The sequence below is a fragment of the uncultured Shewanella sp. genome, assembly GCF_947501665.1.
Taxonomy (GTDB): Bacteria; Pseudomonadota; Gammaproteobacteria; order Enterobacterales; family Shewanellaceae; genus Shewanella.
On the sequence record NZ_CANMWS010000024.1, the window covers coordinates 1 to 57,671 of the forward strand.

The window sequence follows — 57,671 nt, forward strand, 5'->3', positions numbered from 1 at the left end:
GAACTTGCATTGCTCAAACAATGCGATTGACACTTTTAAGTCGGTGGTCGGTGCTAATAGAGAGGGGATGATTCTATCGGCTAAGATTTTGCAGGAGAAGTACACTTAAGTTTCAGCTATTTCACAGCTGATGGACTGGCATTGCTCAAACAATGTGATTGACATTTTTAAGTCGGTGGTGGGTGGTAATAGAGAGAGGATGATTCTATCGGCTAAGATTTTGCAAGAGAAATACATTTAAGTTTTAGCCATTTCACAGCTGATGAAATCGCATTTCTTAAACAACCCAATTCACACTTTTAAGTCGGTGGTGATGGTAATAGAGAGAGGAGGGATAATTTTATAGGCTAAGGTTTTGAAGGAGAACTACACTTAAGTTTTAGTTATAAATGATGTGAGCCACCTTTTTTGCTTGAGGTAAGCTGCTAAGCAAAAAATGCTTATTGGCAGTGGACATCATTAGGGGTGATATGTTCTATATCAAATGGGTGTTAGGGCGATTTTTAAGACCTTTGCCAGCTTGTTTAGGGCTCATGTTCATCGCCTTGCTGCTTTTATTTCTTACTGATAGTTATTTCAGTTATCGTTTATTAGGGCTTGTCTTTATTTTACTGTATTCATTGAGCCTTAAACCTGTGGCTTTTCAATTATTAAAGCCACTTGAGTTTGCTTATCCGGCTTATTCCAATACACCTATTCGTTTTATTCATGTGTTAGGGTGTGGACACCTTGAAGATGCTACTTTACCTATCACTAGTCAATTAAGTTATCCCTCTTGTCTTCGCGTGGTTGAAGCTGTTCGCATTTGGCATTTGAATCCTAAGTCGATTATTTTGTTATCAGGGTATAGCGGTCTGGGTCACACTCGTTCGACAGCAGCCATGCATCAAGAGTTAGCATTGGCTTTGGGGATCCCGTGTGGATCGATTCAAATTTTTGAAAGACCAAGAGACACTGAAGAAGAAGTTAAGTTGATGAAAGAAACAATAGGCGATGGAGCGGTTGCTGTGGTGACAACAGCCAGTCATATGCGCAGAACTATGGCATTTTATCGCAAAATGAATATGAACATTATCCCTGCGCCCACTATGCATTTGAGTCGAGTCGCTGTTAGACCGCTAACACTTGCTTGTTTTTATCCTCAAGAATCTTATTTGCAAATGTCGGCCACGGCTCTGCATGAGTGGATTGGCCTGTTATGGATGAAAATTAAACCTTACCCTCTAAAATATAAACCCTAAACCCTCAAATTTTCCCCCGGCAATGTTTTGCCACTTATCATGACTACCTTGATGTATTAGCTATAACATGGTTAATATCCTTCATTCATCGGCCTCCTATTGTATTCATTTATTCTTTGGCACATCAATTGCTTGGTAATTTGTATTCAATATCAAGAGGCAAATTTATGGCGATTAACTTTGATAAGGCGTTAGGCGTTCATCAATATACCTTAGGGGTTCGTTCCCAAAGAGCGGAAGTTTTGTCTTCCAATATTGCCAATGCCGATACGCCACAATATAAAGCTCGAGATATTGATTTTGATAAAGCTTTAGCGTCTGCTAGCCGTCAACAAAATGGGCTTAAAATGGCAAAAAGCCATAGCAAACATTTTGATTTAGAGGCGTTATCTCAACAAACTCCAGGTTATCGCACACCCAATCAACCGGATACGGGAGATGGTAATACAGTCGATATGCAACAAGAGCAATCGGCTTTTATGCAAAATTCACTGGAATATCAGATGTCACTGGGTTTTTTGGATAGTGGGTTTAAAGGGTTAAAAAAAGCCATTAGAGGGGAGTAGTGATGGGCTTATTTAATATATTTAATGTGGCGGGATCGGGAATGTCTGCTCAGTCAGTGAGGTTGAATACGACAGCCAGTAATATTGCCAACGCTGATGCTGTGTCCAGCAGTGTTGATACAACCTATCGTGCGCGTCATCCAATTTTTGAGGCCACGTTGAGCCAGGCTAAAACACAGCAGTCTTCTGTTGGGGTTGCGGTGAAAGGGATAGTGGAAAGTGATTTACCCCTTACAAAAACCTATTCTCCTAATCATCCTATGGCTGACACCGAAGGGTTTATCTATAAGCCAAATGTGAATGTGATGGAGGAAATGGCAGATATGATTTCAGCATCTCGTTCATATCAAATGAACGTACAAGTCACGGATGCAGCCAAAAGTATGTTACAGCAGACATTAAGAATAGGAAAATCATAAAATGCCATTACCTTATTTTGATATTCAACATATTTATAGAAGAGCAATGATATGAGCGCATCCAGTATTGTGACGGGAAACCCATTCTTAGATGCGTTAAGACTGCCAACAGAATCAGTGATCCCAGAAGAAAATAATCAAGAGTTGACCCAAGAAGACTTTTTAACGTTATTGACGCAAGAATTATCGATGCAAGATCCGTTTAAACCCGTTGAGAATGATCAAATGGTGCAACAATTGACATCGTTTTCAACTGCTGATGGGATCAGCAATTTAAATGATGAAATTGTTAATCTCAATGCCATTATGACGTCGAGTCAAGCACTAGAGGCATCGAGTCTAGTGGGGCAAAAAGTGCTTATTCCTTCAGATACTGGCTATATTTCCGCTGAAGATCCTACTCTCAATTCTGTTGTCAGTACACCTGAGGCCATTAGTGAAATTACTGTGCGAGTCGAAGATGAAAAAGGGGCGTTAGTCACCAGTTATATTGTTGATGGTAGCGCGGGAGGCAATATTGATCTGAGTTGGGATGGATTAGATGCGAATGGTGAAGCCGTGACAGCAGGGAGTTATTCGATTAAAGCCAGTGGACGAATTGATGGTGAAAGCCAAGAATTACCCGTATCGACTTATGCGCATGTAACAAGTGTGTCTTTAGGCACCAGTGACACGGGAGCCATACTGAATTTACGTGGGCTGGGTGGCATTCAAATGGGTGATGTGTTGGCGGTTTCTGAGTCATAATTGTTGTTGAATGGCTCAGGCACAATAGATATAAAAATAAGAAATAAAAAAGATAAAAGGGATGGGAATATGTCGTTTAATATTGCACTGAGTGGTATTTCTGCCGCACAAAAAGACTTAGATACCACAGCAAATAATATTGCTAACGTCAATACAACAGGTTTTAAAGAATCTCGCACTGAGTTCGCTGATGTGTATGCTAACTCTATTTTTTCTAATGCAAAAACGGCGGTTGGTGGTGGTGTCACGACGACTCAGGTGGCGCAACAATTTCATCAAGGTAGCTTACAGTTTACCAATAATGCGTTAGATATGGCGATTGGTGGTGGTGGTTTTTTTGTGACCTCTTCAGGTATCGATAATCAAGACTTTTCCTTTACACGAGCGGGAGATTTTAAAGTCGATGCGAATAATTATATTTCTGACTCTCAAGGTAATTTCTTACAAACCTTTCCGGTTGATGATGAAGGCAACTCTACCGCGGTGAGTTTAACTACCACTGGCCCAGTACAAATTCCCGATACAGCAGGCAGCCCAACAATGACAGAAAATATTGGACTGCAAATGAACCTTAATGCAGGTGATGATGCCTTGGATGTCAGTGCCTTTGACCCTAATGACAGTGCGACCTTTAATTATTCGACGTCTGTCACTATGTATGACTCTTTGGGTGAACCACATATTTTAAGTTCTTATTTTGTGCGTCCTCAAGAGGCGGCTTATACCGGCGAAAGTAATTGGGTTGCTTTTTATGCCGTGGATGGAGAGCCTGTCGATGTAGATGGCACGGCGGCCACATATGATATCGACAGTACAGGCGATGGAGCAGCAGACAGTACTGCCACAGCCCAAACTACAGCAGGTTGGAAAGGAGCCGTACTCACATTTAATGATGTGGGGAGCTACACAGGCAGTACGCCAGCAACCATTACGACAGAGGCGCTTGGTGTGGGCGGCGCAGGGGTGTTAGGGGCTGGAACAGATGGCGCACAAACATTAACCATTGCTTTTAATAATCCGACTCAATATGCCGGTATTTCTGAAGCGACTCAATTAACTCAAGACGGGACGACTGTGGGTCGACTCACCAATGTTGAAGTGGGAGCCGATGGCCTGATTGTGGCCAGTTACAGTAATGGCTCAGCGGTGCCACTTGCTCGAGTTGCCTTGGCGCGTTTTGCCAATGAGCAAGGCTTAACCCAAGTGGGGAATACGTCTTGGAAGGCGAGCTTAGACTCAGGCGCTGCTCTTGCTGGTGAGGCTAATAGCGGCACTTTTGGTGATATTACGTCATCGGCATTAGAGCAATCAAATGTGGATTTAAATAATGAACTTGTGGATCTCATCTCTGCGCAGCGAAATTATCAAGCGAATTCAAGAACCCTTGAAGTGAATAATACACTTCAACAAACCATATTGCAGATCCGTTAATCGGTTGATTTTCTCGCTAAGGCCAATGCGGCAAGTGTTTGCCGCTAGTTGTAATGGCACAAAGCTTGCCTTGTTATATGGGAAGAGATGAGAAATCGCCCATTATCAGGCCTGTTTAAGTTGATTGGAGTCATCAATGGATAAATTACTGTATATTGCGATGAGTGGGGCGAAGCAAAATATGAACGCTTTAGCGGTTAGCGCCAATAATTTGGCGAATGCCAATACTGATGGGTTCAAATCTGATTTAGTGCAAGCACGGTCAATGCAAGCTTTTGGCGAAGGTTTGCCGACTCGCGTTTTTGCGATGACAGAACTCCCTGCATCAGATTTTACGCCCGGCGCAATAAAAACCACAGGACGTGATTTAGATATTGCCGTTAAAGGGGAGGGCTGGATTGCTGTACAAACCGCGACAGGTGAAGAAGCCTATACCCGCTCTGGAAGTTTAAGCTTTGATGCCACCGGACTCTTACAAAATGATAGAGGCACACCGGTTTTGGGGAATTATGGTCCCATTATTTTGCCCTTGCCTATCGATAAAGTTGAAATCTCTCAAGACGGTATTATCTCGGTGCGCCCGCTTGGGGCCACAGGTGATGTGGTTGAAGAAGTCGCGCAGATTAAACTCGTGAACCCAGGTAATGACAATATGATGCGGGGGGAAGATGGTTTGTTTCGTCTGCTTTCAAATAACCGTGCCCCAGCGAATGAAAATGTCAGAGTGGAAAGCGGGGCTGTTGAAGGTTCAAATGTGAATGCGGTACATGAAATGGTGTCAATGATTGATATCCAGCGTCAGTTTGAAATGCAAGTGAAATTAATGAAAGCGGCTGAAGATAATGATAAAGCTTCTGCATCATTGATGCGGATAAGCTGAGATGGATTTGATGTCATCATAATAATAATCGTTGCGAATGCAAAGCATGCGCTAGAACGAGGAGTAAGGATATGCATCCAGCATTATGGATAAGTAAAACGGGTCTTGATGCGCAGCAAACTGATATTGCTGTTGTGTCCAATAATGTGGCTAATGCCAGTACGGTGGGATTTAAAAAAAGTCGAGCCGTTTTTGAAGATTTACTTTATCAAACGGTGAACCAAGCCGGTGGAGTCAGTGCTGCGAATACTAAATTACCCAATGGACTCAATATTGGTGCGGGCACGAAAGTGGTGGCGACGCAAAAAGTCTTTAGCCAAGGTAATATGATCACAACGGATAATTCATTAGATTTAATGATAGAAGGTCCGGGCTTTTTTGAGGTGCAAATGCCTGATGGCAGTGCCGCTTATACGCGCAGTGGCCAATTCTCATTAGATGAAACAGGGCAAATAGTGACATCCGGATCTGGGTTTGTCGTCCAGCCAGGGATCACCATTCCAGAAGATGCGACGAGTATTACTGTGTCCTCTGAAGGGGAAGTGTCGGTGAAAGTCAGTGGCGAAGCTGAAAATCAAATTTTAGGCCAATTGAATATGGCAGATTTCATTAATGCCAGTGGTTTAGAGCCCCAAGGACAAAATTTGTATATTGAAACCGGCGCCAGTGGCGCGCCCATTGAAGGGACGGCTGCGCTCGATGGCATGGGGGCCATTCGTCAGGGGGCGCTGGAAACCTCCAATGTGAATGTGACTGAAGAGCTGGTAAATTTGATCGAAAGCCAGCGTATTTATGAAATGAATTCAAAAGTGATTACTGCTGTGGATCAAATGCTTTCCTATGTTAATCAAAACCTGTAAGACAGATGTTATGACAAACGCCATATTGTGCATTGCTTGGCGGCGAGTGCTAATGAGAGGTCTGATGGGATGGGCTTTCATCATCTTATTGTCTGCTTGTACCTCAAGTCGAAGTAAACCCATTGCGGATGATCCTTATTACGCGCCTATTTATCCTGAAGCACCACCTACAAAAATGGCGCCCACAGGATCTTTATATCAAGAACAACAATCTTCAAGCCTTTACACTGATATTCGTGCTCATAAAGTGGGTGATATTATTACCGTGGTACTCATGGAGTCGACTTCTGCAAAGAAAAGCGCCAACAACGAGATCACTAAAGGCTCAGATCTGACCTTGGCACCGATTTATGCTGGAGGGAAGAATGTGACCATTCATGGTAATCCCATCGATTTGAATTATTCCGATAGCATGAAGACCAAGCGTGAAGCCGATGCCGATCAGAGTAATAGTCTTGCGGGCAGTATTTCTGCAAATGTCATGCAAGTATTGAGTAATGGTAATTTGGTTATTCGAGGTGAGAAATGGATCTCCATTAATAACGGTGATGAATTTGTTCGCATTACAGGTATTGTTCGTGCCGAAGATATCAGTCCCGATAATCGAATTGAATCGCCTCGAGTGGCCAATGCTCGTATTCAATACAGTGGTACAGGCACTTTTGCGGATTCACAAAATGTGGGGTGGCTGAGTCAGTTTTTTTATAGCAGCTGGTGGCCTTTTTAATGATTATACGAATATTGACGTCTGCTTATTCTCGTTTATCTTGGGCTGGATGGGGATTATTTCTACTTTTATTGCTAATCAATGTGTTGATATCGCCTTTGGCTCAAGCCCAGCGTATTAAAGATATTGCCAATGTTCAAGGTGTACGTGATAACCAATTAGTTGGCTATGGGTTAGTGGTTGGACTGCCCGGTACTGGAGAGAAAACACGTTATACAGAGCAAACGTTTACGACAATGCTGAAAAATTTTGGCATTAATTTACCTGCTAATTTTCGGCCAAAAATAAAAAATGTGGCTGTGGTGGTGGTGAATGCCACTATGCCAGCGTTTATTAAGCCTGGGCAAAATATGGATGTGACAGTGTCGAGTGTGGGGGAAGCGAAAAGCCTTCGAGGCGGCACCTTGTTGCAAACGTTTTTAAAAGGCTTGGATGATAAGGTGTATGCCGTCGCTCAAGGTAATATGGTGGTCAGTGGTTTTAGCGCTGAAGGTTTAGATGGGTCTAAGGTGATACAAAACACGCCGACTGTGGGCAGGATCCCTAATGGTGCGATAGTAGAACGGGCGGTGTTGAGCCCTTTTGCTAATGGTGATTACTTGACGTTTAATTTACACCGTGCAGACTTTTCAACCGCGAAAAGTCTAGCTGATACCATTAATGCTTTATTGGGACCGGGTATGGCAAGGGCTATTGATGGGACATCCATTCAAGTCAGTGCGCCCAGAGATGTGTCTCAGCGAGTGTCATTTCTGGCCACATTGGAAAACATTCAAATTGAGATGGCAAACGAATCAGCTAAAGTGATTGTGAATTCGCGCACAGGCACCATAGTGGTAGGGAAAGATGTCCGTTTACTGCCCGCGGCGGTGACTCATGGTGGCTTAACGGTCACCATTGCAGAAGCGAATGCAGTTTCACAACCCAATCCTTTTGGGGAGGGGGAAACGGTCGTGACAACCAACAGTCAAATTAATACGGCAGAGGAAAATAGTCGTATGTTTATGTTTAATCCAGGCACGACTTTGGATGAACTGGTGCGTGCGGTTAACTTAGTGGGCGCGGCACCCTCTGATGTATTGGCCATTTTAGAAGCATTGAAAATGGCGGGCGCGCTTCATGGTGAGCTGATTGTGATTTAGTCGTTATATACTCGTGATATTTCCAGCTGAATCCTGCAGCTTGAAGTCTCACGGGGATAAGTGAAGTACAATGGAACTGACATATGAATAAACTATCAGACCCCTCGCACTTTTTAGATTTAGACAGTTTTGCCGCGTTACGTTTAAAGAGTCAAAAAGACTCTCCTGAAGCGTTAAAGCAAGTGGCACAGCAATTTGAAGGTATTTTTGTGCAAATGCTCATGAAAAGCATGCGGGACGCTAATAAAGTGTTTGAAGCCGATAGCCCGCTTAATAGCCAGTACACACAGTTTTATGAGCAGATGCATGATCAACAAATGTCACTTAATTTATCCCGTGATGGCATGCTCGGGTTATCGGATTTGATGGTGCAGCAATTAGCCCCGCAAACCAGCCAAATGTTACCTGCATCAGTATTAAGAACCGATGAGAGAACGGGTAATCATGGGGGTGGTTTGACGCCAAATACGTCTTTTAACAATCAGTTAATGCCAGCAGATTCACCGTCAGCTAGGCCTCATGTACAAGGGGGGAGCATCAATGAGAATCCCTTGTCCCAAGAGACGTTGAATATTGCCTTTGCTCATCATCAGCCAGTCGCTCAGCGTCAAGTTAACCCTAATGACTCCGCTGGTTCTCAAGGTTTGAGCATCAAAGAGGAGCCGTCTTTGAAAGTGAGAGCGGTGAGTACCCCTTTTCAAGCATTAAGTCCACAAACCTTTGTGGCCAAGCTTTACCCTTATGCTAATGAGGCGGCAAATCGTTTGGGTACACAAGCGGAAGTTTTATTGGCTCAGTCGGCATTAGAAACGGGTTGGGGGCAAAAGGTGATCCAAACCCAATCAGGAAACACGAGTCATAACTTGTTTAATATTAAAGCCGGTCATGGATGGAAAGGAGAAACCGCAGTGGTGCTCACGCAGGAATTTGAGCAAGGGCAACAGGTGAAACAACAAGCGCCCTTTCGAGTTTATGATGATATTAAGCACAGTTTCGATGATTTTGTGGATTTATTAACTCAAAACGATCGTTATCAAGGGGCGGTGCAATTAGCACAAGATCCTAAGGCTTTTATACAAGGCCTGCAAGATGCAGGTTTTGCCACGGATCCGCAATATACCCATAAAGTCATGAGAGTGTTGAAATCAATCACGCAAGATTTATTGCCTTAGAAAAAAGGGCAGAAAAATAGCCAGAGGTACTGCATTTATTTTACGGAATGAAAAAAGGCTCAAGGATGAGTGAAATTTGCCGTTAACCTAATATTGAACAGGGTATTTATCGTGCTGTTATTTGTTAAAGAAAAAGGAGCCAGTGATGGCGGTTGATTTGCTCAATATTGCTCGAACGGGTGTGCAAGCAGCACAATCGCAATTAGCGGTAACCAGTAATAACATAACCAATGCTAATACCGAAGGCTACAATCGACAAGTGGCTTCTCAGTCCAGTTTAGATCCGCAATCCTATGGTGGAAACTTTTACGGTACAGGCACTTATATCAGCGATGTTAAACGTATTTATAATGATTATGCCGTTAAAGAATTACGTATTGGCCAAACGGCAGTCAGCGCAGCCCAGACACGATATACCAAGGCTTCAGAGTTGGATCAATTGTTTTCTTCTGCGGGTCAAGCTCTGCCACAAGGCTTAACAGATTTATATAGCAGTCTATACAGTTTGGCTGATTCCCCAGAAGATTTAGGCCTGCGCACGAATGTGCAGAGTCAAGCGGATCAATTGGCTAGCAGCATGTCTCAAATGCAAACATCCCTTGATGGACAAATGCAGCAAACCAATGATGAAATTACGGCTATTACAGAACGTATTAATGCAATTAGCAGTGAAATTGCCACGATAAATAATGAGCTGATGAAATCAACAGGTGACAATGCGCAATTGCTCGATGCACAAGATTCACTTATTAAAGAGTTAAGTGGTTATGCGCAAGTGAATGTCGTTGAGCTTGATACGGGGGCTAAAAGTGTGATGCTAGGCGGCTCGGTGATGTTGGTGTCTGGGGAAGTGGCGATGTCACTGTCAACGAGGTCTGGGGATCCGTTTCCCGATGACATTAGCATGCAAGCGTCTAACGGCAATAATAGCATTCAGGTTGATATCGCCGCTTTGGGGGGAACTTTAGGGGCGTTCGCTGACTTTAGGGATGAGACGTTAACACCGGCTGTTCTTGAGTTAGATAAGATGGCATTGGGAATAAGTGATGCGTTTAACTCGTTGCAAAGGCAAGGGATAGATTTAAACGGTGAACTTGGACAGAATATATTTACTGATATTAACGCATCTCAAATGGCTTTTGGGCGAGTGGGCGCATTGAGCAGTAATACAGGCTCTGCGAATTTAAGTGTCAATATCGATGATGCATCGGCTTTAACGGGGACAGAATATACCTTAGTGTTCACATCCCCTGCCAGTTACGCATTAACGGATCCCAACACTGGTACCACTTCGGCATTAACGTTAAATGGCAACAGCCTTGAGGGAGCTGATGGGTTTAGTATTAATATTGATAGTGGCGTCCTCGCCTCTAACGATACCTTTATGTTGCGTCCAACGGCAGGGGCTGCGAGTGGTTTTGATGTTGTGATGAGCTCTCCTTCGACCCTAGCCAGTGGCCGCCCAAAGATAACACCTGATGAAAGTAACAGTGGCAACACCAGTTTGACGTTAACCAGCATTGATGATACTAGTGTTGCAGGCTTTCCTGTTACGGGCTCAGAGTTAACTTTTAGTATTGATCTTACCGCGAATACCTTTGAGGTCTTTGATGTGGATGGTGTGTCTTTAGGCGCAGCAGCAAGCTATACTCCGCCAAGTATCAGTGCTTATGGCTTTAGTTTTGATATTGACTCTAGCGCGACAGGCACCGAAGGTTTTACCTTCGATTTATCGCAATCAGCAGGCGACAATACTAACTTAGTGCAAATGGCAGCGTTAAGTGAGATAAAGCTGATGAATGGTGGTCAAGACACATTAACAGATGTGTATGAAAACACTAAGCTGGCTATTGGTAGTGAGACAAAAACCGCCGAAGTTGGGGTCAGTGCCGCCGATGCGGTGTATGCGCAGGCCTATGACAGAGTCCAGTCAACATCGGGAGTGAATTTAGATGAAGAAGCCGCCAATTTAATGCGCTTTCAACAAGCCTATTCGGCGTCGGCAAAAATTATGACTGTGGCGACAGAAATTTTCGATACGCTTTATAATTCATTGCGTTAACTCGCTCCCTGATAACCCGACATCACACTGAAGTTAAGGAAGTATTGATGAGAATCTCAACCGCACAAATGTTTAATCAAACCTCATCGAGTGTGCTGAAACATCAGTCAAACACGAATGACATTTTAGGCCAAATATCGTCAGGTAAAAAAGTTTCCACGGCAGGCGATGCGCCTGTAGCAGCCATAGCGATTGATAACCTCAAACAACAAAGTACTCAAGCTGAGCAATATATCAGTAATATTGATATGGCGACGGGACGACTGTCGGTAACCGAAAGTACCCTTGGTAGCATTGAGAATGTTGTACAAAGCATGCGTGATAAAATGCTTCAAGGGGTGAATGGCAGTTTAAGTGATTTAGACAGACAGGCTTTAACCGATGAATTACGGGTGAGCCTCGACCAACTGGTTAATTTAGCCAACACTAAAGACAGTGCGGGTAATAGTATTTTTTCAGGCTTTAATACTGATGTGACGCCTTTTGCCTTCGATAGCATGGGCAATATTAATTACAGTGGAGATGTTGGTGTGAGGGAGACCTTTATTGCCCCTAATCGCACTTTAGCCACTAATATTACCGGTGACAGTGTGTTTATGAATGTTCCTAATGCCATGGGGGATTATAGCGCGACCTATGATGCTGCTCAGCAAGGCAGTTTTAGTGTGAAAAGTGCTCAAATTAGTGACAGTGCGACTCATATATCCGGTCAATACCAGTATGAATTTATTGATAACGGCTCAGGTGGACTGGACCTTGATGTGACTGACTCCTTCGGCACGGTTACGCGCATGAGTCAAGTTGATACAACGCAGCCCATCACGCTTAATGGCTTAACGGTGCAATTAGAAGGCACCCCTGTGGCGGGTGACACTGTGACCTTAAATCCGAACACCAATGCCAATCTATTTGATAGCCTAAGTGACATGATAACCTTGCTTGAAACTGGAGAGGGAGTTAATAGTCCCTCTGGTCAAGCTGAATTCACTCAGTTATTAAATAACATTGATAGCGGCCAAGGGCTGCTAGCATTGGGACGCTCACAAGCAGGTAATGATTTAAATGCCTTAGATAAAGCCAAAGATGTGCATATTGACACTCAGCTTATCAATACCTCTGCTTTGTCATTATTAGAAGATGTCGACATTGCCAGCGCCATTACCGAATATGAAAAGCAACAATTATCACTGAACGCCGTTTCACAGTTGTTTGGGGAGGTTAATTCGGTGTCATTATTTGATTATTTATGATGTATCTTTGACAAAATGCATCATTTTTTGACGTATTTGTAAAATAATTCCTAAAGCTTAAATCAGCGCTGCCGTTAAAGTAATTGTAACTAGGATATGTATCCAATTCAGTCGCCTGACTTGAGTAGACAGGCAGTAGTTAAGGCTAGCGAAAGCTAGGTAAAGAGGAATTAACCATGGCGATTACAGTCAATACCAATGTCACTTCAATGAAGGCGCAAGGCAACTTAAATGGTGCGAATAGTAGCCTTCAAACTTCAATGGAGCGTCTGTCTTCAGGATTGCGTATCAACAGTGCCAAAGATGATGCTGCGGGCCTACAAATTTCTAACCGTATGACCAGCCAAATTAATGGCATTGGTGTGGCTATGCGTAATGCCAACGACGGTATTTCAATCGCACAAACCGCCGAAGGGTCAATGCAAGAGTCCACCAATATTTTACAACGTATGCGTGATTTATCTCTGCAATCGGCTAACGGTTCAAACTCTCAAGATGACCGTGACTCGATGCAAAAGGAAATCAGTGCGTTACAAAGTGAATTAACGCGTATTTCAGAAACAACCTCTTTTGGTGGTCAAAATTTATTGGATGGCAGTTACGGCACCCAAAGTTTTCAAGTGGGTTCAAACGCGAATGAGACCATTTCAATTTCGTTATCAGCGACTGGGGCTAAAGATATAGGTGATACAGCCAATAAAATATCGACAGCAGGATCAGTTTATGGCGCTGCGGTGGGTACGACAACTTTAGCGGCTGCGACAGGGGTTACTGCTGATACATTAAATATAAATGGTGCCAGTATTGGTATTGGTGCGGGTGCTACGGCCACACAGACAGCAGATTTAATTAATGCTTCTGATGCAGGAGTAACAGCAACGACAGAAGTGAGTGCAACAATTGGTGCATTATCAGCTGCTGATGATGGAACATTAACTTTAGGTGATTCATCTTTTGATCTCGCAAGTTATGCTAATAATAGCGAAGCCTTAACAGACGATTTAAATGCGGCGGGTTTTACTGCGACTTATGACTCTGCAACAAGCAGCATATCACTTACAGCAACAGGTGTAGATGGTATTGAAATTACTGGTAGTACAGCAGGTACTGTGACGTTAGATGGAACTGCTGCGGGAACTGGAGATATCTCAAAGACTGCTCAGTTAAATTTATCATCAGAAAAGAGTATTTCATTATCAAGTGCTGGTGGTAACGAAGGTGAAATGTTTGGTGCCACTACATCAACCGAGACATTTAGCTCAGTGGCTGATATTGATATTTCTACTGCCAGTGGTTCTCAAGATGCCTTAGCGATTATTGATGGTGCATTGGCTACTATCGACTCACAACGTGCCGATTTAGGTGCGGTGCAAAATCGCATGAATTTCACTATTAATAACTTAAGTAATATTCAAACCAATGTATCGGATGCTCGCAGCCGTATTCAAGATGTGGATTTTGCCAAAGAAACGGCGGATTTAACCAAGCAGCAAATTTTGTCGCAAACCTCATCGTCTATGTTGGCGCAAGCGAATCAATTGCCACAAACAGCGTTATCGCTGCTAGGTTAATTATTAACCGTTAGGCATAAGCGCGTTGATTGAGTGTGTTCGCCTGAATGCGTTGAGATAAATAAAGGAGAGCATAGGCTCTCCTTTTCAGGTTTATATTCGTTGATGCCGTTGTCGTGATTTTTGTCGTATTGCTTCCCTTTTTCGGCTTTTAGGTTATTAAGGAGTGGGTTGGTATGGAGCTAGAAATCACGCCATCATTATTAACGGCTTTATCGAGTGTGATGCCTGTTGAGGCGGTGAGTGGAAGGGAGCATTCAGGTGATCAATCAAGATCGCGAAAAGATAATGACAAATCCAGCACTGCCCTTAATGCAAGCGTAGAGAGCACCGATAAGCTTGATGCGCTAAATCATAATGATGCAAGGCTTACAGATTGTCTTGATTCATTGGCAAATATGCAAGCAATGCAGCGAACGGCATTACAATTTCGCCTCGATAAGGTGTCTGGACAAGATGTGATCCGCGTGGTGGATATTGAGTCAGGTACGCTTATTCGACAACTGCCCAGCGCAGAAGCGTTAGCCTTGACACAAAAGTTAGATGAGATAAAAGGCCTGTTAATTGAGATTCAAGTTTAAGGGGCAAGTTAGGTTAAGGGTATGCCAGATTTCATTTTCATTGAGATTAGCAATGACATGCCGTTTATTTGTCAGTCAATACAGGTAAAGGAGAAAGAACATGCCTATTACGTCGGTCGGTATTGGTTCCGGTATGGATATCAATGGCATTGTCTCAGCGTTGGTTGGCGCTGAAAGTGCGCCTAAAACCGCCAAGTTTGATGTTGATGAAGGTAAGTATAATGCGCAGATCTCCGCAGTGGGCTCCATTAAAAGTGCCGTGTCTGAGTTTCAAACAGCTATTGAAGCATTAACCGATGCTAATACGTTTTTAACTCAAAAAAGCAGCCTGTCTAAAAGTACCTATTTAAGTAGCAGTGTGGATGAAACGGCGGTATCAGGCAGTTATCAATTGCAAGTTAAGCAATTGGCTGAAAGCCATAAAATTGGCTCGGCTTCAGTGAGTGATAGCAGCGCAGTTCTCGGTGAAGGCAATATTAACATTGATGTCAATGGCGAGCACTTTGACATTGAGGTGGCCTTGGATGACACACTTGAGTCGGTGATGAACAAAATCAATACCAGTGACGATAATACCGGTGTGACAGCCACTATCATTAATGGTGACAATGGTCCTCAGCTGATCATGACGTCCAATGATACAGGTACAGATAATCAAATCACCGTGGTGGGCAGTGATTCAGATGGTGGAACAGGTATTAGTGATACTTTTACCATGACGGAGCTGAGTTCGGCCAAAGATGCCATTATGACCATTGATGATATTGAAGTGACGTCAAGCTCAAACACAGTCGAAAATGCCATTACAGGAGTCACTTTTACATTAAAAGAGGCGGATGTTGATGAAACAACGGTGCTTAAGATTGAGCCCAATACCAGCGGTGTAAAAAGCCAAATTAATACCTTTGTGGAATCTTACAATGCGTTAATCACCACGATTAGTGGCTTATCGGGTTATAACGCGGAAACACAGCAAGCGGGAATTTTGCAAGGTGATGCGTTGCCTCGTAGCATGCAAAGTCAATTACGCGGTTTGATGTCTGATGGTTATGATACCCCTAACGGAAGTTTAACATTGGCGTCAATTGGCGTAACGACGACTTTAGATGGCACCTTGGAGATTAAGGATGATTTATTAGACAGTGCGCTGGAGTCAGGATTAACGGATATTAGCGCGCTGTTTAGCACAGAAGAGTCTGGTTTGGCGGTTAAGCTGGATAGTTTTGCCACCAGTTACGTGCAAGCAGGTGGGATTTTAGATGCTCGCGATAACACGCTAGATAATCAATTGACCCGTTTAAGTGATACCCGTGAACAATTTGCGTTGAAAATGGCAGCCTATGAGGCGCGTTTATTTAAACAATATAACGCCATGGATTTAGTGGTGGGTAACTTGAACTCTCAATCTAACCAGTTGCAAGAGCGGCTCAATTCTTTACCTGGTGTGGTGTCAAATAATGAGTAATGCTATTCACTTTTTGGGCCTTTCGGCCTGTTTTTTAATCGACAGACCCTGAAGGGATAAGTACATTTACTTAACATATGAAACCAGTTGTGAGTACCATTTTAGAGGGCCGTGGAATGGATAAATGCACAGATAACAGCATAGAAAAGCACATAGGCAAGTGCATAGATAGGCCCGAACATAGGCTCATTTCGATTAATAAAGCGATTCAGGCGTTGTTAGAAGACTTAGGGCAGATTACCGATAGTTACGCCATAGATGAAGATAATGTAGTTATTTTGCAAGAGCTTATAATGGAGCGGGAACAACAAATAACATTAGGGCTGACACAAGATCAACACGACAGTGATTGGGATCACGCGTATTTACGTGCGCAACTTAAGTTAACCAATGAGTTTCAGATGCAGGCGACAGCGATTTTATCGCATTGTGCTTCTGCGTTACAATTTAGTCATAAAAGTAAACGTAAGCTAAATGTTTATCAAACGATAGCGACAAGTAAGTAGGGGGTTATATGAGAAGTTCTTTACAATCATACCGTAAAGTGTCTGTTGAGGGTGGGATGAGTGTTGCATCACCTCATAAGATTATTCAGATGTTGTTTTCGGGTGCCCTTGAAAGATTAGCTCAAGCAAGGTGTGCGATTGAGCAAAATGATCTTGCTAAAAAAGGTGAAGCTCTGGGCAAGGCCATAAGTATTGTATCGGGATTGAATGGCAGTTTAAACATGGAAGTGGAAGGTGAAGTCGCCAATAATCTCAATGCCTTGTATGACTTCATGTTACAGCAAATGTCAGCGGCAAATGTGAATAATGATGTGACAGCCATTGATGATGTGATGGATATTTTAAAAGTGATCAAAGAAGGTTGGGACAGTATTCCGGCCGAAATGCACCAATTATCCTCGGAGCAGTAACAGACTTAGGTCGAATAGTTGCCAGCTTGTTGACATTGTTTTTCCTTGTGAGGAGTCAATTATATGACGTATTTTGAGCGTTTCGTTGTTTTTTTGGGCTAAACAAGGGTGAGAAGCTGATAAATCTCATTAGAGGCTTGCTTATATGCAGCTGATAATACACTATTCATCTTCACAGTGATTGTGTGTAGTTTGTTAATGTAATACACAATTATTTAAGCAACCAACACTAATAATTAATGCGAAGCAATATTTGCACTTTATGGCCGTACTGAATGATGCAAACAGATCAAAGAATTTTACTTGTCGGTAGCCAATCAGATCGAACCAATCGCTTATCTTGCGTATTTGAGTTCTTGGGTGAAAAAGTCGAGTTTATCGATTTGGATAAACTCGAACATTATACCAAGTTGACTCGCTTTAGAGCGGTTGTTATTCCAGCAGCAACACAGTTACCTGTATCGCTGCCGTCTTTGGCGACCAAAATACCTTGGCAGCCCATACTGCTTTTAGGGCAATTTGAAGAGAGTAAAGCTTCAAATATTTTGGGCTGTATTGAAGAACCCTTAAATTACCCTCAATTAACTGAGCTACTCCACTTTTGTCAGGTGTTTGGTCAAATTAAGCGCCCAGAAGTGCCGACCAGTGCCAATCAAACCAAGTTATTTAGAAGTTTAGTTGGGCGCAGTGAAGGCATCGCCAATGTCAGGCATTTGATTAACCAAGTGGCGAGCTCTGATGCAACCGTATTGGTGTTAGGGCAATCGGGTACAGGCAAAGAAGTCGTTGCGCGTAATATTCACTATTTATCTGGTCGCCGAAGTGGGCCTTTTATTCCAGTGAACTGTGGTGCAATACCGCCAGAACTCTTAGAAAGTGAGTTATTTGGGCACGAGAAAGGCTCCTTTACTGGGGCGATAAGTACTCGAAAAGGGCGCTTTGAACTTGCAGAAAAAGGCACCTTATTTCTGGATGAAATAGGTGATATGCCGTTGCAAATGCAAGTCAAATTATTACGTGTTTTGCAAGAAAAAGTCTTTGAGCGCGTGGGCGGGAGTAAATCGATTATTTCCGATGTGCGAGTGGTGGCCGCTACCCATAGAAACCTAGAAGCTATGATTGAAGCGGGCGATTTTAGAGAAGATCTTTATTACCGTCTCAATGTTTTTCCCATTGAAATGCCGGCACTGTGTCAACGCAAAGAAGATATTCCTTTGTTATTGCAGGAACTGGTAAGCCGTGTGTTTAACGAAGGCCGTGGTCGTGTGCGGTTTACTCAACGGGCCATTGAATCGTTAAAAGAACATGGTTGGTCAGGGAATGTCCGTGAATTATCCAATTTAATTGAGCGCTTAACCATACTGTACCCCGGTGGCTTGGTGGATGTGAATGACTTGCCTGTTAAGTATCGTCACATTGATGTCCCTGAATACAGTGTGGAAGTCAGTGAAGAACAATTAGAACGGGATGCGTTGGCGTCTATTTTCAGTGATGAGCCCATTGATATTCCTGATACGCGTTTTCCAAGTGAACTGCCAGCAGAAGGAGTGAACTTAAAAGATATGCTAGCGGAACTTGAGATTGATATGATCCGTCAAGCCCTCGATCAACAAGATAATGTGGTGGCAAGGGCCGCTGAAATGCTTGGGATCCGCCGTACAACCTTGGTGGAAAAAATGCGTAAGTATGGATTAAGCAAAGACTAGTCATTAATACAATGGCGTACCATTTATGGTTAAAATGCCCAATGAGATAGTCTCATTGGGCATTTTTTATGATGGGTTACTTTGGCATAAAACCTGCTAGTTAAATAGAAATATGCTCAAGGGTGATGGACATGAGCAGTTTTTTGACGGAGCCTTTATGTTATTACCTTCAGCAGCGCCTATTTCATCAAGCTACTCTCTAGACAATAATGTGATGTTAGAAGAAGTCGCAGGCCCTTTAGCTAAGGCAAAAGGGGCGTCTCTTAGCATTAAACCTTCATTGGAGCTTGATCATCGTATGAGGCATATTTTGCATGCCATGCCATCAGGTATTGTGATTTTGAATGCCAATGGCGTGATTGAGCAAGCGAACCCTGTGGCGTGCGAGTTATTGCGGCAAAATAACCTTTCGGCTTATCAAAAGGACCATGGGGATACAGAGCCTGTGAAGGCTAATGCCATGTCACCCCTTGTAGGCCAGTTATGGCGGGAGGTGATTAAAACGGCTTTTTTACCCCAAAATGATGATGGCTATGAAGTGTCATTGCGCTCTGGGCGTCGAGTCAGTATTGCCATTAGGCCATTAACCCCTGAGCCAGGGCAACTCATTGTACTCACTGATCTTACAGAGACGCGTCGGCTGCAAAAAAATGTGTCTCATTTACAACGGTTATCAGCATTAGGTAAAATGGTGGCCACATTAGCCCATCAAGTTCGCACGCCACTCACTGCGGCCATATTATATGCAGAGAATTTAAGCCACCATCATATCACTCAATCTGTGCGCGATAAATTTCAGAAAAAACTGCTTAATCGATTATTTGAACTTGAGCATCAAGTCAGTGATATGTTGTTAACGGTGAAAGGTCAGTCTCAACAGACAAAAAGTGGCACCACCATTGGGGCCGTTATTGAGAAAGTCCTTGAAAATTGCACGCCCATTGCACACAAATATCAATGCCAATTGACAGTCAATAATGCCGATAGCGACAGCGATAGTGGTAGTTATATCGATAGCCAAGGTCATATTGTGGTGGATGAGCCAGCGTTAGTGTCGGCATTGAATAATGTATTAATGAACAGCTTAGAAGCAGGCGCATCCAACATTGCCTTGCAGGCCTATAAAGATGACGCTTATCTTGTGGTGGAAATTCTAGATGATGGTGCGGGCTTAATACCGTCATGTAAAGCCAATACGCCTTTTTTTACCACGAAAGCACAAGGGACAGGCTTAGGCTTGAGCGTGGTTCGTTCTGTGATGGCACAACATTGTGGTGAGTTCTCTATCGTCAATCGTTCAGAAAGTCATGCTGACAGTCAAGGTTGTCGAGCCTTATTGCGTTTTTTAACGAGTACAAAGCAAGATGATGTTCAAGCAACAGCGGATGCTGCAAAGCATGGCGGTATCAAATGACGCAAGGACGATTATTATTGGTTGAAGATGATGATGACTTACGTGAAGCCTTAACGGATACCTTGTTATTAGCGAACTATGAATGTCATAGTGTAAATAGTGCCGAAGCGGCGATTGTTTTTTTGAAACAACAGGTTCATCCTATCGATCTGGTTGTCAGTGATGTGCAAATGCAAGGCATTGGTGGCATGGGATTATTGGCTTACATGCAAACCCAATTGACCACGACGCCTTTATTATTAATGACAGCGTTTGCCAGTATTGATGCCGCCATTGCGGCCATTAAGCAAGGGGCGGTGGATTATTTACAGAAACCGTTTTCCTCTCAAGTGTTACTCACTCAAGTGTCGCGCTATTTGCAGGCGCATTCAAATACACACTCATCCAATACCCATACATCAAAGTCTCGGCATGGAAAAACAAGACTCCCCCGGCAAACGATCACTGATGTGATTGCAGCAGATGAGAAAAGCTTAGTCTTGCTTGATTTGGCGAAAAAAGTTGCCTTATCAACGGCATCTGTGATGATTTTAGGTCCCAGTGGCACGGGCAAAGAAGTGTTAGCGCGCTATATTCATGAGTCGAGTGATCGCGTATTAAAGCCTTTTGTGGCGATTAACTGCGCCGCTATTCCTGAGGCAATGCTTGAAGCGACGCTGTTTGGTTATGAAAAAGGCGCCTTTACGGGGGCTCATCAAGCTTGTCCCGGTAAATTTGAACTGGCTCAAGGCGGCAGTATTTTATTGGATGAAATATCGGAGATGCCACTGGCTTTGCAAGCTAAACTCTTACGTGTTTTACAAGAACGAGAACTTGAGCGGCTCGGTGGCCGAAAAATCATTAAATTGGATGTTCGAGTCTTAGCCACATCAAATCGCGATTTGCAGCAATGGGTCAGTGATGGCTTGTTTCGAGAAGATCTCTATTATCGCATTCATGTGTTTCCGCTTACTTGGCCAGCGTTAGCAGAGAGACCCAAAGACATATTGCCTTTGTCTGAATATCTATTGCAACGTCATCAATCTTCACCGCCATATAGTGTGTTAAGTGAACCTGCGAAGTATCGATTGCAATCCTATGCTTGGCCTGGAAACGTCAGGGAGCTGGATAATGTATTACAGCGTGCCCTAATTGTGGCCGAGAGTGGGGTGATTGAGCCTCAAGATTTGTTGCTTAATGATGGTTGGCAATTAACGCAGGAATGTTCGCATGTTCATGTTATTGATCAAGTTAGTGTTCATGACAGCGCTCAAGTAAAAGTAGGCTCAGTCAGTGACATGAGCCTCAGCAAACATGATATGGATATGACACCATTCATGCAACCCGTTAATCAAGTAGTAAAAAAGCCGATGGATCACTATAGGTCAGCGTCGACCCAAAAAGAAAAAACAGAGTCAAAAGAGCCAAAAGAGAAAAAAGGCCCATTGGCCCAGCTCAGTGATGAAAAACAACATCAAGAATATCATTTGATTTTACAGGTGCTACAGCATTATCAAGGTCAGCGAAAAGCGGTGGCAGACCAATTGGGCATAAGCCCCAGAACCCTACGATATAAGATGGCGAAGATGAGAGAGTTAGGGATGGCGATCCCATCAGCCTAATAGGTGTTCTATTTGTGTAGAACACCTTAGGTGGGTTTTATGATTAAGCTTCGCTTAATGGAACCTTGTGAGTGAATACTCACATTGTGATATTAGGTATTAAGTTACGCTTAATGGAAGGTCGTGAATTCCCATTCACACAGGGCCAAAAGGGGATCAACAGCAATCCCCTCTTGGATCACCTTTGCCGCCCCCGACGGAGTGAAATGCATTGGTTAGGTGCTTCGTTCTTATAAAAGAAATAACTGACATTTTCGATGCTACATCCCTATAACCCGAAAATTAAACAGATATCCCTATCTGCTTTACGCTATTTATTTCAACGAACTTCAGCCACTCCGATGGGGATCTAAAATCAACAGAAAAAGCAAAGATAAAAGCAGGGGGGCGATTATAGCTGCCTACATTCTAAATTTGTGTTTATTTCTTTACGCAGGCTAAGCTTGTGAGTGGCCATTCACACTGGGGTGTAATCAATAACCTCATTTGTTTAAAGTTATCTTATTTGAAATGATTGGAGTTATTTAAGTTAATTGCCTGCCGCAGGCTTATGTGCGAATACAAAAAATAACTCGCCGTTAATATGTCCCTATAGGCTCAACGAATGCATCCCTGCATCCGATGGTTATTTTTGCATTCACACTGATTTGAAAAGAAAAAGCAAAAGAAAAAGCAAAAGCAAAAGCAAAAGCCCCTCCGCCAGCCGAAATGCACATAGTGCTATAATTATGCTGCGAGCAAATGTTCCATAAAGGCCTCGTTCGGCGATTTATACCCGAGTGAGGCTCTCCCTCTAGTATTGAGGATGTGTCCCAGTTTAGCGATATCTTCATCGCTAACCAAGTTAAAATCTGTGCCCTTAGGGTAAAAACGCCTTATCAACCCGTTCGTATGCTCATTTAATCCTCTTTCCCATGAATGATAGGGCATAGCAAAGTAAAAGTCGGCTCCCGTCATCTCTGCTATCTGACTAAGTTGAGCAAACTCTGACCCATTGTCAGAGGTGATGGTCTTAAATTCGTGGAGCGTTGACCCTACGATATCACTAAAGGCATTAACCACGGTCTCAGCTCGCTTGATCGGCAACTTTCTGATAATAAGTGCTTTATTTGCCTTATCAACCACAGTCAATAAAAATGATTTTAGCTCTAATCCAAAAATCGTATCTATTTCAAAGTGTCCAGGCTCTTGTTTGAAATCCGCAACAGTCGGTCTTTCCTCAATGCCGGTACGTCCGACAATCTTAACCCGCTGACTCACTAATTGACGCTTATTGTAAGGTTTTCCACGATGAGGGAGTAATTTATACAGTGTCCCTTCCATCTGTTTATCATGCTGAATATATCGATAAATCGTGTTTTCGCTGACAGATATTTTGTGCTTAAGTCTGAGTTCCCCGCTGATAACATCAGGTGAAGTATGCACAAGCAGTCTGTCATGAATGAACTGACTCACTTTATCTGTAATTTGCCTAAAACGCTTATCAGAGCTGGCATCGGTGCGTCTCGCTTGCGCCAAGGTTACTGCTCGACGGCAAGAATAAAGCTTATTAAAATCTACTGCTGTGTTACGTTCAACTTCTCGGTAGACCGTTGATGTAGAGACGCCCAGCTCCTTGGCTATCTGATATCTAGACACATTACAGGCTAAGCGTTTTTCTATGTAACACTGCTCTTTCTGAGTCAGATGCTTACCACCCATGAAATAAAACCCTTATTAAATAACTCAACACGAAATCTTATGCTTATTTCATACTAAATTGAAATGTGAGTCTATGTGCATTTCATTTGGGGCTTGGGGTTGGACTTCAAACCCCGATACTTACAACAGGTATAATGGTAAATATTGCTTTGTCGTGGTATGCCTTTATCCCAAAGATAACAATAAAAACACTGTGGCTAATTATTCGTATATTTTCTTGTGAATTTAACTACTTTTTTTGTTACCTTTAATACTGATATAGTGAAATAAATAAATCAGAAACAATAAACCTGTGGTACCGACAACAAAACGCATCATGCTGTCGCTGCTACCATCATAATAACTACTGCTGACATTGATGGATAAGGCAATAATACATAAACGAATGGCTGTTACCAAAGATGAAGCAATACCCACTAAATCTGAACGAACCCGCATTGACTGAGCAATGAAAATATTAATCGAACATCCCACACCAATAGTAAAGACACACATAACCAGCGTTAAATAATAAGGCGAGTTTAACCAGCTATAGGGTGAAGCTAAGAACAGCAATGAGGCTAACATCACTATTACCAACCCAACATTCTTCAGGCAGTTTACTCCCCATTTATCAATTAACCGACCATTATTAATACTCACCAGAACAAATGAGCCTGAAATCGCCATCTGAAAATAAGGAAAAACCGACTTAGCCACATTTAACTCATTTACAAACAGTAATGACATATTAGAAATAAAGGCAAAATATGCAGCCAGCATTAAACTGGAGATCAGAGTGTTATACCAAAACACTCTGGATGACAACACCGCAGCATAACCTTCGCGCATCTCAGCTAACGTGAACTTCCTGCGCTGAACAGACGGTAGCGATTCTGGTAAAAATAACAAACATGTTACCGCTGAGAGAAAAACTAATACCGCAACAAAAATGAAACTACCTCTGTAGCCCCAGTAAATATTAATCCAACCACCAATTAAAGGAGCAAAGGCCAACATGCTGACCACCATAGTACTAAGATCGCCAACGAACTTAGCCGCCTTTTCTTCTTCAAATAAATCAAAGATTATAGCCGTGCCCACCACCATACAAGCAGCACTGCCAAAACCTTGCAATAAACGAAAAAACAACAACTGCTCTATACTAGTAGCGATAACGCAGCCAATAGTAGTTAGGGTAAACAAAGCAAAACCGAACATTAAAATAGGCCTGCGCCCAAAATGATCGGACAAAGGCCCATATACTAAAGAGCCAATACAAACTCCAATAAAATTAAAACTCAATATCCGCTGCACCATCACGGCATTAGTATTAAAGGCATGCAAAATATCAGGAAACGATGGCAAATAAATGTCCGTCTCAATGATGGCAGAAATAAAAATAAAAATAAAAATAAAACGAAACCACTTTCCTTCATGGACATTACGTCCATTCAACAACAAAGGTAATTTAACAAAACGAAACATTATATACCTACTTAACCACAAAGAAGCAAACAATTAACGGGGTTTAAATAAATCCTACGACGTGTACCTCCGCCATCCGAAATGCACATAGTACTATAATTATGCTACGAACAAGTGTTCCACAAAGACCTCGTTAGGCGATTTATACCTGAGGATGTCTTCCAGTCGAGGGGACGGGGATTCAGATATGTGATTAAGGCTCAGCAACCCAGCTTCACAAATTATTTTCCCGCCCATTATTTAAAATTAATAAGTTAATCTAATTATGTCATATAATCAGTTAACCGTTGATGGATATTATTCAGATAACGCGTAATATCTCATGATAGCGAGAAACGTTTATTGATAATAACTACCATATGCATTTTACCCTTGGTCATATAGTTCATCACTAATATTTTTGGTTTTTCGCCGGAATAAACAGATGTAAGAGAATTAACGTTGAAAGGTATTGTTCCAAGAAATAAGTAAAAATAAGTGAAAAAAATAAAAAAATAAGTAAAAAATAAGAAAAATAAACAAAAAAATAAGAAAAATAAACAAAAAAATAAGTAAGACACCCACGATTATTTTATTTGTTTTGACCAAATTTCCAGTCGAAATAATTAAGACGAAATAATTACAATAATTAAGACACCCATGGTTATTTGCCTAGTTTGCGATTGTAAACTAGGCTTTGAATAGTTGAACTGTCATCGGTGGGGGTGTTATGCCAATACCAAGAAAAGCCATTGTTAGTATCGAGGACACTCCTTATTATCACTGTATATCACGGTGTGTGAGAAGAGCTTACTTGTGTGGAGAAGATAGCTACACAGGGCAGTCATATGAGCATCGACGTGAATGGGTTGAAGAACGTATTCTTGAACTTGGGCAAGTATTTGCCATTGATATTTGTGCTTATGTGGTGATGTCTAATCATCTGCATTTAGTATTGTGTGTGGATATTTATGAAGCTAATTCTTGGTCTGAGCTGGAGGTTGCCGAGCGTTGGCATCAGTTATTCAATGGAACTGACATTACTCAAAAATTGACTAATGGCTCGTCACTTGAGCCTCATGAAACGGTTTTATTATCAAAAACGATTGCAGAATATCGCAGTCGTTTAAGTGATATCAGCTGGTTGATGCGGGCGTTAAATGAGCCTATTGCAAGAAAGGCAAATCGGGAAGATAAATGTAGTGGTCGATTTTGGGAGGGGCGCTTTAAATCTCAGGCGTTGCTTGATGAAGCCGCGCTTCTTGCTTGCATGGCTTATGTTGATTTGAATCCTATTCGTGCAAAAATGGCAGAGACTCCAGAATCGTCTGATTTTACCAGTATACAGCGGAGAATAAAGGCAGGATTAAAGGGGGAGTTGCCAGCAAAATTACTTGATTTTGTAGGTGATGAACGACTTGATATGTCAAAAGGGTTACACTTTCATTTGGATGATTATTTGCAGTTAGTAGATGAAACAGGGCGGATTATTAGGAACGATAAGCGTGGTGCTATCAGTGAGTCTGCAATGCCCATCCTCAATAGACTTAATATTCCTCAAGAGAATTGGCTTAAGTTAACGACAGAGTTTACACGTTTATTTAAAGGTCCAGTTGGCAGCCTACAAGAACTGGATGCTTATTGTGTGCATTTAGATCGTAAACGACGACAAGGGGCTGGGAATTGTCATCGTTGGCTTGATAGTGCTTAACGGCACTTTAGTTCCATTTAGTTTAAACCACTAATCTCATATTTTTTATGATACTGAACATTTTATGAAATTTGTTAGTGACTTATTGTATATGTAATCCAGAACAACTGATTGGTTGCATATGATTATAGATAGATTGGATGTTAGATTAACCTTTGTATGAATGATAAAGCACGAAGCGTTTATTATTAGCATGTCGATTTTGGGTGGTTATGTAAGCATATAATTATGGGTGTCTTGATTAATCGTTGATGGGTGTCTTGATTAATCGTTGTTGATTAATCGTTGTTGATTAATCGTTGAACCTTTGTATGAATGATAAAGTACGAAGCGGTTATTATTAGCATGTCGATTTTGGGTGGTTATGTAAGCATATAATTATGGGTGTCTTGATTAATCGTTATAAAGTACGAAGCGGTTATTATTAGCATGTCGATTTTGGGTGGTTATGTAAGCATATAATTATGGGTGTCTTGATTAATCGTGATGGGTGTCTTGATTAATCGTTTTCTTGATTAATCCCTGCCAATATATACCTATAGACTAGCGCGCAGCTTATCTTGATATGTTAAGCGTTAAGATGAGGAGTCTCAGCCTCATATTATAACAGGCCAACTGAGTCGGTACCTTACACTTCAACACTCACTCAATTTCCCTAATATCACTTATTTTTCAAGATCAACAGCAGGCATTAGCTTAAAAACAGTCAGGTCATGATTTGATAAATGCTGAGTGTTGATCTTGGCTACAAATTTCATTATGTTACTGATTAATAATGGCTGGTTATAAATTATAATATAGGACTTTTCGATGCACTCGTTCGAGACTTTGAAGGAACAACTTACCAACCTTAACCCTGCGACTCGCAAGGCGCTTTCTTCTAAGGCTGCACTGCGGCCTGTATCCACCATAGGGGCTGGCTCAAGGGAGACTGAGGCTGAGTTTGAGGAGACTCTGACGCTTCCCGGTGAGCATGCGCATACTCGATGGCTGGTCGACGATGACCTTGAGGCTGATGATTTTCTCGATGCATTCCACTGCGCTCTGTCCGAACGGTGCGCTCGTGTGGCAGGTGCTAGTACGCCTAAGCGGATCGTGATCGCAGGAGCTGGCCCAGCAGGACTGACCACAGCAATCGAATGCGCCATGCGTGGCCATAACGTGACGGTTTTAGAGAAACACGGGCGTCCGATACGTTCGCGTATTGTGGGCATCTTTCGTCACGAGGAACGCTACCTTTCCTCCTTAGGCGCGCCCCGCTCTCTTCGTAGTGAGATCGCACCCTCGTATGCAGACAAGAGCACCATCTGGCTCTTTGATCTGATCTTCTTTCTACGCGTGGTGGCCCTGAAGCTTGGCGTTGTCTTGTACGAACATTGTGATGCGGTGGCCGAGGATGGTAAGTTGTTTGCTCGGTATCACCCCAACCCAAACCCTCTTACGAGCTCGTGCATGACGAGGCGTGCTGGTGTTGAACTCGTGGAGGTTGCTGACGAGATCTCATTGCCTTTTGATGTCGTGGTTGATGCTTCTGGAGGCCATAGTTCTATTCGAGAAGCTCTGGCGGGGAAAGAGTCTATTTGCGGCCTGCGAAGACTGGTACAGGAGGTTCTGAGTCCCGATGATCTGTTGAGTTCTTATTTAGAGGGCTCGGAATCTGAGTTGCATACGATTGACGATAAGATCCAAGATTGTCACAAAGACTGGAAAGAGTTCTTGACTCTAGCGTTGGCCGATGATTCAAGGGTCTTTGACGATCCGATTTGCATGGTCTGTAGCCTCGATCGTGCGATATTCACATTCGATCGTCTCCCTGACCTTTATTCTAATAATATGGTCCCTCCTGATTGGGTTTGGATACCGGAGTCTCGTGGAGATATGTTGGATCCACAGAACTGGCATGGCTTGGATCGAAGTAGCATTCGCAGAGTCCATCTCGAAGGGATGTTTCCGCGCGAAGCCAGCACACTAGTGGGGTCCGCTTGGTCAATCGCGGAGCGTTTGCTCGGCGCTATGGGGGTGGACTCCAAACTTGATAAGGAGAAAGTGGGGCGTTTTTTGGAGGAGGAGAACTCGTTCCCCTCGGCCGCACAAAATACGGCCAGTTTCTTTCATAGTTACCTCACCGGTGTCCGATCCGGGCGCACGTCTGGGAGATACGGTGAAGGTGAGTATTTCATCGTTGGCGATGCAGCGCAGTCGGCTTGGTTTCGCTTTGGCATTGGTGTTCACGACGCATGTTGGACTGGTGCCGCCGTGGCGCGCTACCTTCGGGCAAGCAATATAGATGAGCGACAGCGCCTAATTAGGGAAACCGAACGCCGTATGGATCGCCGGAAAGTGCAGGTTCTCTTTTCAATGTTTCAAACTGAAGGCCTTCTATCTCAGCATCCAGTTATGAGAAGGGTGCTTGATGGTTCTCGAGGTGAAGCGTCGTTGCATCATTATGACGGCTGGCAACGCCGACCGAAGCCGGTTTCTAAAGTGGGTGGGTGAGACAGCGATAAAGCGTACGGTGGGCGTTAGCTTGAGCAGAGGGAAAAAGAATAACTAAGAGTCCCTTAATTATTTTCCTCGTTTGTCGTTGTAAATTAGGCTTTGAGTCGTTGGTAAGTCATCGGTGGGTGGGTTTATGCCAAAGAACAATCAAGACATATATGTCTTGATAAGTTTTGTTTCATCGATATCAGATAGGGTTGTTGAGCATATGCAAAATACAGAGCTTATGCGTCATTAAGATAAGGGATTGATTTGAACAATAGGATTAGACTTTGAACGATAATTGTTTTATAACAATGCTTTATAAGTATACTCTAGCTTAATGATGCGTTTTAAAAAACTGTTTTAAAAATTGGCAGTCTAGAATATTATCCTGCTGCTGTTGAATAAGCTGTGATACGAAGATGGAGTTTCAGTTGAATCAAATTGAAGTAGATATATTGAAATGGCTTGCCAAAGAGTACCCAGAGTATGGGATCGAAAATATAATTCAACAACTTCAAGTAATAGAACGAGAAGATACTGGCGTAGGGCTTATAATATCCTTTAAGCTGAATGTACGTTTGAAGGCTCAAGGGGAAAATCTTGATACTTGTGCTTACCATCTAATTGGCCCACTAATAAAATCAACTGACTTAAGTGATGGAGCTGAAACGCATGTCACTATTGAGAATAATATGATTGATAGCATAGAAATGTTGTCGAGGGGGAGCGGTTCTCCGGCCAATATACATTTCTATGAATTAGTAGATGAAGATGTCAATTTTGTAGATGACACTTCTAGCGTGTAACACATTTAGGTAGCTTGCTTCTTCTTATCGACAAGCCGCGGTTGCTAAAAGCGTTAATGAGGTTAAAGTGATATTTCTACGCATATTTCAGATTTTGATTTTTTTCTGTATTCCGTTTATGGCTGCTTCTATAGAGCTGAGTAATGAGGAGTCGAAAATACAAAAAGAAGCGTTACGCCAATATTTAGAAAGTCAATTATCAGATCAAGATGTATGTTCTTTTGCTCCTGCTATCAATAAACTGGAACCTAAAGAAGCCGTTGAGCATGCTCAACGTGATTATGATAAAAGTGACATTTATTTTTATAGTGTTGCCGATGATTTTGCACCTAGTCGTCCAGGCTTTGAGTTTGAGTTTTCTAGGTGCGTTATTTTTGATGCTAAATGGAAGTCCATTAATGTCGGTGGAGATGCCATTGTGTGCAAAGAACAATCCTTACTCAGCCAAAAGGCCATTAAGTATGTGGCGTTATTCAACCAAGAAATGACAAGGTTAGTCAGGAAAGATCCAAAGTCTTACCCTTGCCGTGATTCAATAAATCCCACTAATAAGTCTCTATATTAAGGTTTAATAATGGCACACTCATTGTTAACGATAACTATTTCACAACAATGATTTAGCAGTGTACTTTAGCTTAATTATTTGTTTTAAAAAAGAGTCAGTAGCCTAGATGATTATCCTGCTGCTGTTGAATAAGCTGTTATGTGAATAGAGAATTTCCCCAATGAATGATCCACTTGAAATCAATTATAATCCAGCAGGGAAAAAAGAAGTTTTATTTATCGTAGCAGGTGTTATTACTATCTTCCTCTTTATTTACTTAGAGTACTTGTGTTTTTTAAATAAAGATGATTGGTTTCAAAGTTAGGGGGCTTTATTGGTTGTTTTAGGCGCAATATGCTAATTAAAATACATAGAAAAGTTATTGCACCAGATAAAGGAATTATTGGAGATGGCCTTAACTGTAAGTAAAAATTAGCTATGTACTCAGGTTTCAATAGGCTTTATGCGGAACCATTATCTGGGGATATGGCGGTTTAATAAAATTCACATAACAAAAGACTATGGCGTTAATAGGCCATTTTATTCTCTTGGTGCTTTCTACAAAATACCACCTCTTAGCCTTGAATTTAACATCGCAACTCTCTTCACTATGCAGGTAATACTGGGCTAACAAAAAATGCGCTAGATTGTTTACCTTAGATGAATTAGCTTTGGGGATATCCCTTAAGTAAATGAGAGGCAGCATAATATTGAGCATGAATAGTCAAATTAGACAGTCATGGACAACATCCAAAGCGGGGGCTATTTCTCGATTGAAGCTGGTAGAAGACACTCTGGTGTTATCCAAGGTAAAAGATGTTTGTGTGGCGGTTAAATCCGTTGGATTAAATTTTGCTGATATTTTTGCATTAACGGGCCTTTACAGTGCAACACCAACAGGGGCATTTACACCAGGCTTGGAGTTTGCAGGTGAAGTGGTGCATGTGGGTGAGGAAGGGTCCAGGTTTAAGGTTGGCAGTCGCGTCATGGGAGTCACACGATTTGGTGGCTATACCTCACATATTATTACCCATGATGATTATTTACAGGCTTTGCCAGACGGTTGGAGCTTTGAGCAAGGAGCCGCTTACTTAGTGCAAACGTTAACGGCGTACTATGCATTAAAGGAATTGGGGAATATTCAATCAGGGCAACAAATACTCATTCATAGCGCTGCAGGTGGTGTTGGCCTACAAGCAATGAGGATGGCACGTGCCATGGACGCATACCCAATAGGTACTGTTAGGTCCAATCAAAAAGCGCATTTTTTAAAGGAGCAAGGGTTTGAATCGATTTTAGTCCGTGAAGCCAATTTTCAACAGCAATTGGCATCGCATCAATTGAGGTTTGATTTGGTATTAGATGGCATCGGTGGCGCCGTTCAAAAGGCGAGCTTCAATGCATTGCACCCGATGGGCAGACTGATTGTCTTTGGCGCGGCAGAATTTACGCCTGGTCGAAATAGGCCCAAGTATTTACGAGCGGCGCTGCAGTATTTGATAAGGCCAAGATATGATGTGATGGATATGATAAGTGACAACCGTTCTGTAATGGCCTTTAACTTAATATGGCTTTGGGAGCATTTACCCCTTATGAAGTCACTTATCTTTGATATGGGGATGTTGGATATTCCACCGCCTCATGTTGGGCATGTTTTTCCTTTTAAACAAGCACATCAAGCCATTGACTGCCTTCGCTGTGGCCATACTCTTGGCAAAGTTGTCTTGGTGCGCGATTAAGACTCTTATTCATTCCTTTTGCTTCACATCACTTAGGTATCAATACAGAAGAAGCCAAAATAAACATGGCTTCCATAACACTTAAAGCAATTCCCTTAGGTTTAAGAGACGCGTGTACGGGCTTCAAAACGGTTTAATATCAGTGTGAAAAGTGCGCCTGTGATAAACATAAGTAATGAATAACACGTCGCGGCAATGGCCATTTGGGTGTTTTGCAGTAATGTCAGGGCAATGACTATCGCTAAGGTACCATTTTGAAAGCCTATTTCAATGGCAATTGATTTTTGCTGAGCAAAATTGAGCTTAGCCGCGCTTGCTAGACTCAAGCCTAAAACCATACTGATAATATTCAGTAAAAGGCTTGCAATGCCCATTTGAGCAAAGTAATTGCCCATGAAGTCAATATTCTTTGCCACTATACCCACCACGATTAATAACAAGAACACAATAGAGAATATTTTCACATAACGTTCTGCAGCCATCGCAAAGTGAGGCTTAAAGCGGTGGATAATCATGCCTAAGCTAATGGGAATAACCGTAATCACAAGCAACTGAGCCATGGTTTTGAGTACAGGTAAATCAACTTTATCCCCACCACCTAATAATAAATCCATAAACATGAGTAAAATTAAAGGCAAAGTAAAAGGGGCGAGTAAACTCACGATTGATGTTAGGGTGACAGACAGGGCCACATCGCCTCTTGCAAGGTAGGTATACAGATTGGATGTGGTGCCGCCTGGACATAGGGCTAAAATAATCAACCCAATGGCCAGCGGCCCTTCAATATTCAAACTCAGAATAAGTAAATACGCAATCAAAGGTAGCATTAACATTTGCGCTAACACACCTAAAATAACGGCTTTGGGTTTAGCAATGATTAACTGAAAATCTCTCAGCTTTAAAGATAATCCCATGCCTAACATAATAATAAATAAAGCAGCAGGTAAGATAATTTTAATCAGTATATCAGCTTCCATGATTCTCTCTTTTTTATCGTTATTGTTGTTATCGTTACTGTTATTTATCTTATACTAAAGGACGTTAAAGTACATATTATGAGGTTATAGAGGGCGAGTTGGTGGGGGAGTGAAAGAGAGTTAATCATGTGTTGACAGGGTTTAGGCCTATTAATGAGTGAACTGCTCCTCATATGTTAAATTAATCAATAATATTATATTTTGTTTTAGCCGCTTGCCAGTTTTCTTTGGTGATGCCGGATGTGATGATGCTTGAAAATATTTTTGCCGATGGGCGAGCTGTGCGGTGAAAATTTTGCTTGTAGTCTACACTGATTAGCCCAAACCTAGCATCAAAACCGCTCGCCCATTCAAAATTATCTGTTAATGCCCAATGAAAATATCCTCGTACGTCGAGACCATCTTCTTGTATCGCAAGCCCCAATTCACGTAGATGTGTCCATAATAATGCTTGTCTGAGTTTATCGTCATCGGCATGATCGGCGACGCCATTTTCGAGTACATAAATAGGCAGTTGGCCATAACGTTTTGCGATATGTTGTAGGCTTGTTCGAAAACCAAGCGGGTAGAGGCACCAGCCTATGTCATTGACTTCTTCTTGCGTATCGTTTGGATCATTTTCAAGTACTTCATAGTGAGTGGGAGTCAATAGGTGACTTTTAATATAAAAACGACCGTAATAATTCACTCCGATATAGTCTATTGTGTGTTGTGCTTCTGGTATGGCTATTTTTAGCTTGGTTCCTGTGACTTTGAGAATGCCGCTATGTATGGCGTCCATCCAATCCCAAATAAAGCTCTGTTCAATTTTAGCGGCTGTGATCCGATCCAGAGGATTATGATTATGATAAGGCTCAAAGAGTCGAATATGTTTGGTATAACCGACTTGAATGTCTCGGTTATGGGCTTTAGCATGTTTTTTCAATAAGCGGTAGCACAAGGCGTGGGCACGGACTAAGGTCGCAATAATATAGCCTGTTTGTTTCATGTCGGTTCTTTTTTCATTGGGTGGAAAGCGTCCGTCCATATACCCTAAATAAACATAAGTTGTGGGTTCATTTAATGTGCACCAAAAATCAATTTGTGAGCCAAAATGTGTGATTAATGTGCTGACATATATTTCAAAATGGTGAAGGGCATCATTCCGTTCCCAGCCTCGCTTTCCTTGTGCATCGGCTTCCCAAAACCACAGAGGGGATGAAAAGTGAAATATGGTTGCACAAGGCTTAAGATGATTACTTTTCATTGAATCTAGTATTTTTTGATAGAAATCGATGCCTTTTTGGCAAGGGGAATGCATTCCTGATTTTGGAAAGAGCCGAGCCCAGCAAAATGAGAAACGAAAGGCGTTGTGTCCCATTTGGGCAGCAGCTTGAAGATCGTCTTCATATCGCTCGTCAAAGTTAGCGGTTTTTCGAATAATATGTTCAGGAAACTGCGCAATGCCTTCAACATAAGCCGCTTCTTCTTTGTCTTTGTTAGGCGCGTTGTTCTGTTTTTCTGATAAAGATTTTATGATAAAAGCGGTCCAATCGGTATTTTGCAAATGTTCTATTTGTTGTGACGCTGTGGCAGAGCCCCAGAGAAAATACTTTGGAAAGGTGACATCCACATTGTTTTTTGAATGGGATAAGAACGCTGTTTCTCTGGTTTTACCTAATACAGATAAAATCAATAAAATAGCTATGGGTAGAACGACTAAAATAATGCTTGCAAGAATGAGTAACAATAAAGTCACCTTGTCGAATATTTTGCCAATCACTCCTTATTGTGGCTTATTATTCAGGAGATGACAAAAAGCATAAATAAGCAGCATTGCTTTAACAAGGTTGACTTGTTTTTAAGTCGCCAATTTCATTGGATCAACTATATTAAAAAAGGATGTGCTTTTTGACTTAATGAAACGAAAGGCATGATAAATAAGCTATAACAAGGAAATGTTCAAATGAATCTATCAACTAAGTGTCTTTATCTGATTTTGAGTATGTGTATCAGTGCGGGTGTTGTTGCTGCGGATAATAGTATGAGTGAAAACGACACGCAGACAAGTGCTGATCATACCGCCGAAGAGGGCCAACATCAAACCCATTATGATGATTCCGGTAAAGAAGGGACGCATACGGCTAAACATGAAGATGCCCATGAAAAAGCCCATGTTCATGATCATGATGGGGATCTTACTGCAGCCAATGATCATGCTGATAAATATCAAACAACAGATGGTGACTCATCTCACGCTAATGCTCATGCCCATCATCATGATGACGATGGCAGTCAGGCCGATTCACATGCTCATCACTATTATCAACACTAACCCCGTGAGACATGGTGATGAACATGGAGGCGATAGCTTGAGCAGTTACTGGGTTACAGTATTTAACCTGAATTCGGGATGATGGGTGTCAAAGAAAATTGGTAACCCATTTAAAGTCAATAGGTTAAAATAAATCCCGTTATTCTTTATTGTTTAATTTGGCTAAATACTGCTATTTTTGTCTATATCAAGGCGGGATGTCGTGTCTAATAGCGGGCTATTAGTAGAAAACACAACATAGATAGGGGCAAAAATAGCGCTATTAAGCGGCGCTGCTTATCCCGAGTTCAGGTTATTTACTTTATCTTTGTGATCAGCTCGTTGATTTTTAAATGAGTCATTTTAAAGCCTGAGGTTTAATTTCCCGCATAAGCTTTAAAGGTTTGTCCCGTTTCTACACCTAATGTTGAGCGCTGATAAAACTGAGCAAGTGTGTTCGCATCGATAGCATTAAATCCTGGAAAATATTCCCCATAAGTGGCGAGTGATTCAGTGACCACTGTTGGGCTTACTACATTGATGCGAATGCCTCTGGGGAGCTCATTAGATACGGCTTTGACAAAATGGTGTATGGCGCCATTAAGTGTGGCAGCGCTGACACCATATTTGATGGGGTGATCGGCAATAATACCACTGGTTAATGTGATACTGCCGTTATCCGTTAGGTGATGGATCCCGATTTGAGTAAGGTTGATTTGCCCCATTAAACGGCTGTTAATGCCTGTATTCCATTCTTCTTGGGATAAATGTTCAAATGATTTAAAGGCCACATCCCCTGTGGCATTAATGATGCCATCCACTTGACCAATAGCACTAAGGGCATTGTGAATAGAGTCAGTTTTGGTGAGATCCATGTTGATGTCGCCACTGTGCCTACCAGCGGTAATAATCTCATGTTGTGTAGATAATCTTGCCGCGACTTGACGGCCTATGGTGCCTGATGCACCTATGATGAGTATTTTCATGTTTTTTTATCGGTTATGAAGAGTGTTTTTAATGCTAATTACTTTTTAAACAATAAAAAACAGCATAAAATAATAAGACTGTTGCATAAATGGGGTTAATACAGTGGATTTAAGCTACTTGCAGACTTTTTTGATGGTGGCAGAAATGCAGAGTTTTACGCTAGCGGCGGATAAGCTAGATGTCTCTAAGGGCTTGGTTTCTCGTCATGTTCAAAAATTGGAACGAGATTTGAATGTGAAGCTGTTTTATCGCACCACACGTTCTATTCGTGTGACTGAAGCCGGTGAGGCTCTGTACGCTAAGGCGAGGCAAATTCAATTATTAGCCGTTGAGGCTGAAATTCAACTAAAGGACATGACCCAAGAGATCAGTGGCGATCTTAAAATCACGGCACCATTGGAGCTTGGAAGGATACTGAGCCAGCAGGTGATACCTCAGTTTTGCCTGGACTATCCTGACATCAATCTGTTCTTAGATTGCGATCATGCTAAAAAGCAGATAGAGCTAGGTGATTATGATGTGGCATTAAGGGCTGATGATGCTTTACCACAGGATGTTATTGCAAAGCGATTAGGGACGATCCGTAATGTATTGGTGTGCAGCGAGCAGTATCTTGAGCATCATCCAATGCCGACATTAGATAACATTCACCAATGCCGTTTTATTCTTAATAGTCGACAAAGGGGCTGGAGTGAACTGGAGCTTGTTCATGGCGATAAAAAGGCGACGTTCACCGTTATGGGAAGGCTGCATTGTAATACTTATAGTGCTATCGCAGAGTTAGCCACAGCAGGATCTGGGCTGGCCAGTTTACCTTTTTATCAGGTTGAAGAGCATATTCGTTGCGGTAAACTTATTCATATATTACCAAAGTGGTCAGTTCAAAGTCAGTGCTTAAGTCTTATTTATGCCCAACATAGGGTGACACCTCAAAAGTTAATACGGTTTAACAGGGCAGTGATGCAGTGGTTTAAATCCAGTGGTTTATATTTACTGTGATCGTTAACGCTTGCTCTCTAGTACTTTTTTCTATTAATGAATGATTTTTATCTGTCCATTTATTGCGTTTAGTGGTCGATGTTTTCATCGATTTATTTTATTATTTCATTGTTTATCTTGTGTATTTATTTATTTTTTTGTCATTTTTTTTCTATTTAAAAAGAAAAGATAGGATTAAAAACTTTACTTGAATGATTAAAAAAACACCTGTAAGTTAATTTTGTTTTGGGGAATTTTGTTGTGCCAGATAAGAGGTAAATGCTTATGTAAAACTTAAAAAGGACATTAAATATGCCAGTACAGTTAAGTTATCCAGGCGTCTACGTGGAAGAGATCCCAAGTGGTAGCCACACCATCACAGGCGTTCCCACCGCGATTACCGCTTTTATTGGAAGAGCACCACGAGGTCCCGTGGATGATGCGATTACCGTGACCAGTATGGGGAATTTTGAGCAAATGTTTGGAGAGTTAGCATTTGACTTTCCGTTGACTTATGCGGTGAAAGACTTCTTTCAAAATGGTGGCAGCGAAGCCATTATTATTAGGCGATTTATTATTCCTCAAAAGGCCCAACCTGCTTCTAAATCGAGCTCCTCAACCAGTCAATCAACACCTGCTGCAACGCCGGCTAAGGCCCCAGCTAAAAAAGGAGCTAACGCATGACAATGGCAGATTACAGTTCAGCTACCGCCTCTATTTCAGCCAATGGCTTTACCTTTAGCGCGGCCAACCCCGGTGTGTGGGGGAATAATATTTCCGTGTCTTTGGATCAAAATGGTATTACCGATCAAGTGGCCTCGATTTATCAGCAAGCCGATGGTGTGGCGAAGAATGACTTGTTTAATTTAACAGTACTGGATAATGGTAAACCTGTTGAAACCTTTAAATGTGTCACGGTCAAAGGTGGAGGAAATAGCGCGATTCGAGTGGATCAAACATTGGCTCATGAGTCTAATTATATTCGCTTAACAGGTAATTTACCGAAATCCTCGCCCAGTTTTCCTAAAACCACGCCCAGTGTGATCAACACCAATACCATGACGGGCGGCACAGATAGCCCGTTATTGAGTGACAGTGATGATTATTTAGGCGAAGAGGACATAAGAACGGGATTGTATGCCCTCAGTACCGTGGATATTTTCAATATGTTGTGTATTCCTCCCGATCCCGGCACTGATGATGGCGGCACAGCGGACACGTTGATGGCGATTAATAGTGCTGCGGCCGTTTTTTGCGAGAAGAAACGAGCCTTATTTATTGCTGAGCCTCTAGATGCATGGACCAATAAGGCTAAAACGGGACAGTGGCCTGATATTCAGCCGACGGATCTGGGGATTAATGGGGATACAGGGCGTTATGCCTGTAGTTACTTTCCAAAAGTGAAGTTGCCGGATCCCAATATGCAAGATAGGGAACGCGTGTTTTCGAGCTGCGGGGTTATTGCGGGGGTGATGGCGACTAATGATCTGAATCGTGGTGTTTGGAAAGCTCCAGCAGGCCAAAATGCGGGCATGGTGGGCGTGACTGGGCTTGAAGTGAAAGTGAATAATGATGATAACGGTTTTTTAAACCCATTGGGGATTAATTGTTTACGTGATTTTCCAGTGATTGGTCCCGTTGTGTGGGGAGACAGGACATTACGTGGCGCGGATTTATTGTCCGATGATTATAAATACATCAGTGTGAGAAGGTTAACTAATTACATCGAAGTGTCACTGCAAAGAGGCACTCAATGGGCTGTTTTTGAAGATAATGATGAATCATTGTGGTCACAGCTTAGGTTGAGCATCGGGGCATTTATGAAAGAGTTGGCTGTTCAAGGGGCATTTTACAATTATAAAGTGATTTGTGATGCGTCAACAACTACACCTGATGATATTGCAAAAGGCATTGTGAATGTTGAAATCTTGTTTGCACCCGTCAAACCCGCTGAATTTGTTGTGCTTAAATTCCAGCAAACGGTCGCTACGATCTAATGGAGAATTAACTTATGGCAAATACAGAATTTCCAACCAATACCTATCGAGTCGATCCTTATAAAAACTTCAAGTTTAGAGTGAAATGGGATGGCAAGTATGTTGCGGGTGTCAGTAAAGTGACTGGCCTTAAACGCACCACGGATGTGGTGAAACATCGTTCTGGCGGCGATCCATTGACGACGCACTTGTCGCCTGGGCAAACATCCTACGAGGCCATTACCTTAGAGCGTGGTGTTACCCATGATGAAGTGTTTGAGCAATGGGCCAATAAAGTCTGGGATTACAGTAATTCGACGAAAGGGGCGGATAAGTCTGATCAAATTGTGTCACTGAAGGATTTTCGTAAAGATATTATTATTGAACTTTACAATGAAGCGGGTCAAAAAGTGATTGCCTATAACATCTATCGGTGCTGGGTATCTGACTTTACGGCCATGCCGGATCTTGATGCGAATGGCAATGCGATTGCCATTCAAAGCATTAAATTAGAAAACGAAGGCTGGGAAAGAGACTACAGTGTCAAAGCCCCTGCAGAGCCCAGTTTTACTTTGCCTAGCTCATAAGCTGTATGCTGAAATCCAATGAGATTGTTGCGTTGTGGGAAGCTGCAATGGGTAAAAGCTATTGGCAAAAAGCCATTTTACTGCTAGCCGCTGCTCATCCCACAATTGCAATGAAGGAGTTTGCTCTGTTGTCTATTGGCCAAAGGAATGCCAAGTTATTTCGCTTTCGCGATAGTTTGTTTGGTACTGATATTGAAGCACATTCTCAATGTCCTACCTGTGCCGAGAAAGTGGAGTTTCAATTAAATTCCCAAGTCATTTGTGATCCCAATGTGGCTGTTTGGGATGGTGGGGAGAGAAAAATTGATATTGATCATCACCAAATTATTTGTCGTCCTCCCTCCAGTCATGATTTAGAAGCGATAAGCCCTTACCTTGAGGTGGAAGATGACGAAGGGGCTGCATATGAATTAATCAAAAGCTGTGTTTTCCAATGGCTGATTGACGGTGTCTACACACCTATCGAATCTATGCCCATCACGCTCATTGAACGTGTGTCTGACGATATTAAAAATATGGATCCCCACAGTGAAATTATATGCAGATTGGCTTGTCCAGAATGTGAGCATAGCTGGGGAGAGCCCTTTGATATAGCTAGTTTTTTATGGAGAGAAATTGAAAATAAAGCGCAGATTATATTGAGTGAAGTACAATTGTTGGCCAGAGCATTTGGCTGGTGGGAAGGGGATATATTGTCTTTATCGGATGTGAGAAGAAAGTACTACATTGAGCAATTACATGAATAGTTATTGGCAAGCGTTAGTCGACACTCAGCAAGGTGATAAGCACATTCATCCACCTTACACCTCGCCATTTCTGCATCAATTGATGGTGGATAGTTTGCACTTGAATGAAAGCACTTTATCTCTAAGTTGGCATGCATTGGGCTTGTCAGCTCCTAACGCTTCTTGTGCCATGGGTAAAAGTGGCAAAGCCGGTGCGTCTGAAACAACACGATGGGGAAGAGGGCACTTTTACCATCAAGTGCAAACAGAGGAATTGGAGACTGTTTCTGCTATTCCCCCTTTACTTGAAGAAAACGAATACGCGGCCACGAATGAGCAAGTGGTTGGCAATGAAGGAGAGCAAATTCAAAGGAGGCAGCAAACTGAATATGTTCTGGCAGATGTTAGCGCTCAAGCCAACCCTGTAAAAGGAGAGCTACAATCGAATAAATTGACTCAATTAAGAGATGATTTTGAACAAAGAGCCAGTACTGAGCAGCGACGAGTAAAGGAGAAGGGGTTACACGCAAGAGGGAGTTATCATCAGTATGAACAAGGAAAAATAAGCGCAGGCACTCACTCAAATCAACAGGCTTATGCTTGGGCGAGCCAAGATGCTCTTCAAGTTAATCATGCTGATAGCGCTGATACTTTTCAGCCCTCAGTCTTGTCGTCTGAGAAGGCAAGGATAGCAATCCAATCAGATTTGGATAAATTATCTACTCTAAAAAAATTAGAGTTAAAAATCGTTGAGCGACTCAACCAGTATCAAGGGGCTGAGAAGGAAATGACGGCCCCATTAAATCAGCAAGGCCAGATGAGTCAGCAGCCAGATAATGCCGCTGAGCATGAAAAGCCAGCATCCAATGCATCATTAACTGAGCATGATGAGAATAAGGGTGCAATTCATCAGTGGTTAATGTTAGGTGAGCCACTGGATAGGGGGAATGCATTTTATCAAAAATGTTATCAAGGCTTTAGTCAATCACTTATTCATCAGTTAAGCCATCAAAGTCGCGGTGAAGCAAGGACTCAGCTTGAACCTTTAGGAATTAGATCAGTATTAAATACTTTGGCTGAACAAGTGCGAGCGGGGTTTATAGCTCGTCTGTCTTTGGATACTCGATATAAGGGAAGGGGGGGGAGAAGGCTATTTCATAACCAGAGTTTGAACAAACAGGCCTCAGACAAACAGAGCTCGTATCAACAGGGTATGGTTCAAAGACGCTTAGATGAAAAAAATGATTGGCAGAGGATCCCTGATGAGACCATCACAGCTTATTTAATGTCATCTTTATCAGCTTGCTTGGATCAGCATATGAGTGAGTCGACAGGTTTTTCTCAAAGGAAAAGCTTATACGAAAGCTTAAGGACTTATTTGCTACGCCAAGGCAGCTTAAGCACATTAACCCAAGCGGTGAGACAGCAGGCATTAAGGTATGAAAGCACCCAGATCTCGCCTTTAGTTGATGAGGTGAATATGCCTCGATTTTTGGATGATGAACAGAGTGTATACAACCCCATTTATGTGGCTGAATTAGCTGCACAATATGGCTCTAGAGTGTCTGTATTACTCAAGAATATGCAAATCAATAAAAGCAAAATTGCAGCGGCCCTGTCCACGGCGTGGCAATCATCTTCAGGGCGTTACTTAGCGATGGAATTGGGGTTACCTTTGTCTTTCGTTTCGTGGTTAGGTGCGCTGTCTAAGGAAGAGTACTTATCGATTCATCCTCAATTAGTCGGCAGGAATGTTGGCTCGATAATGCAAAAATGGCGGGATCGGGTTCCCCATTTAATGCCATTGTTAAACAGGCGTGAACTGCGTATCTTGATTGAACCTGAGTCATCTATTTCTCCTCTTTTTACCTCTTATCAGCGAGTAAAAGAAGGAGCGATTCAAGGTCGTTATTCAAAAGCACAGGTATATCCTTCTTTAAAAGTACCATTAAACCCAGTGGCAAAAGGTATGTTATTAAAGAATGTGCAAGCCACCTTAACGAAAATGATGCCGTTGTCATCCATATCATCTCATTTGGGCGCTAGCGGTATATCCTCTTGGATGAAAAATAATCCTGTTTTAGCAAGTCAGGCTTCAGATAATCAGACTTTAGAAAAACAATGGATGGAACACGCATTATTGGGCTCCTTAAATAAAGCGTTGGCAGATGCAAAAGTGACAAGAGAAAGTCAAATTAGTGAACTTTTTAGTCCTCTTTTACAAGGGTTGAAAGCACATTCATCATTAAATATCCAAACCGATTTAACACGTTTTGGGACGGATGTTGGCTTGGCATTAGGGGAAGACAGAAATGATGTGACAGGTTTTTGGCAAGATAACGAGCCCACACGACATGAGAAGGCAAGCAATGATAAAGCCCAAGCACTCAAGGGGGAGCCATGGAATGAGAGTGCGAATAAGGACAACCTTGGCCTAAAAGATAATCCTTACGGTAATAATAAGCGCCAGGTTAGTGAAAATGATGTATCTAGATCAAAATCCAGCCCAGACTTGGCGGGGACTCTGAATAAGCAAAAAAGGTATTTGCATGTCAGCCAAATTCAGTCTGAGCATCAAGATTTCGTAAAACATCATACAGTACCCGCGATGAAAGAAAGGATTACTCGTTTAGCACCAAAGCCCCTTGTTTACGATGAGGAGTATGGTGAGGAGTACGATGAGGGGTATGATAAGGAGTATGGCGAGGATAATGCTAGGAAACATGCAAGGGATAATGTCGGAAATTATGGCACAGAGACTCCACTTTCAAAGAAAGGTGGCAATGATAGAGGCCGTTATTTAGCCCCCTTGTCAGTAAAAGAACCGTCAATAAAAGCACTGCCAATAAAAGAACTGTCATCAAAAGGGCTGTTAGCAAAGAGACATTGGCCAAATGCAACCGACTCTATCAATGAACCCAGACCAAATGATCCGGTATTGGGGCAACAAGATCTGACGACACCAGTAAGATTTACTCACCCAAAGCGCACTGTGGCGTTGCCCCAAGACCCCCTCCAAGCCTCTTCGTTATCCGCTTCGCCAGTCCCTGCTTTTAACCAACAGCGGTCTCAATCGCAGGCTTCTCAAGTTTCTACTTTTGAACAACAGTCAGCTCAATTACAGGATGCTGAATGTCGTGCACCGGGATTAAAGCCATTGTCAGATCAGTCTGATAACGCCTCTTCTGGCGCCGTGCTCCCTTTATTAAACTCGCAAAAATCCATAGAAGATCAAGGCTTACACTCGGTGAATATGCCTTTTAATCAAGTGAGCGGCTTAGCGCCTTCGCCCATGGAAGCAAAGACTTTACCTAATATTGAGCCACCATCTTTAGCCACCGCGCCATCATCGGCTATTAGCGTAAATATTGGACGAATAACTTATAATCGTCCCTTGGCTTTTCCAGTAAAAAGCCCCTCACAAACTCGACCTCAACCTAAAATGACCTTGGCCGATTATAATCGCCGATTGAGGAGCGATGATGAGTAATTATCTGTCTATTGCGGTAACCACAGCCGTTTTTTCACAAAAAATACTGAATGCATTGAATAAAGTGCAATTTTTATCTGCTGCGCCACAGGTTATTCATCGCCGGCCCGAAAAAGATGATGGGCAAATGATAGGAGTGAATCTGTATTTATATGATATCGAGTTTAATCATACTATGCGCAATAATGATTTAGCGACTCGACGAGCTGATGGTACTTTAATTAAACAGCCACAAGTGCCACTTAACCTTAAGTATCATTTGAGTTTTTATGGTCAAGATCTCACATTAGAGCCACAAAAAATGATGGGGGCGACCATTGTTGAATTGCATGCCGAGCCTTTTATTACGCCAGATGAGATTAGGCAATATCAATTGAGTCTCGGCCCAGACAGTTTACTGCTCTCTTCTAATCTACATACTCAGCAGTCGCGGATCAAAATTGAGCCCATTATACTCTCTCTGGAAGATGTGACCAAAATGTGGTCGTCATTTTTTCAATTACCTCATCAACATTCCTTAAATTATGAAGTGTCGGTGATTTTGATGGAGAGTGATTTCGCTATCGAAAAACCCTTACCTGTGCACTCGGTGAATGACTTTGCCGTTGCTAAGATAGCGCCAGCCATTGACTTTTTATCTGCCGATTACTTACCTTATTCGCAGCTCAATGCATCCATGTTAAGTCTCTATACTCAAGGGGCTGATCGTTCATCTCAGGTACAATTTGTAGAGGTAGGGCTCATGCTTGCCCCGATATCTTTAATCAATAATGTATTGCAAATTACATTACCGGCGCAATTGAAAGTGGGATTAAATCACTTAAGGTTATCTCGAAAGGATAGGCTTGGGAAGGAAGTTAAAACGATTTATTCTGAACCTTATCCGTTTATTGTACAGCCAGTATTGGGGAAAGTGGAATACTATGCCAGCAGCACGAATATTGATGAAGTCTTTCCTGTGTTAATCGTGGATATTTCACCGTTTCCTGAATATGGACAGTCAGTCGTTGTGTGGTTAAATAATGAAGATGACAATGAACAGTCCTATGAAGTTGATGATGCCTTGACGTTGCTTTTAACGCTTAATGTGGATGCGCTCAATAAAGGCTCTCTCACAGAGCTAACTGAAAAATTGTCTCCCTTAGGAATGATATTGTCAGCGGCTGCGAGGATCAGTATTATTGAACAAAGCCAACGATGGTTATTACAAGATGGTGCTCGGTATTATACTTTGCATCAACAAAGCGATACTCAAGTATTAGTTTGCTATGGCTTTGAGCAATTACCTTCGATTAATGCTTTGGCGTTTAAAGCGCAAGGGCTCAGTGCTGGTCAATATTGGGTTCGTGTGCAAATCGATCATCTAAAATATGGCCAGAGTCCGCTTGTGCAAGAAGTAAGCGATGTGAATGAGGGGCGTTATATCGCGCCACGGGTGACGATTATATGAGTCACGCCGCTTCTTTTACTGACAAGAGTACAGCCTCTCTTACTGATGATTATCATGTTAATCAGACACAGCAGATTGAGGATAATCGGCACTTTTTATTGGCGTTTGTTGAATATGTCAAACTTCAGTTAGCACAAGCTTATGGAAAACGGGGCTGTGAAGGTATCAGTGATAATGCTCACGGCGCGAGATTAGAGCACTTGTTTAAGCGTGAGATAGTGACGCCTTTGCCCATTGATCATTTGTCTCATTTATATCAATTAACGAATTTTGAGCAACAGTTACTCCTGTTATGTATTGCGCCAGAATTAGACAGTGAGCTGCTTTATCCCAATGGGGGCGAGGCGCCCATTGTGGTTAATTTTAGTTTGGCGCTGTCGATGTTACCCAATCCTGAGTGGCAAGCAATTATGGCCAGCGGTGCGCTGCGAAGTAATGGATTGATAGTGCTTGAGGATTCGAAATCGGTGACACAGTCACGCTTATTGGTGCCTGAGAGTATTTTGCATTTTATCATGGGATTAAATGATGAAAATCAAAGATTAATCTCCTGTGTTGAAGTGCTTCCTTATCAAGCTGTGAGCTTAGATCCATCCAATGACGCTGTGTTAAATAATATGTGGCAGATCTGGCAAGTGAATCGGCAAAAACCGGCATGCTTAATGACATTAATTGGTGATTTTGATGCGTTAAAACGAGATGTGGCTGTTGCATTGGCTCACAAACTATCAAGGCGCTTGTTATTGTTGTCAGCGCATTTTATTCCAAAAGAGTCCAATGAATTACGTGAATTTGCGGCACAATGTCAAAGAGAGATTTTATTGCATAATGAGCTGTTGTTGATTGATTGCAGTGACATTACTGAGGAACAGCAGCTGGGAATGCAGCATATTGATCACTTTTTGAATTTACTCAAAGCCTCAGTATTGTGTATGAGTGATCGTCGGCGGCCGCATTATTTACGTTCTCAATGGACCTTTGAAGTTCAAAAACCCAGTTCAAAAGCCCAGTTACAGTACTGGCAACAAGCATTAAGCTGTCAGCGGTTAGAAAGTGATCTTAAAGCCGTTGCGTCACACTATGACTTGAGTTTTAGCCAAATAGCGGCCTTAGTTGAGGTGTACCATGCTGTTGAAAAGCCAACCTCTTTATGGGAAATATGCAGGCAACATACTCATCAGCGTTTATGTCACTTGATTGAAAGAATTGTACCTGAGGAAGGAGGCGTTAAAATTATTTTACCGCCTCAGCAGACTTTGAGCATTAATCATATGATTGCCCATGTGAAATATAAGTCTAAAGTGTACGATGAATGGGGATTTACGGCTAACGGAATGCGAGGTAAAGGCTTAATTGCTTTATTTTATGGCGCCAGTGGTACAGGGAAAACGACGGCTGCGGAATATTTAGCGAGTCATTTACAGCTTGATCTCTATCGAGTTGATTTAAGTCATGTGGTGAGTAAATACATAGGTGATACTGAAAAAAACTTGAGGCAGATTTTTTTAGCTGCAGAGCAATCTGGTGCCATTTTATTATTTGATGAAGCCGATGCCTTGTTTAGCAAGCGAACTCAAGTATCCAGCAGTCATGATAAGTTTGCTAATGCTCAAGTGAGTTATTTATTACAACGCTTAGAGACGTACCGAGGTATTGCAATATTAACCAGTAATCTTAAAGATGCCTTTGATGCTGCTTTTATTCGTCGTCTTAGATTTGTGATCCCTTTTCCTTTTCCTACAGCCACTGAGCGTGAGCAGATTTGGCGCTCATTGTTACCCCATAATGCACCCGTTGGGCAGATTGATTTTAAGCAGTTGTCACGGCTGAATGTGGCGGGGGGGATGATTCGAAACATCACTTTACATGCTTGCTTTGTTGCTGCAGAGGCGCAAAAACCAATTGAAATGAAGCATTTTTTGAGTGCGGTTAAAAGTGAATATGCTAAACAAGATAAACCCTTATGCGTGCAGGAGATCCAAGGATGGGTATGAGCTACTTAAAAGGGGGGGGAAATAAATCGTCTATTCAGCCTAAGCAAAATAGGCAGTCAAAAGTGCAAGCTGTATCAGAAAAGCCTAACCGAATAACACATTTTGATATTGAGCAAATCGACCTTCCATTTGATATAGGGCTCTATGGACAACGACAAATATTGCATTTTTTACAGATCATATTGGCCAAAGGCAAGGTGGGTGTCTTAAATGCTGAGCAGAAGCGTTATTTTAACATTGCTCAAAGTCTTGCTAGCCAGGTAATTGAAAAAAAACAAAAAGGGGAAGCCGATGCCAGCAACCAATGGCGCTAATTTATTCAAAGGGGCGTTAGTGGCTTCGCCGTTAATGGGCAATATTAAAGTGATCCCGTTTCAGTATAACCCTGCCAGTATGCAAAGGAGTTTAACGCCTAATGTGTCAGGTGGAGAGGAACAAGACAGAACCTTAGCCATTATGTACAAGGGACCGCCAACACAAACCATTAATGTGTCTATTGAGTTTGATGCCTCAACAGGGCTAGACAAGGATGCCTCGACAGAAGTTCAGCATGGGGTTTATGCACAACTGGCAGCATTGGAATTGTTATTGACCCCCAGTACGAGTGACTTATTAGCCACTCAAGCCATGTTGGCAACTGGGGTGATGGAAATTGCACCACTTGCTACGCCAAACATCTTTTTTGTATGGGGGCAGGCAAGAGTCCTACCGGTCAAAGTCACTCAGTTTTCGGTGACAGAAGAATTGTTTGACGCCCATTTGAATCCTATTAGAGCAACGATTGCACTGACAATGAGAGTGCTCAACTGTAATGATGTTTCTGCGGTAAATCAGGCTTATCAGCAATATATAGTCTATCAACAAAAAATGGAACAAATTGCGCCATTAGCCCAAGGATCGATTGGCGTAACGGGAACGAGTATTACGTAACGTGTTCATCAGTTTATAAACAAGGAAGACTTATGTTTCAAAAAGACAGTCGATATTATTTTATTGCTGACAGGCAAGAAACATTAGCCGATGGCAGCGATATTACTTATAAGGCTCGGCGTTTTATTCAAGATGCTGATACGGTGCCTTCTGCTATGAGTATTATTTCTGAAGGTAAACGTATCGATCAGGTGAGCTATTCGGCGTTAGGGAATGCGAAATTATCATGGAAATTTGCGGATGCCAATAATGTGTTTAGCCCAACCGAATTAGAAAGAAAAGGACAAATTATCCGTGTGCCAACTAATGGCAGTAATCGCTGATGAATACGGGGATACAACTGAGTTTACTCATTGGTCCTATGGTCGCGCTTCCTGCCCCTACTATTATCACTGAAGCGATCCAATCAGTTTCGGTGACTCAGATGGATCGAGGAAAGTCGACGTTTCAAATTTCTTTGAATGCAGACAGAGAAGGCGTGATGACGCCGGATTATCCTCTGCTAATGACGGATCTACTTCGAGCGAATAACCGAGTGATTGTCTCTGTCATGATTAATGCCATTCCAACAGTATTAATTGATGGTTTTATTACCAATGTGGAGTTCAACCATACCCAAGGATCAGGCTCTGGTACTTTGTCAGTGACCGGCGAAGATTTGTTAAGCCGAATGGACTTAAAAGAAGCTTATTTTGAGTTCCCTTCCATGACGGTAGATGAAATTATTTTGTCTCGAGTGGAGAAATACCTTGAATATGGCGTGATCCCTGAACTCGATCCTGTGGTTATTCCAGTATGGGAGCCAGAAGAGCGGACGCGCATTCAAAATGGCACTGATCTAAGTGTGATTGAATATTTTGCCAATTTAGCCGGGTTTGTCTATCGCGTACGCCCCACAGTCCCGATGGAAAATACGTTTTATTTTGGTTTGCCCGGTAGCTTTCATACCGAAGGGGCACCACTGAATGTCAATATGGGGCCGTCGACGAATGTTGATGATATTAGCTTAACTTATGATGCCACATTGCCAGAAACGATTAGCGGTATGTTAGAAGAAGATGGCACTGAAGATGAACCTGTTCCTGTGGAAATTCTAGAAGCGATACGGCCTGTGCCGATGGCGCTTGAAGATCCTATTTTAACCAATGAGCCAAATGTGAGAAATGTCTTGTATACGGATCCGACCAATGGTGCGATTGCGGGGGAAGAGTTGGCCCAGCAAAGTGTCAATCGCTCCACCGATAAGGTGTTGTCAGGACACATTACGCTAGATACGCTGAGATATGGGGTTGTGATAGACCCACCTTGTGTTGTGTGTGTGAGAGGGGCTGGATTTAGCTTTGATGGCAATTATTATGTCTCCGGTGTGCAGCACAGTATCAGTGAAGGAAAGTATAAGCAGCAGCTTTCCGTACAAAGAGAAGGTTTGGGCAGTACTGTGGTGATCGCCATGGAGAATGTGGTATGAATCACACTAATGTGGGCAATGTTCGTGGCAAATTCTTTGGTAAATATCGCGGAAATGTGGTGGATAATGTTGATCCTATGGTGATGGGGCGTTTGTTGATTAATGTGCCATCTGTGCCAGCTAATGCCGCGAATTGGGCCATGCCTTGTATTCCTTACGCCGGTCCGCAAGTGGGCTTTTATGCCATGCCTCCAATTGGCGCCAATGTGTGGGTGGAGTTTGAAGGAGGAGATCCTAATTATCCTATTTGGGTGGGGTGCTTTTGGGGGGAAGGGGAAGTGCCTTTGGAGTCACCACCAGAAACAAAAGTATTTAAAACTGAATTTAACACCTTTATTTTAAATGACTTACCAGAAGTTGGTGGAATGACCTTGATGTCAGAGCCTGATTGTGTGGATGACATTTGTACCATGAAGTTTGACGCTGAAGGGATCCAAATTACGATCCCTGAATCCAGTTTTGAGATGACCACAGCCACGATTTCGGCGACAACTGGCGATATTACCTTGACCGCAGAAGAAGGCATTGAAGCGTCAGCGGGCGCTGATATTAGTGCTGAAGCGGGGGCGGCGATGTCGCTCTCAGCGGGCGCCGACATGAGTGCTGAAGCGGGGGGGACAATGGAGCTTTCGGCTGGGGCTGATATTAGCGCCGAAGCTGGGGGGGCCATAGAGATAACGGCTGGGGCTGATGTCGCTGTGACGGCGGGCGGTGCGGTTGAAGTGACGGGCGGTGGAGACGTGGCTGTTACAGGGGGAGGGGCATGTGAAGTGACAGGCGGCGCAGATGTGGCTGTGACGGCGGGCGGGGCGTGTGAAATGACCGCAGGATTAGATTGTGCCATCACAGCAGGATTGGCATGTGAAGTGACTGCTGGTGCAGATTGCGCTGTGACGGCCGTTGGGGCAACAGAAATAACCTCTGTGGGTATTGCCATCACGGGGGCGGTTGAAGTGACGGGTGATTTACTCATTGATGGCCAACAGCCTTTGGTTATTTAACTTACATTCAGGTTATCTATTTTTAAAATTAAATACTGTTTTTTTAGCTGTGCAGTGAAACATTTAAGGCATGGCGTTAGTTGTTGATTATCCGTCATAGGGGTGAGTTTATAGCAAGGAGATGCAATTGATATGCATAAGAGCTTTCCATTTAAAATCAATCAATATGGACATATTCAAGAAGCCGATGATGATAAACATTTGCGGGACATGATGGAGCAAATTTTATTCACAATTCCAGGTGAAAGGGTGAACAGGCCAGAATTTGGTTGCGGAGTGCAGCTGTTGGTTTTTGGGTCAATACAAACAGAAATGCTGTCGGTAAAGCAGTCGATGATCCAAATTGAACTACAAAAATATTTGGGGCATTTAATGCAATTGCAAGCCGTTAATATTACTGCTCATGAGAGTCAATTGAATATTCTGATCCGTTATTTACCTTTTGCAGGGGATCAGCCAAAAGAGGCTGTGTTTACTCGATGAGTCAATGTCATCAAGCACAAAGTGCATTTGATTTAAGCCGGCGTCGTCAATTAGTACAGCAACATGCCATCATCAATGGCCTTGATTATATTTTAGCAATGGATGAGTTGAATATTGCACTGTACTTTATCAAACCAGCAGGGCGTGTTGGGAGGAAGAGCGACGCTCAATCGGTGAAACCATTACCACGCCTGAAAGCCAGCCATATTGTTCTAGAGCTTATTCATGGGGGGATGACACAGGCTTTGACCTTTGATATTGAGTTTGTAGAAGAGGCGTTTTATCTTAAGTTGACACTTGATGCCGCATTGCCTAGGCAAGGGGACGCGGTGATTAAAGTGACGTTATTAAGTGACAATATCGATCCTTTTTTTCGCTCTGCTCAAGTAAAAAGTGACTTTCATCAACAAGCAGCAGCTGCATTAGCGCCCCCTCATTTATCTGCTTTGCCTCGGCTTAATTATCGAGCCAAAGATTACGATACCTTCAAAAAGCTCATTGAAACAGAGTTAACTTATAACATTCCCGATTGGCGAGATCGCGATGCAGCTGACATGATGGTGATGTTGAGCGAAGTGCTCGCTTACACTGGGGATATGCTGAGTTATAAACAAGACGCTGTGGCCACGGAGGCTTATTTAAATACGGCTCGGTTTGAGCTTTCCTTGCAAAGGCATTGCCGTTTATTGGATTATGCCATTGAAAAAAAAACCACCGCAAGAGCTTGGGTGACGGTTCAAGTGAATGCCGCCATTAGATTTCCGCCTCGTACTTTGTTTTTTTGTGGTGGTGATCAGCAAAATCCTGTGCTCAGTTTGTTTGAATATCAAGATCGCCAAGGTGGCAAAGAAGTGGTTTTTGAAGCCATGTATAGCACCCAATGTCAGCCTGAATATAATCATCTCATCCCCTATGATTTTGGTATACAAGGATATGTTATCCCTAAAGGTTGTTTAACACTTGCTGTTAAAGGGAAAGTGAGCTTAAAAAAAGGGCAGCTAGTTGCCTTGATGGATAAAACATTACAGTCTTCACCGCAGGTCGTGAGGTTAGTGCAAGACAGTGTCTATCATGTCGATCCTTTATCTGAGCAAGCTTATACTCAGCTAAATTGGTATGCCGATGATGCCTTATCTCAAACCTGGCAAGCCGAGACGAGCAGCTTATGTGCCAATGTGTTACTTGTGGATAGAGGTGAGACTTTACCTTATGAAAAGTTGCAGTTGTATTTACGTAATGGGCAATATTTTGCCCAATTACATCATACTAATTTAGTGAGCGCAGATGAGTTAGATGCCTTTCAATTTCATCATGAAGCGGCGAGTCATGGCATTAAGCAATCTTTAACCGCATCAACACCTCAATTGCACATTATAGAGTCACAATTGCCCATTGATTTGAGCCAACGGAATAACGAGGTTATGGCAGGCATGGAGTGGACGAATGTCACGGACTTTCTTGATAGTCCACCTTATGCTAAGCATGTGGTTTTGGATGAACATCAAGGTATGGCAGAGTTGAGGTTTGGAGATGGGGTATTTGGCCTTTTTCCTAACCCATTGAATGTGTTTTATGCTTGTTGTCGTATTACCCCGAATAAAGATCATCAAATTGCTGCGGGTAAAATTAATCAAGTTTATCTTCCTGAACATTTGGATATTGCCACTGAGGCGGTGGCCGACGTTAAAAACTTGCATCCCGTTGGCGATGTCCACCCTAAAAACAGCGCACAAACCATAAAAATTGAAGCACCAGTGCAGCACAGAGAAAGGCTTAATTTAGCCCTTTTTCAAGACTATAAAGCGGTTATTTTAGCCGATGAGCGGGTTGAGAATGTGTATTGTGAAAAAGGCTGGAGTGGCAGTCATGAAATGCTTAATTTTTATCTTTACCCTCGAAATCATGCCCGTTTGGATGACGTTATGCCGGCATTATTACGACAACTTAATCAATATAAAGTCTTAAATCAGCGATTGACGGTGGCACTTTTTACCCCGCTATTATTGAAGTGTTGTTTACATATTGAAGTGATCAATGGAATGTCGCTTTCAGCTTTACATCAGCAATTGGATTTAGTGTTAAGTGATGATGCGCAAGTGGGCATTTTTGCACCGCAGCATTTTAGTTTTAATACGCCACTTTATGCCAGTGAAATTGTGGCAGCACTACTCGATATTGAGGGCGTTGAGAATGTGCATTTTAATGATTTTCAAACGTTAGATCATTATATCGGTCATCACCATGAGGTACATGTGGATAATGTTATTTTGCCCATATCACATCAAGTTATTTGTTTTGCCTATCAAGATCGGCGTAGTGAAGTGAGCTTTACGTTAACAAGGAGCCAAGATTGAGCGAGTTAAATAATAAAAAGAGTCATCTTCGCACATTGGCTGCACGCCCTGGGGATTTTGCCAGTTTTGTGACAGAGATGAAGCGGGCAACCGTTGATTATCGACATCCCGATGGCAAGTTTAAAGGACTGAATCCTTTGGCTGGCGTTGATTTATCCGATCATGGCAATTTTTTAGACGGGTTATATCATTCTTGGGCGGCAGTATTGGAGGTGTTGTCCTTTTATCAGGAAAAAATAGCCCAAGAAGGCTATCTTAATACGGCGACAGAGTCTTTTTCTATTGAACAATTAGTGGCTGAAATTGGTTATCGAAGACCCCATGCTTTATCGGCAAAAACCTGGTTGGCTTTTACGTTAAACCAAAGTCATCACCACCAACAGTATGTGATCCCCAAAGGGACACGAGCACAAAACATTCCTCAGGGTGGGCAACCCATAGTATTTGAAACCATAGACACATTAATAGGCAAACCGGATTGGAATACGCTGACATTAGCGCCAACGAATGCGGAGGTGAAGAGTCGAGCATTACTGACATCGGCGTCTTTTTGTTATGTATTAACACCGGTATTTATGATTAAGCCACTGACACATCTTTGGATCAGGGGGAAATTAGCAGGAGAGCCTGTTAATTATTTTGTGGTTATTCGAGACATTATCAAGGTTAAAGAAGGGGGCGCGTACCTTTTTTGGCATCGTGCGTTAGACTCTCATCAAACAGGAAGTATCCATGAACTGCGCCTTGCCTTGATGCCTAAAAGTGACTTTATTTTTGGTCACGATGCCCTTGCTTGGCAGGCATTACCTCAGAGTGATAAAGCCAAATATGCAGAGCGTTTTAGCAGTATTGCGTTGCTTGATACTCACTTAGGTGCCCATTGGCACGAATTAGTTCAGTATCCCAATATGCAGGTGTATGCGATGGTGTCGCTATTGTCTGGCAAAATATTAGCTGCGGGCTCACAAGGGATTTTTTATTCTTTTGATGAAGGTGATAATTGGCTAAAAGTCAGTGATAAGCTAGTCAATAGAGACGTGTTTTGTTTATTTGTTCACGACCGAATTATTTATGCTGGGGGGAGTCAGGGTTACATTCTGTGCTCATATGATGAAGGCCAATCATGGGGCTTAATTCGCGGCAATAAGCCGCTAGACAAAGAGGCAAAAAAGCATTTAGTGCCTGGGTTATTACCCGCCGTCAGCGTGAATGCATTGACGGCCATGACACTGAAATATCGTGATGGGGGACGGCGACATATATTATTTGCAGGTACAGTTAAAGGGCTGTTTTACTCAACCGATGAAGGCCGGTATTGGCTCAATGGCAGTGATTTATTTTACTATCACAATGAACATATGCCTGAAGGGGCACATATTTATCATTTGCAAACGGACGGTGAATGGGTTGCGGCGTCAACGAGTATGGGCTTGTATTTTGCCAAAGTGGATCGCCACAGTCTTGAAGAAAAAGGGGAGGAGGTGAAAAATACTGGGCCTTCTTTTTTAGCCAAGTATTTTTTATTAGAAAGTCACGATGAGAAGCAATGGAGTCAACATAATGCTCAAACGCAAGTGTATGCTTCTATTACGGTTAAAATAGGTAAACGTCAGTCTACTTTTTTTGCGACATCCAAAGAGGTCTACCAATTAATTGATGGAGAGTTAGTGACATTCAGCCGAGGTGTTTTTCGTACTCTTGATGCATGTCTTCCTCGAGTTTATGGTTTTTTGTTGCGGGATAATGATTTATATATGGCCACAAATATAGGGGTTTATTTGGCCAGAGATCTAGCGCAGCCGTGGCAAATAGACAATCAAATTCATTTATATACCGTGCCCGACCCTCAATGTTGGGCGTCAGCCTTTAATGCGGGGAGGATACCTGAGGATGTTATCGATAATTTATTACTTTTTGGTTTTCCTGTGGCCAAAAGCGCGACAGTAACAACAGACTGCCAAGGGGGCAGTTGGTTTATCAAAGAGGAAAATAGCGCAAATATTCATATCGAAAAAAAACACACTAACCTATTTTTATCCACTCAAACCGCCACTGAAGAGGAGGCGCTTTTACAGGTTAATGGTGAACAAACCAAAGTGGCGTCAAGTTGCCCAGAGCAAATAATGCGTATTGGAACCTTGTATCCTGTCAATGACTATATTGCTGCTTTAACGAATGGGCAGGCTTTACCGTCATGCTGGTATCGTCTTTTTGAGCATATCGGCCTTGAGATAGGCCAAAAAACACAAGTGATCAGCCAAGTTGATGGGCGCACTTGGTTAATACAAGATGATACACAGCAAATTCATTTTTTAATTAAATTGAATGATAAATCATTACAGCTTAGCCGACTGAGTGACACGCTTTGCTTACTTTCACTTTCCAGTGGCCGATTATTGAGTGCTGGAAAGCCTTTTTCGGTACAGCCCAGTCGCTGGCCTGACTTTTGGTTAAATAATAATGTGTTACCCCTTAGTAGTAAGAAAAACAAGATAAATGTGGGGGATACATTATTGCTGCAGCAAACCACACCAAGGGCCATTCACCATTATGTGACGGCTGTTAATGTGGCTGATGAGCCTATCACTGCTTTGGGTAAAACGGCGACCGTGACGCAAGTACAAACGAAGCCGTCAGTGTTATCTCTGTTTGACCGAAGAATGACGAAGGTTTTTACTGGGGAGCGGGCACTGGAGTTATCAAAAGCGGCATTGAAGGTATTGGCGTTACAAGGTGAAGGCCCATTTAGGCTTAAGGGAATCATCGCGACCATTCCGAAGGGAAATAAGGTTGCCTTGGTTGGACGACAAGCCTTATTGCAGTTGACTCAAGCGCCATTGAAAGGGGCTGTCACGCCTTGGGTATTAAAGGGGGTGTCTCAAAAGGGCCAAGAGGTAAGCATAACGCGCCAGCAGCTGTTTAGTTTTACCCTAAGCGTTGAAGCTGAGGCGGGATTAGTGGCGGCGGTACTCACTAGCGCCTTGATTAAGCCCTTTTTAGCCCATGATATTGCTCTCGATGATAGTGCACAGTTACAGGTGGCTGGAGAACAATATTGGCTGCTGACTCAAGTAATGGGTGAATATTATTATTTGCAACTTGATAGCGACACTAAGCAAGTGAAGGTGTTTGCAGAGTATGCGTTTCCTGTGATGGACATGACGCCAGATACTTGGGTGATTAAAGCGCAGGAAACCTTGACGCTAACAAAAAAAACGGTTATACAAACCCGCTGGCTAGCCGCTCCTAAGCGAGCAGAGTCAATATCAGAGTTGCTTGAGATCAGTGAGTGCCAAGCTGCAGGACAAGATACTGTCATTCAATTTTCAGCTCCATTAATTCATTATTACGACCCTAGTACAGTCACTTTTTTTGCCAATATTGCACTTGCAGTACAAGGGGAGACGGTGCAAAAAGAATTGATTGCCATGACTGATCCCGGTCAACCTTTTCAGCGCTATCAATTGCATCGTGAACCTTTGACTGTGTATCAAGATGAGCAAGGTACGCAGCATAATTTTTTGACCTTAGAAATGCGTTTAAGTGGTGCAGGAGGAGGACGAAAATCGATTGCTGAAAAATGGCAACAAACGACCTCCATTTTGAACAGTGCCAGTCACCAGCGTCATTATGAAGTGTTTATTAATGGCAAAGGGAAAACAGAAATACTCTTTGGAGATGGCAAGCATGGTCGTATTCCTGAAGTGGGGATTGAGAACTTATTTGCTCATTATCGTTTTGGGGGCGGCGCCAAGGGGAACTTACCGCTTGGCGCAATCAAGTTATTGAAGGACAA

Annotated in this window: 47 protein-coding genes (1 of these 47 running past the window's edge); 42 read left to right on the top strand and 5 right to left on the bottom strand. The window is 42.5% G+C overall.

What is annotated here, in order from left to right:
* The first annotated feature begins 470 nt into the window (after positions 1 to 470).
* The 20 genes from Q0976_RS17645 to Q0976_RS17740 all read left to right on the top strand — a co-directional run bounded on the left by Q0976_RS17645 (position 471) and on the right by Q0976_RS17740 (position 21,751).
* A complete protein-coding gene (locus tag Q0976_RS17645; RefSeq protein WP_299495192.1) occupies positions 471 to 1,241 on the top strand; it encodes an ElyC/SanA/YdcF family protein in 771 nt (256 codons plus the stop codon).
* Between the two features lie 167 nt (positions 1,242 to 1,408).
* Positions 1,409 to 1,807 (top strand): flagellar basal body rod protein FlgB, encoded by a 399-nt coding sequence (gene flgB, locus Q0976_RS17650; protein WP_299495193.1) that lies wholly within the window; start codon positions 1,409 to 1,411, stop codon positions 1,805 to 1,807.
* Positions 1,808 to 1,809: 2 nt separating this feature from the next.
* Positions 1,810 to 2,226: a flagellar basal body rod protein FlgC gene (flgC, locus tag Q0976_RS17655; RefSeq protein WP_299495194.1), complete on the top strand. Its 417-nt coding sequence runs from the start codon at positions 1,810 to 1,812 to the stop codon at positions 2,224 to 2,226.
* A gap of 51 nt (positions 2,227 to 2,277) precedes the next feature.
* The gene (locus tag Q0976_RS17660) at positions 2,278 to 2,973 is read left to right on the top strand and encodes a flagellar hook assembly protein FlgD (protein ID WP_299495195.1); all 696 of its coding nucleotides are present in this window, start codon (positions 2,278 to 2,280) and stop codon (positions 2,971 to 2,973) included.
* A 69-nt stretch (positions 2,974 to 3,042) separates the two neighbouring features.
* Positions 3,043 to 4,404 carry a flagellar hook protein FlgE gene (gene flgE, locus Q0976_RS17665; protein ID WP_299495196.1) on the top strand — a complete coding sequence of 454 codons (1,362 nt, stop codon included), beginning with the start codon at positions 3,043 to 3,045 and terminating at the stop codon, positions 4,402 to 4,404.
* 136 nt (positions 4,405 to 4,540) lie between these two features.
* A complete protein-coding gene (gene flgF, locus Q0976_RS17670; protein WP_299495197.1) occupies positions 4,541 to 5,284 on the top strand; it encodes a flagellar basal-body rod protein FlgF in 744 nt (247 codons plus the stop codon).
* Between the two features lie 71 nt (positions 5,285 to 5,355).
* On the top strand, positions 5,356 to 6,144 hold the full coding sequence (gene flgG, locus Q0976_RS17675) for a flagellar basal-body rod protein FlgG (protein ID WP_299495198.1): 789 nt from the start codon (positions 5,356 to 5,358) through the stop codon (positions 6,142 to 6,144).
* A 64-nt stretch (positions 6,145 to 6,208) separates the two neighbouring features.
* Complete coding sequence (gene flgH, locus Q0976_RS17680; protein ID WP_299495199.1) at positions 6,209 to 6,871, top strand: flagellar basal body L-ring protein FlgH; 663 nt, start codon at positions 6,209 to 6,211, stop codon at positions 6,869 to 6,871.
* The gene (locus Q0976_RS17685; RefSeq protein WP_299495200.1) at positions 6,871 to 8,013 is read left to right on the top strand and encodes a flagellar basal body P-ring protein FlgI; all 1,143 of its coding nucleotides are present in this window, start codon (positions 6,871 to 6,873) and stop codon (positions 8,011 to 8,013) included. Before flgH ends, Q0976_RS17685 begins: the two co-directional genes overlap by 1 nt.
* An 83-nt stretch (positions 8,014 to 8,096) precedes the next feature.
* A complete protein-coding gene (flgJ, locus tag Q0976_RS17690) occupies positions 8,097 to 9,185 on the top strand; it encodes a flagellar assembly peptidoglycan hydrolase FlgJ (protein ID WP_299495201.1) in 1,089 nt (362 codons plus the stop codon).
* Positions 9,186 to 9,330: 145 nt separating this feature from the next.
* The gene (gene flgK, locus Q0976_RS17695; protein WP_299495202.1) at positions 9,331 to 11,247 is read left to right on the top strand and encodes a flagellar hook-associated protein FlgK; all 1,917 of its coding nucleotides are present in this window, start codon (positions 9,331 to 9,333) and stop codon (positions 11,245 to 11,247) included.
* 47 nt (positions 11,248 to 11,294) lie between these two features.
* On the top strand, positions 11,295 to 12,497 hold the full coding sequence (flgL, locus tag Q0976_RS17700) for a flagellar hook-associated protein FlgL (RefSeq protein ID WP_299495203.1): 1,203 nt from the start codon (positions 11,295 to 11,297) through the stop codon (positions 12,495 to 12,497).
* Positions 12,498 to 12,673: 176 nt separating this feature from the next.
* Positions 12,674 to 14,068, top strand: a complete 1,395-nt coding sequence (locus tag Q0976_RS17705; RefSeq protein ID WP_299495204.1) for a flagellin — start codon at positions 12,674 to 12,676, stop codon at positions 14,066 to 14,068.
* A gap of 176 nt (positions 14,069 to 14,244) precedes the next feature.
* Positions 14,245 to 14,649, top strand: coding sequence for a flagellar protein FlaG (locus Q0976_RS17710; RefSeq protein WP_299495205.1), 405 nt, complete (start codon positions 14,245 to 14,247; stop codon positions 14,647 to 14,649).
* 100 nt (positions 14,650 to 14,749) lie between these two features.
* Positions 14,750 to 16,114, top strand: coding sequence for a flagellar filament capping protein FliD (fliD, locus tag Q0976_RS17715; protein ID WP_299495206.1), 1,365 nt, complete (start codon positions 14,750 to 14,752; stop codon positions 16,112 to 16,114).
* A 116-nt stretch (positions 16,115 to 16,230) separates the two neighbouring features.
* A complete protein-coding gene (locus Q0976_RS17720; protein WP_299495207.1) occupies positions 16,231 to 16,620 on the top strand; it encodes a hypothetical protein in 390 nt (129 codons plus the stop codon).
* Positions 16,621 to 16,628: 8 nt separating this feature from the next.
* Positions 16,629 to 17,030, top strand: coding sequence for a flagellar export chaperone FliS (gene fliS, locus Q0976_RS17725; protein WP_299495208.1), 402 nt, complete (start codon positions 16,629 to 16,631; stop codon positions 17,028 to 17,030).
* Positions 17,031 to 17,305: 275 nt separating this feature from the next.
* Positions 17,306 to 18,736 (top strand): sigma-54-dependent Fis family transcriptional regulator, encoded by a 1,431-nt coding sequence (locus Q0976_RS17730; protein WP_299495209.1) that lies wholly within the window; start codon positions 17,306 to 17,308, stop codon positions 18,734 to 18,736.
* A gap of 157 nt (positions 18,737 to 18,893) precedes the next feature.
* The gene (locus Q0976_RS17735; protein ID WP_299495210.1) at positions 18,894 to 20,150 is read left to right on the top strand and encodes an ATP-binding protein; all 1,257 of its coding nucleotides are present in this window, start codon (positions 18,894 to 18,896) and stop codon (positions 20,148 to 20,150) included.
* Positions 20,147 to 21,751: a sigma-54 dependent transcriptional regulator gene (locus Q0976_RS17740; RefSeq protein WP_299495211.1), complete on the top strand. Its 1,605-nt coding sequence runs from the start codon at positions 20,147 to 20,149 to the stop codon at positions 21,749 to 21,751. The genes Q0976_RS17735 and Q0976_RS17740 overlap by 4 nt, the downstream gene beginning before the upstream one ends.
* A gap of 726 nt (positions 21,752 to 22,477) precedes the next feature.
* On the opposite strand, the gene Q0976_RS17745 is transcribed toward Q0976_RS17740, so the two are convergent.
* Both Q0976_RS17745 and Q0976_RS17750 read right to left on the bottom strand, forming a co-directional pair.
* Positions 22,478 to 23,452: an IS30 family transposase gene (locus Q0976_RS17745; RefSeq protein ID WP_299495212.1), complete on the bottom strand. Its 975-nt coding sequence runs from the start codon at positions 23,450 to 23,452 to the stop codon at positions 22,478 to 22,480.
* 225 nt (positions 23,453 to 23,677) lie between these two features.
* Complete coding sequence (locus Q0976_RS17750) at positions 23,678 to 24,919, bottom strand: multidrug effflux MFS transporter (RefSeq protein ID WP_299495213.1); 1,242 nt, start codon at positions 24,917 to 24,919, stop codon at positions 23,678 to 23,680.
* 709 nt (positions 24,920 to 25,628) lie between these two features.
* On the opposite strand from Q0976_RS17750, the gene Q0976_RS17755 reads away from it, so the two are divergent.
* The 5 genes from Q0976_RS17755 (at position 25,629) to Q0976_RS17775 (ending at position 32,182) form a co-directional block, all read left to right on the top strand.
* Positions 25,629 to 26,609 (top strand): transposase, encoded by a 981-nt coding sequence (locus tag Q0976_RS17755; RefSeq protein WP_299495214.1) that lies wholly within the window; start codon positions 25,629 to 25,631, stop codon positions 26,607 to 26,609.
* An 810-nt stretch (positions 26,610 to 27,419) separates the two neighbouring features.
* The gene (locus Q0976_RS17760) at positions 27,420 to 29,105 is read left to right on the top strand and encodes an NAD(P)-binding protein (protein WP_299495215.1); all 1,686 of its coding nucleotides are present in this window, start codon (positions 27,420 to 27,422) and stop codon (positions 29,103 to 29,105) included.
* Between the two features lie 419 nt (positions 29,106 to 29,524).
* Complete coding sequence (locus tag Q0976_RS17765) at positions 29,525 to 29,899, top strand: hypothetical protein (protein WP_299495216.1); 375 nt, start codon at positions 29,525 to 29,527, stop codon at positions 29,897 to 29,899.
* Positions 29,900 to 29,966: 67 nt separating this feature from the next.
* Positions 29,967 to 30,464, top strand: coding sequence for a hypothetical protein (locus tag Q0976_RS17770; RefSeq protein WP_299495217.1), 498 nt, complete (start codon positions 29,967 to 29,969; stop codon positions 30,462 to 30,464).
* Positions 30,465 to 31,159: 695 nt separating this feature from the next.
* Positions 31,160 to 32,182 carry a zinc-binding dehydrogenase gene (locus Q0976_RS17775; protein WP_299495218.1) on the top strand — a complete coding sequence of 341 codons (1,023 nt, stop codon included), beginning with the start codon at positions 31,160 to 31,162 and terminating at the stop codon, positions 32,180 to 32,182.
* Positions 32,183 to 32,283: 101 nt separating this feature from the next.
* Here the strand turns inward: Q0976_RS17775 and Q0976_RS17780 are convergent, their stop codons facing one another.
* Complete coding sequence (locus Q0976_RS17780) at positions 32,284 to 33,159, bottom strand: bile acid:sodium symporter family protein (RefSeq protein WP_299495219.1); 876 nt, start codon at positions 33,157 to 33,159, stop codon at positions 32,284 to 32,286.
* 181 nt (positions 33,160 to 33,340) lie between these two features.
* A complete protein-coding gene (locus Q0976_RS17785; RefSeq protein ID WP_299495220.1) occupies positions 33,341 to 34,888 on the bottom strand; it encodes a family 1 glycosylhydrolase in 1,548 nt (515 codons plus the stop codon).
* Positions 34,889 to 35,104: 216 nt separating this feature from the next.
* Here Q0976_RS17785 and Q0976_RS17790 point away from each other — a divergent pair, with 216 nt between their 5' ends.
* The gene (locus tag Q0976_RS17790; protein WP_299495221.1) at positions 35,105 to 35,473 is read left to right on the top strand and encodes a hypothetical protein; all 369 of its coding nucleotides are present in this window, start codon (positions 35,105 to 35,107) and stop codon (positions 35,471 to 35,473) included.
* A 356-nt stretch (positions 35,474 to 35,829) separates the two neighbouring features.
* Here Q0976_RS17790 and Q0976_RS17795 read toward each other — a convergent pair whose 3' ends face one another.
* On the bottom strand, positions 35,830 to 36,438 hold the full coding sequence (locus tag Q0976_RS17795; protein ID WP_299495222.1) for a short chain dehydrogenase: 609 nt from the start codon (positions 36,436 to 36,438) through the stop codon (positions 35,830 to 35,832).
* A 103-nt stretch (positions 36,439 to 36,541) separates the two neighbouring features.
* Between Q0976_RS17795 and Q0976_RS17800 the strand changes: the two genes are divergently transcribed.
* The 16 genes from Q0976_RS17800 to Q0976_RS17875 all read left to right on the top strand — a co-directional run.
* Positions 36,542 to 37,438: a LysR family transcriptional regulator gene (locus Q0976_RS17800; protein WP_299495223.1), complete on the top strand. Its 897-nt coding sequence runs from the start codon at positions 36,542 to 36,544 to the stop codon at positions 37,436 to 37,438.
* 291 nt (positions 37,439 to 37,729) lie between these two features.
* Positions 37,730 to 38,101: a DUF2586 family protein gene (locus Q0976_RS17805; protein ID WP_299495224.1), complete on the top strand. Its 372-nt coding sequence runs from the start codon at positions 37,730 to 37,732 to the stop codon at positions 38,099 to 38,101.
* Positions 38,098 to 39,414: a phage tail sheath C-terminal domain-containing protein gene (locus Q0976_RS17810; protein WP_299495225.1), complete on the top strand. Its 1,317-nt coding sequence runs from the start codon at positions 38,098 to 38,100 to the stop codon at positions 39,412 to 39,414. The genes Q0976_RS17805 and Q0976_RS17810 overlap by 4 nt, the downstream gene beginning before the upstream one ends.
* Positions 39,415 to 39,428: 14 nt before the next feature.
* Complete coding sequence (locus Q0976_RS17815) at positions 39,429 to 39,980, top strand: phage tail protein (protein WP_299495226.1); 552 nt, start codon at positions 39,429 to 39,431, stop codon at positions 39,978 to 39,980.
* A 47-nt stretch (positions 39,981 to 40,027) separates the two neighbouring features.
* Entirely contained in the window at positions 40,028 to 40,726 is a 699-nt protein-coding gene (locus tag Q0976_RS17820) for a hypothetical protein (protein WP_299495227.1), read from the top strand.
* Positions 40,719 to 44,195, top strand: a complete 3,477-nt coding sequence (locus tag Q0976_RS17825) for a hypothetical protein (protein WP_299495228.1) — start codon at positions 40,719 to 40,721, stop codon at positions 44,193 to 44,195. The genes Q0976_RS17820 and Q0976_RS17825 overlap by 8 nt, the downstream gene beginning before the upstream one ends.
* Positions 44,185 to 45,645, top strand: coding sequence for a DUF4255 domain-containing protein (locus Q0976_RS17830; protein ID WP_299495229.1), 1,461 nt, complete (start codon positions 44,185 to 44,187; stop codon positions 45,643 to 45,645). The genes Q0976_RS17825 and Q0976_RS17830 overlap by 11 nt, the downstream gene beginning before the upstream one ends.
* Entirely contained in the window at positions 45,642 to 47,639 is a 1,998-nt protein-coding gene (locus Q0976_RS17835) for an ATP-binding protein (RefSeq protein WP_299495230.1), read from the top strand. Before Q0976_RS17830 ends, Q0976_RS17835 begins: the two co-directional genes overlap by 4 nt.
* Positions 47,636 to 47,953: a hypothetical protein gene (locus tag Q0976_RS17840; RefSeq protein ID WP_299495231.1), complete on the top strand. Its 318-nt coding sequence runs from the start codon at positions 47,636 to 47,638 to the stop codon at positions 47,951 to 47,953. The genes Q0976_RS17835 and Q0976_RS17840 overlap by 4 nt, the downstream gene beginning before the upstream one ends.
* Positions 47,931 to 48,569, top strand: a complete 639-nt coding sequence (locus Q0976_RS17845) for a hypothetical protein (protein WP_299495232.1) — start codon at positions 47,931 to 47,933, stop codon at positions 48,567 to 48,569. The genes Q0976_RS17840 and Q0976_RS17845 overlap by 23 nt, the downstream gene beginning before the upstream one ends.
* A 32-nt stretch (positions 48,570 to 48,601) precedes the next feature.
* A complete protein-coding gene (locus tag Q0976_RS17850; RefSeq protein ID WP_299495233.1) occupies positions 48,602 to 48,892 on the top strand; it encodes a hypothetical protein in 291 nt (96 codons plus the stop codon).
* Positions 48,892 to 50,037, top strand: coding sequence for a hypothetical protein (locus tag Q0976_RS17855; protein WP_299495234.1), 1,146 nt, complete (start codon positions 48,892 to 48,894; stop codon positions 50,035 to 50,037). Before Q0976_RS17850 ends, Q0976_RS17855 begins: the two co-directional genes overlap by 1 nt.
* Positions 50,034 to 51,038 (top strand): phage baseplate assembly protein V, encoded by a 1,005-nt coding sequence (locus Q0976_RS17860; RefSeq protein ID WP_299495235.1) that lies wholly within the window; start codon positions 50,034 to 50,036, stop codon positions 51,036 to 51,038. Before Q0976_RS17855 ends, Q0976_RS17860 begins: the two co-directional genes overlap by 4 nt.
* Before the next feature lie 132 nt (positions 51,039 to 51,170).
* Positions 51,171 to 51,521: a GPW/gp25 family protein gene (locus Q0976_RS17865; protein ID WP_299495236.1), complete on the top strand. Its 351-nt coding sequence runs from the start codon at positions 51,171 to 51,173 to the stop codon at positions 51,519 to 51,521.
* Positions 51,518 to 53,875, top strand: a complete 2,358-nt coding sequence (locus tag Q0976_RS17870; protein WP_299495237.1) for a hypothetical protein — start codon at positions 51,518 to 51,520, stop codon at positions 53,873 to 53,875. Before Q0976_RS17865 ends, Q0976_RS17870 begins: the two co-directional genes overlap by 4 nt.
* Positions 53,872 to 57,671, top strand: partial view of a hypothetical protein gene (locus Q0976_RS17875; protein ID WP_299495238.1) — the 5' portion only. The gene runs 700 nt beyond the window's last position; only the first 3,800 of its 4,500 coding nucleotides appear in the window; the start codon lies at positions 53,872 to 53,874; the stop codon falls past the right edge of the window. Before Q0976_RS17870 ends, Q0976_RS17875 begins: the two co-directional genes overlap by 4 nt.

What these genes read in the sequence shown, in the direction of transcription:
- Q0976_RS17645 (WP_299495192.1), top strand. Translation starts at nt 471, where the DNA reads ATGTTCTATATCAAATGGGTGTTAGGGCGATTTTTAAGACCTTTGCCA.
- flgB (WP_299495193.1), top strand. Translation starts at nt 1,409, where the DNA reads ATGGCGATTAACTTTGATAAGGCGTTAGGCGTTCATCAATATACCTTA.
- flgC (WP_299495194.1), top strand. Translation starts at nt 1,810, where the DNA reads ATGGGCTTATTTAATATATTTAATGTGGCGGGATCGGGAATGTCTGCT.
- Q0976_RS17660 (WP_299495195.1), top strand. Translation starts at nt 2,278, where the DNA reads ATGAGCGCATCCAGTATTGTGACGGGAAACCCATTCTTAGATGCGTTA.
- flgE (WP_299495196.1), top strand. Translation starts at nt 3,043, where the DNA reads ATGTCGTTTAATATTGCACTGAGTGGTATTTCTGCCGCACAAAAAGAC.
- flgF (WP_299495197.1), top strand. Translation starts at nt 4,541, where the DNA reads ATGGATAAATTACTGTATATTGCGATGAGTGGGGCGAAGCAAAATATG.
- flgG (WP_299495198.1), top strand. Translation starts at nt 5,356, where the DNA reads ATGCATCCAGCATTATGGATAAGTAAAACGGGTCTTGATGCGCAGCAA.
- flgH (WP_299495199.1), top strand. Translation starts at nt 6,209, where the DNA reads ATGGGATGGGCTTTCATCATCTTATTGTCTGCTTGTACCTCAAGTCGA.
- Q0976_RS17685 (WP_299495200.1), top strand. Translation starts at nt 6,871, where the DNA reads ATGATTATACGAATATTGACGTCTGCTTATTCTCGTTTATCTTGGGCT.
- flgJ (WP_299495201.1), top strand. Translation starts at nt 8,097, where the DNA reads ATGAATAAACTATCAGACCCCTCGCACTTTTTAGATTTAGACAGTTTT.
- flgK (WP_299495202.1), top strand. Translation starts at nt 9,331, where the DNA reads ATGGCGGTTGATTTGCTCAATATTGCTCGAACGGGTGTGCAAGCAGCA.
- flgL (WP_299495203.1), top strand. Translation starts at nt 11,295, where the DNA reads ATGAGAATCTCAACCGCACAAATGTTTAATCAAACCTCATCGAGTGTG.
- Q0976_RS17705 (WP_299495204.1), top strand. Translation starts at nt 12,674, where the DNA reads ATGGCGATTACAGTCAATACCAATGTCACTTCAATGAAGGCGCAAGGC.
- Q0976_RS17710 (WP_299495205.1), top strand. Translation starts at nt 14,245, where the DNA reads ATGGAGCTAGAAATCACGCCATCATTATTAACGGCTTTATCGAGTGTG.
- fliD (WP_299495206.1), top strand. Translation starts at nt 14,750, where the DNA reads ATGCCTATTACGTCGGTCGGTATTGGTTCCGGTATGGATATCAATGGC.
- Q0976_RS17720 (WP_299495207.1), top strand. Translation starts at nt 16,231, where the DNA reads ATGGATAAATGCACAGATAACAGCATAGAAAAGCACATAGGCAAGTGC.
- fliS (WP_299495208.1), top strand. Translation starts at nt 16,629, where the DNA reads ATGAGAAGTTCTTTACAATCATACCGTAAAGTGTCTGTTGAGGGTGGG.
- Q0976_RS17730 (WP_299495209.1), top strand. Translation starts at nt 17,306, where the DNA reads ATGATGCAAACAGATCAAAGAATTTTACTTGTCGGTAGCCAATCAGAT.
- Q0976_RS17735 (WP_299495210.1), top strand. Translation starts at nt 18,894, where the DNA reads ATGTTATTACCTTCAGCAGCGCCTATTTCATCAAGCTACTCTCTAGAC.
- Q0976_RS17740 (WP_299495211.1), top strand. Translation starts at nt 20,147, where the DNA reads ATGACGCAAGGACGATTATTATTGGTTGAAGATGATGATGACTTACGT.
- Q0976_RS17745 (WP_299495212.1), bottom strand. Translation starts at nt 23,452, where the DNA reads ATGGGTGGTAAGCATCTGACTCAGAAAGAGCAGTGTTACATAGAAAAA.
- Q0976_RS17750 (WP_299495213.1), bottom strand. Translation starts at nt 24,919, where the DNA reads ATGTTTCGTTTTGTTAAATTACCTTTGTTGTTGAATGGACGTAATGTC.
- Q0976_RS17755 (WP_299495214.1), top strand. Translation starts at nt 25,629, where the DNA reads ATGCCAATACCAAGAAAAGCCATTGTTAGTATCGAGGACACTCCTTAT.
- Q0976_RS17760 (WP_299495215.1), top strand. Translation starts at nt 27,420, where the DNA reads ATGCACTCGTTCGAGACTTTGAAGGAACAACTTACCAACCTTAACCCT.
- Q0976_RS17775 (WP_299495218.1), top strand. Translation starts at nt 31,160, where the DNA reads ATGAATAGTCAAATTAGACAGTCATGGACAACATCCAAAGCGGGGGCT.
- Q0976_RS17780 (WP_299495219.1), bottom strand. Translation starts at nt 33,159, where the DNA reads ATGGAAGCTGATATACTGATTAAAATTATCTTACCTGCTGCTTTATTT.
- Q0976_RS17790 (WP_299495221.1), top strand. Translation starts at nt 35,105, where the DNA reads ATGAATCTATCAACTAAGTGTCTTTATCTGATTTTGAGTATGTGTATC.
- Q0976_RS17795 (WP_299495222.1), bottom strand. Translation starts at nt 36,438, where the DNA reads ATGAAAATACTCATCATAGGTGCATCAGGCACCATAGGCCGTCAAGTC.
- Q0976_RS17805 (WP_299495224.1), top strand. Translation starts at nt 37,730, where the DNA reads ATGCCAGTACAGTTAAGTTATCCAGGCGTCTACGTGGAAGAGATCCCA.
- Q0976_RS17810 (WP_299495225.1), top strand. Translation starts at nt 38,098, where the DNA reads ATGACAATGGCAGATTACAGTTCAGCTACCGCCTCTATTTCAGCCAAT.
- Q0976_RS17815 (WP_299495226.1), top strand. Translation starts at nt 39,429, where the DNA reads ATGGCAAATACAGAATTTCCAACCAATACCTATCGAGTCGATCCTTAT.
- Q0976_RS17820 (WP_299495227.1), top strand. Translation starts at nt 40,028, where the DNA reads ATGGGTAAAAGCTATTGGCAAAAAGCCATTTTACTGCTAGCCGCTGCT.
- Q0976_RS17825 (WP_299495228.1), top strand. Translation starts at nt 40,719, where the DNA reads ATGAATAGTTATTGGCAAGCGTTAGTCGACACTCAGCAAGGTGATAAG.
- Q0976_RS17830 (WP_299495229.1), top strand. Translation starts at nt 44,185, where the DNA reads ATGATGAGTAATTATCTGTCTATTGCGGTAACCACAGCCGTTTTTTCA.
- Q0976_RS17835 (WP_299495230.1), top strand. Translation starts at nt 45,642, where the DNA reads ATGAGTCACGCCGCTTCTTTTACTGACAAGAGTACAGCCTCTCTTACT.
- Q0976_RS17840 (WP_299495231.1), top strand. Translation starts at nt 47,636, where the DNA reads ATGAGCTACTTAAAAGGGGGGGGAAATAAATCGTCTATTCAGCCTAAG.
- Q0976_RS17845 (WP_299495232.1), top strand. Translation starts at nt 47,931, where the DNA reads ATGCCAGCAACCAATGGCGCTAATTTATTCAAAGGGGCGTTAGTGGCT.
- Q0976_RS17850 (WP_299495233.1), top strand. Translation starts at nt 48,602, where the DNA reads ATGTTTCAAAAAGACAGTCGATATTATTTTATTGCTGACAGGCAAGAA.
- Q0976_RS17855 (WP_299495234.1), top strand. Translation starts at nt 48,892, where the DNA reads ATGAATACGGGGATACAACTGAGTTTACTCATTGGTCCTATGGTCGCG.
- Q0976_RS17860 (WP_299495235.1), top strand. Translation starts at nt 50,034, where the DNA reads ATGAATCACACTAATGTGGGCAATGTTCGTGGCAAATTCTTTGGTAAA.
- Q0976_RS17865 (WP_299495236.1), top strand. Translation starts at nt 51,171, where the DNA reads ATGCATAAGAGCTTTCCATTTAAAATCAATCAATATGGACATATTCAA.
- Q0976_RS17870 (WP_299495237.1), top strand. Translation starts at nt 51,518, where the DNA reads ATGAGTCAATGTCATCAAGCACAAAGTGCATTTGATTTAAGCCGGCGT.